The organism is Vibrio sp. D420a (assembly GCF_030248625.1).
In the GTDB taxonomy this organism is placed as follows: domain Bacteria; phylum Pseudomonadota; class Gammaproteobacteria; order Enterobacterales; family Vibrionaceae; genus Vibrio; species Vibrio fortis_A.
The window spans coordinates 114,151-171,821 of sequence record NZ_JAHGAN010000003.1 but is presented as its reverse complement, the minus strand read 5'-3'; the positions used below and the strand labels follow the sequence as shown (position 1 = coordinate 171,821).

The window sequence follows — 57,671 nt, the reverse complement described above, 5'->3', positions numbered from 1 at the left end:
TCAGCATCTTGGGCGAGTTTTCTAGAAGAGCAACCGAGTGCGAGTGCTCCCCAAGCTTTAGCAATGGCGATGTCTGGTCGCATCATGCTAGAGCCATCCTGACGTTGCAGGGAGATGAGCTTGCCGCCGCTGTCTAAAACCGCAACGGTTAGAGGCTCAGTATGGATCTTTCTGCCTGCTTTAAAGGTTCCATCTATGATGGTTAACGCTTGTTGTAGAGTCAAACTTCCCATGTTATCTCCTGTTTTTCAGGGGCTTAAACCAACTTGTTCCCGAGTCGATTAAGGATTAAAGCGACACAAGTTCAAGTTGCCCAAGCGTCAGGTCAAGACGCTTGCAGTAGCCCATAGCTGGGTAAAGTTAGGAAGGCGGCGAACGCTTCTGCTGTAGACAGTTGATAGAAGAGATCGGCTGTCTCTTCGAATCGACCTGCAGCATAGCGAGCTTCTCCGACTTCTTGTTTAATGGTGTCTAGCTCTTGGTATAGCCAAGAGTGGAAGAGTTCTTTAGTAAAGGTTTGGCCGTCGTCTAACGTGACGCCGTGGTGAATCCATTGCCAAATATTGGCTCTAGAGATCTCAGCCGTAGCAGCGTCTTCCATCAGTCCATAAATTGGCACGCAACCATGGCCTTGAATCCATGCTTCGATGTAGTAGAGAGCGATACGAATGTTCTTACGCACGCCTGCTTCGTCGCGGGTTCCCTCACAAGGCTTCAGCAGAAGCTCTGCACTGATCTCATGTTGTGGGCTTTGGAAGTCGATTTGGTTGACCTTACCATCTAGATGTTTGTTGAACTCAGACATTGCAAGGTCAACCAGTGCTGGGTGCGCGACCCAAGTGCCGTCATGACCGTTTTTAGATTCTCGTTGCTTGTCCTCAATAACCTTGGCGGTAACGCGCTCCATCTCAGCGGGATCTTTCGCAGGGATGAATGCCGACATGCCGCCCATCGCCAGCGCGCCACGAGCATGACAGGTTCTCACTAGTAGTTGGCTGTAGGCATTAAGAAACTCTTGATCCATACCGATACCGTGACGATCAGGCAAAATACGATCTTGGTGGTTCTTTAATGTTTTGATGTAGCTGAAAATGTAGTCCCAACGGCCACAGTTCATTGCAACAATATGGTCACGCATCGCATAAAGAATTTCATCCATCTGGAATACAGCTGGAAGTGTCTCTATCAATACCGTTGCTCGAATCGTGCCTTTTGGTACTTTGAAATATTGCTCGGTGAAGCTGAAGATATCGTCCCACCATTGCGCTTCTTCCATGCTTTCAAGCTTTGGAATGTAGTAATAAACACCTAAGCCTTGATCTGCACGTGATTGATAGTTATGGAAAAAGTAGAGAGCAAAGTCCATTAAGCAGCCAGCTATAGGTTGGTTGTTAAACTGGATAGACTGCTCTGGCAGGTGAATACCTCGTGGGCGCGCGATCAACAGCGCAGGGTTATTCACCAGTTGGTAGTTCTTCTGTTTCTTTTCATCGTAGTAACTGATGGTGCCAAGGTTGGCATCTCTAAGGTTGATTTGGCCGTCGACCATATTCTCCCAAGTTGGAGATGAGGCGTCTTCAAAACAACACATGAAAACTTTAGCGCCGGAGTTAAGCGCATTGATGACCATCTTACGTTCAATAGGACCGGTGATCTCAACGCGGCGGTCTAATAGTTCTGGTGGCGGTGTCGCGACCTTCCACGTTTTGTCGTCACGAATCGATGCCGTATCCTCTCTGAAGTCAGGCAATGCACCCGCATCGAATTGGGCTTGTTTAGTTTCGCGGTCAGTTAGCAGGTTTTGACGGCGCTCTCCAAACTTTTTCACCAGTGCTTCTAAGAAGATCAAAGCATCTTTAGACAGGATCTTTTTGTACTCAGCGTTGTCCATATTGCCAAGTACCTGCATACACAAAGCCTCTTCTCTCTCTTTTACGTCATTCATCATTGTCTGTCTCCTTTGAACAATACGATGTCATTTTGTATACAAAATTCTATTTTTAAGTTTATTTATATGGCAAAAACTGTAAACAATCAAAGCCTATTTAACATTTAATTATCATTCGAGATATTTGCAATTTATTTTTATGTAAAGATATTTTATGTGAAGCAATGAATTGTAAGCTTTTCGGGGTTAGTGCTTACTTAAAACGCGCGTTTGATGTAACAAAAATGTTTCAAATTGGACTTGATAAATGCTGAGAATGGCTCATAGTACACAAAAGTTAGTTTAATTGTATACAATCTGAACTGGAGGTTCGAATGGCAATTATGAAAGCGATTGAAGCAGCGGTTGAAGTGCTTAAACGTGAAGGAGTAGACATCGCATTTGGTGTTCCGGGCGCAGCGATTAACCCTATGTATGCGGCGATGAAAAAGCTTGGTGGTATTGATCACGTTCTAGCTCGTCATGTAGAAGGCGCTTCGCATATGGCAGAAGGATACACGCGCACTAATCAGGATAATATTGGTGTCTGTATCGGTACTTCTGGCCCTGCGGGAACGGACATGATTACCGGTCTATATTCAGCATCGGCTGACTCTATCCCTATCTTATGTATTACAGGTCAGGCTCCGCGAGCAAGGTTGCACAAAGAGGACTTTCAAGCGGTAGATATTGAATCGATCGCTCAGCCTGTCACTAAGTGGGCGACGACGGTACTCGAACCAGCACAAGTGCCTCGCGCGTTTCAAAAAGCCTTTCATTTGATGCGTTCCGGCCGACCGGGTCCAGTTCTTATTGATTTGCCGTTGGATGTGCAGTTGGCGGAAATTGAGTTCGATATTGATTCTTATGAACCGCTAGAGCCTTACAAGCCTACGGCAACCAGACAACAAGTCGAGAAAGCACTCGCCATGATGGCAGAAGCGGAGAAGCCATTGATTGTGTCTGGTGGCGGCGTGATCAACGCGGGGGCTTCTGAACTTCTTCAGCAGTTTGCAGAGATCACTGGTGTTCCTGTTATTCCAACGCTGATGGGTTGGGGCTCGATTCCAGACGACCATGAATTGATGGCCGGCATGGTAGGGCTACAAACTTCCCACCGTTACGGTAATGAAACCATGCTGAACTCGGATTTTGTATTCGGTGTTGGTAACCGCTGGGCAAACCGTCATACCGGCTCTGTGGATGTGTACACCGAAGGTCGAAAATTCGTGCATGTTGATATTGAACCAACTCAAATTGGTCGAGTGTTCTGCCCTGATTTAGGCATTGTTTCTGACGCTAAATCTGCACTAGAGCTGATGGTTGAAGTCGCTCGAGAGTGGCGCGACGCAGGCAAGCTGCCAAATCGAAGCGATTGGGCAGGGGAATGCCAACAGCGCAAGGCCACCATGCTACGCAAAACCAATTTCGAAGAAGCGCCGATGAAGCCAATGCGCGTTTATGAAGAGATGAACAAAGCCTTTGGCCGCGACACCTGTTACGTAAGCACGATAGGTCTTTCGCAGATTGCTGCGGCTCAGTTCCTTCATGTGTACAAGCCGCGCCACTGGATCAACTGTGGTCAAGCTGGCCCATTAGGTTGGACAACCCCTGCGGCCTTAGGTGTTCGAGCTGCCGATCCGAATCGTGACATCGTGGCTATCTCCGGTGACTACGATTTTCAATTCATGATTGAAGAGTTGGCGGTAGGTGCACAGTTTAATCTGCCTTATATCCATGTGTTGGTGAACAACTCTTATCTAGGTCTGATTCGTCAAGCTCAACGTCAGTTTGATATAGATTACTGTGTACAGTTGGCATTTGATAACCAGAATGCGCCAGAGCTTGAAGGCTACGGTGTAGACCATGTTGCCGTTGTAGAAGGCTTGGGCTGTAAGGCGATTCGAGTACGCGAGCCAGAGCAAATTGCGCCGGCGTTTGAACAAGCTAAAGCGCTTATGAACAAGCATAAAGTGCCAGTAGTTGTTGAATTGATTCTTGAGCGAGTGACCAACATTTCGATGGGGGTTGAGATCAATGCCATCAATGAGTTTGAGCCGCTGGCGGAGACTCGCGAAGACGCACCGACTGCGCTTGCGCACAAATAATGTGTTTCCGTTAAGCCGATAGCAGCTTAACAGAACGTCAATGGGCACAGACTTAGTGCCCAAAGAATACAGATAAGAAGGACAGAGTCATGGCGAAATTTGCGGCTAATTTGTCAATGTTATTCACTGAAGTGGATTTTATGGATCGTTTTGAAGCGGCTGCCGACGCAGGGTTTCAAGGCGTCGAATATCTATTCCCATATGCTTTTGACGCGCAAGCGATCAAACAGAAGTTGGTTGAGAACAACTTAGAACAGGTGCTGTTTAACTTGCCGGCTGGTGATTGGGAGGCGGGTGACCGAGGTATTGCGGTTGACCCCGCAAGAGTTGAAGAGTTCCAAGCGGGCGTGCCGAAAGCAATAGAGTACGCCAAAGCGCTAGGTTGCAAACAGGTGAACTGCTTAGCGGGAATTGTGCCGCAAGGGGTAACTCCGCAAGATGCGCACTCTGCGTTTGTGATTAACCTTCACTACGCGGCAAACGCACTGGCGGCTGAGGGAATCAGTTTAGTGATTGAAGCGATCAACACGCGTGACATTCCTGGCTTCTTCCTCAACACCACGGAACAGGCGAAAGCGATCATTAAAGAAGTCGGGAGCGACAACCTCTTGATTCAATACGACATCTACCACATGCAGATTATGGAAGGCGATCTAACGCCAACTATGCAGCAGAACATTGGTCAGATAGCTCACGTTCAATTAGCTGACAACCCGGGTCGTCATGAGCCGGGAACGGGGGAGATCAACTACCCATTTGTGCTCAACTACCTAGATGAACTGGGCTACCAAGGTTGGGTTGGCTGTGAGTACAAACCGAAAACGACCACTACAGAAGGCCTTGGTTGGCTGCACCAGTACCGTTAATTGTGTCTGGTTATCTTAAAACGTTAAGGAGAACAACATGTCTAAAATTGCATTTATTGGTACAGGTATCATGGGCAAACCAATGGCGAGCAACCTTCAAAAAGCTGGCCACGAAATCCTTCTTTCAGACCATTTCAACCCAGCACCTGCTGATCTTGTCGCTGCTGGTGCAACGGTTTATCGCTCACCTGCGGAAGTGGCAGAGCAGGCCGATGTGATCATTCTAATGGTGCCAAACACACCTCAAGTTGAAGATGTTCTGTTTGGTGATAACGGCGTAGAGCAAGGCCTTACTGCAGGTGGTGCGGCTGGAAAGCTGGTGATTGATATGAGTTCAATTTCTCCTATCGCCACCAAAGCGATCGCGGCTCGAATTAACGAGGGCGGTGCGTCCTATCTTGATGCTCCGGTATCAGGGGGCGAAGTGGGTGCTATCAATGCGACGCTGACTATCATGGTTGGTGGTGAGCAGTCTGCTTTTGATAAGGCGCGACCTCTATTTGAAGTGATGGGCAAGAACATTACCTTGGTTGGCGATAATGGCGCAGGCCAAACGTGTAAAGTCGCTAACCAAATTATCGTAGCGTTAAACATTGAAGCGGTCTCTGAGGCACTGGTATTTGCCTCTAAAGCGGGGGCCGATCCTGCTCGCGTGCGTCAGGCGCTGTTGGGTGGTTTTGCTAACTCTAAGATCTTGGAAGTGCATGGTGAGCGTATGGTGGAAGGAACCTTTGACCCAGGATTTAGAATCTCGCTGCATCAGAAAGACCTTAACCTTGCACTGACTGGTGCCGAAGAATTAGGTGTATCACTACCGAATACGGCGACGGCTCAACAACTGTTTGGTGAGTGTGCTGATATGGGCGGTGAAGGTTGGGATCACTCAGCACTAATTCAAGCCATTGAAAAACGCTCGGATCACTCAATCCGATAGTACCCGATTTAGGGTAAATCTATTCGTTACTCTGGTATTGAATGCATGGTTCATGAAACCAGAGTAACGAGCTTAGGCTGCCACTTCTCCAGGGTGGGTGGCCGACCCCACAGGCTCAAGCAGTTTGTTTATAAATCGCGTAGTTTCGTCTCCTTTTATGCGCGTTCCTAATATAAGGCAGAGGTTGAAGTTGTTCCTTTCCAACTTATTTCTTAGCAGGCACCTGTGTCCTTGTATTAGGGTTCTTTTTTTATTCCGTCGACTAAGGAGTGGCTGATGGACATCGATGCTAAACAGTTTTTACATACCCTTTTCTCTAGCGCTGTTAATGAAGCGCTACCGCGAAACCACATTGCCCCTTTTCTGTCTGAATCTATTTTTTATCGCTCCTCCAATCAGGCTGGACGTACGGTGGTGATCGGTGCGGGTAAAGCCGCTGCGTCGATGGCAACAGAGTTAGAAGCTGTATGGCGCGATAAGAAAAAGCACGACCTCGCACTTCGAGAACTCGAAGGTCTAGTGGTTACTCGTTACGAACATACCGCACCCTGCGAGCACATTGAAGTCATCGAAGCAGCACATCCAGTACCTGATGAAATGGGGCTAGAAGTGAGCCAGCGAATGCTGAAATTGGTGAAGAACTTAAGTGCAGATGACACAGTGATCTGCTTATTGTCAGGCGGAGGTTCGGCATTACTGAGTCTACCCGGTGGTGATATCACTCTTGCTGAGAAGCAACAGATCAACAAAGCTCTGCTTAAGTCTGGCGCAGCAATTGATGAGATGAACTGTGTGCGTAAACACCTATCGTTGATCAAAGGCGGGCGTCTTGCCAAAGCGGCCTATCCTGCAAGAGTAGTTTCATTGGCTATCTCAGATGTACCCGGTGATGACATCAGTGTGATTGCATCGGGTCCAACCGTTCCAGATACCACTACCCGTTTTGATGCACTCGCCATCTTAGAGCGTTATCGAATTGATATGCCAACGTCAGTATTTGAGTGGCTCAATAATCCAGAATCGGAGACCATCAAACCTGACGACTCATGTTGGAAGAGCGCTGAACACCATATTATCGCGACCCCGATGTCAGCGTTGGAGTCTGCCGCTGCGGAAGCTGAAGGGTTAGGAATTCCTGCGTATATTTTGAGTGATTGCATTGAGGGTGAAGCGAGGGAGGTCGCTAAGGTGCATGCTGCGCTGGCGAAACAAGTGGCTAGTCGACAGCACCCTTTCAACACGCCTTGCGTATTACTTTCAGGCGGAGAAACGACGGTAACCGTTAAGGGCAATGGTAGAGGTGGGCGTAACAGTGAGTTTTTGCTGAGTCTATTCAATGAGCTCAAAGGGCATGACAACATCTACGCACTGGCGGCGGACACCGACGGTATTGATGGGGTTGAAGATAACGCAGGGGCTTGGATAACGCCGAATACGTGGCAACAGAGTGAGGCACTGTCTTTGAAAGCGGAAACTTATTTAGATGCGAATAACAGTTATGACTTCTTTGACAAGGTTGATGTGTTACTAACAACGGGGCCGACACTGACCAATGTAAACGACTTTCGAGCGATTTTGATACTTTAAAGTTAACCTCCCTCTCATTTATTAAAATATGTGAACCAATCGATTGGCCGTCTCATGCACAATAAAGGGGCGGTCAAAGTTATTTGTATCGTAGGACACTAAAGCTAAATCAATCGGTTGTAGGGATATGATATGTCTAAGATCAGGCAGAAGAACCAAGACTTAATCATTCAAGTGGCGTGTGAGCAGTTCGCGATGCACGGTTATGCCGCGACCAAAATGGTTGATATTGCCAAAGCTGCTGATATTCCAAAGCCTAACGTATTCTATTACTTCAGTTCAAAAGACAAGCTCTACAACGCGGTATTGGAGTCGGTGACGCAACCCTTGTTGGAAGCCTCTCGCCCTATTGAAGAGCTCGATGATCCTGTCGAAGCACTGTCTCAATATATCCAAACCAAGTTAATCATCTCTCGTGATCACCCGCACGCCTCCAAGGTTTTTGCCAATGAAGTGATGTCGGGCGCCAAAGTATTACCAAAAGAGATTGGTGATGAGCTTTATAAACAGTCTCAGATGATCATCGACAAGTTCGCCACTTGGTCTGCACAAGGCCTGATGGACAACGTGCCTGCACATCACCTAATGTTCACTATCTGGGCCGCGACTCAAACCTATGCCGATTTCGGCTGGCAGATTTGCAGTGTGATGAAAAAAGACCAACTCGATGACCAAGATTATGAAGACGCAGCTAAATTCATAACACAGTTGGTGATAAAAGGGTGTGGCGTAAAAAGCTAAGCTGTTTCAGTTTCATACAAGGCCTGCAATTGCAGGTCTTTTTCATATCGGCTCCAATATATTCAATTGCAGTGATTGCGCCTCGTATTTCCATAATTGTGACTTTGTGTGCAATAACGGATTTCAGTATCGGCTCGACTCGATTTAGTATGTCGTTTTATTTAATGGCAAGGTTGTCTTTGCTATCAAAAGTGAAAGTAGCAAAATCTCACGGGCAAGCTACTTTGACTTTATCAAGGAAGCATCTGCTCCCGATAAATGAACGCACAACTCAAAGGTACACGCATGACTCTCAAAAGCTTGGCTTACACAATTAGCGCCGTTCTTTTAACTGGCTGTGGTTCGACTATAGCGACGAACGATTACAACGCAGACTTAATGATTACCAATGGCCAAGTCTTGACGATTAACGCGACTAAGGACGTGATTGACGATGGAGTTGTCGTGGTGAAAGACGACCAGATCATCGCGGTTGGTAGTGAGGAGCTATTGACCCAGTATCGTGCGGAGAAAGTAATCGATGCTCAAGATGGTATCGTCATGCCTGGTATGGTCAATGCTCACAACCACCTTCCTATGATTGCATTTCGCGGATTGGGAGAAGAGGGGATCTCGAATCGCTTATTTGCCTACTTCTTTCCTCTTGAAGCGGAAAAGCTAAGTCGTGAGCTCATTTACAACGCTACTAAACTTGGCAGCATCGAATTGGCGCAAAGTGGTGTCACAACCTATGCCGACATGTATTACCACATGGATGAAATGGCCAAGGCAACCAAAGAGGTAGGTCTACGAGCTGTTTTGGGTGAAACCGTGATTAAATTCCCAGTGGTCGATGCGAAAGAACCTTATGGAGGCATTGACTACGCAAAAGGATTTATCGAAGAGTACAAGAACGATGATTTGATCACACCTGCTTACGCGCCCCATGCCGTCTACACAGTGAGCAAAGATAAACTGCAAGAAATCAATAAACTATCGGCTCAATACGATGTGCCAGTGTTAATTCACGTTGCGGAATTTCCCAATGAAGAAAAGCGTATTAAAGATGAAACCACAGCCAATTCACCGGTGGAGTACATGGATGAAATCGGCGTACTCGATGAGCGTGTCGTGATTGCTCATGGTATTCATTTGTCTGAGAACGATCAGAGGCTTTTAAAACAGGCTGACGCTGGTATCTCTTACAATCCGATGGCAAATGCTAAAGGAGCGACGGGAATTGCGCCTGCATGGGATATGTACCGTGCTGACATGCGAATAGGCTTGGGTACCGACGGTCCAATGAGCTCTAACCAAGTGGATATCATGCGTACTCTGAGTTATGCAGCAAACATGCAGCGCTTGAAGCACTCAGACCGCACTATCATGATTCCTGAACAGGTGATTGAGATGGCAACTTTGGGCGGTGCAAAAGCTCTGCATATGGAAGACCAAATTGGTTCACTAGAGGTGGGGAAAAAAGCCGATATCGTGATTGTAGAGACACAATCGGCGAACATGATGCCGAGCTATGACCCATACGCGACCTTGGTTTACCAAGCGAACCCAAGCAACATCGACACCACGATCGTTAATGGTCAAATCGTGATGGAAAACCGCGTGATGCAGACAGTACAACTGAATGAAATCCGTCAAAGCGTTGATGAATTCGAAGCCGATATTGCTGAGTTTGCAAAGGAGCTAGTGAAGAAGGCAATCAAGTCAAAGAGTTTGATGGATTAGGGCATAACCCTGAACCTTACATTGAACAAAACAAGGCCGACATTATGTCGGCCTTTCTATTAGGTTGTCACACGAGAACCTAAGATTTTCTGGTTACAGATGCACTTTAGTTAGTGAGAACAACTGTTGCCATTGGGGATGCCACTACCTAGGAATTCGACGCGAATTTGTTCGACATCTTTTAGGTAGTGGTTATTGGTTTGATCCGTTTTATCAAAGTTGTTGAGCGTGATATTCCAAGACGAGAATGGCGTCGGTTGGAAATACGCATACTCGAACTTATTCGCCACAGAGCCATCGGTGATGATGCTCACGTCATTGGTCGTTGGATCATCAAGGCGATAGTAGAATGCGCGCGATACTGGGTTAGAGCTGAATTGATAGTCCTGATTTTCGTATCGGTCAGCATAGTTACCTGAGCTGGAGACACGCAAGTTGAGTTGTTTTCCGTAAGGTAAGTTTTCCCCCTCAAGGAATACACGCACCGTTGAAAGCCTAACGCGATCAAATGCGCAAAGCTGAACTTGCTCCAATGGAATCGTGAAGTTCAATTCACCGGTGTTAGCAAAGCTCTCCAGTTGCTCTGGACTGGAAATGGTGTAGTTATCGATGGTGAAGTCTTGTGGTGCTGGCTGGAATGAAGACAGGGCATTCACGTATTCACTTTCGATAGAGGCCAAGTCGAACTGGTAGTCTAGATAGCTCTTGTTGAGAGAAGGGGTGATCTCACTTGGCTTCAATGCCCAGTATTCGTATGCCTGAACATAGTTCGATAGCGCTACGTACATCGGACGTTTGAAGTGCATTAAGACTCGAGAAAGCTCACGCTCAACGGAATCAAAGCTATCACTGTCTAGTTGATAACCCTCAATGGCAGTATTCAGTCGTTGTTGCTGATTGGTAGTGACATTATTCGTTAAAATCAGGTCGACCAACTTAGCTTGCTCGTGAGCAAAATTGAGCTGTGTGATGTTAATGGCTTTGCCGAGTAGCACCTGTTTTTCAAGCTCCAACAGATATTGTCTTGCGCCTTTGATGCCCAAGCTGTCAGCGTATCTGAGATTGCTGCGAATCTCGGTGATCATCAAATCCCATGCAAGATTACTCTCGTTGAGTGTTGGGATATTAAAGTTAAACCCATCCATCGCTTCCGATACTTTTTGGAATTTGATGGCGGATTTAACGTCGTTGGTCAGCTGCGAAATACCAGAAATCGTTTTGGTCACGCTATCAATAATGCCAGTGACGGACTTAATGTTGGTAACGAGGTTTTTTGCTTTTTCGAGGGCTTCAGGTGTTTTTGCCAGCTGCTCGGTTAAGTCATTTACCCCTGAGAGGTTACCAGTGAACACGCCACTGACCGCACTTCCGATTTCCGCTATCGCCTTGAATATCGCTAAAGCGGCATTGAGTTGCTGCTGGGTTTTCCAGTTCTCTACACCAACCAAATAAGTGGTTCGGGCATCAAGAGTAACGAGTTCTTGAGCTTTGTACTGAGCATCAATTTCAGTCAGGCTATCGCCAATCTTATCAATGTTGGATTGAGTTTGAGTGATGATCGAACCTTGAGCTCTAAGAACATCTTCAATGTTAGCGAGTGCTAACTTAGAAGCTTCAATTTTGTCCTCAATAACAGTGTTTCTGTCTTGGATAATGTCCCATTGAGCTTGATAGGCGATCATGGCATTCAGATACGCTTCATACTTGTCTTGGTATAAGACTTTGTCGAGATACGGGACGTAGTTGCTCTCTTTGGTACTAAAGCTAATAAACTGTTTGAAAGCGACAGTTTGTAGGTAAAGGTCTGAAAGAATTGGGTCATCTTCAACCACTGAACCGGCGTGGCGCAAACTCTGTTCAATCCAGTTGATAAGGTCGAGGCTAAGCTCGGGATTAGTATCGAATAGTGTGGCAGCCATATCGAAAGAGCGGTTAACAATATCGGTGAAAGGGTCGGTTGCCAGTTTCATTTGTCCTGTGGTGTTGGAGTCGATGGTGGTTCTTCGATAGTGCGAACCGGCCAGTACCACAGACGTGCCATTGCCTTCTTCACCAGAAACCGCATCTCGAGTGATACTGCCATCACTTTGGAAAGCCAATACATTAATTGGCGTTTCGATCTCTCCTGCGATGACGGAAACGGATGCCGCAGACCCTTGTTGTCCAAGTACAAAGGTTGGGGTGCCTTGACCAACAATCTTACGAGCAAAAATAAGGATGTTTTGGTTGTTGACGACTAAGTTGAAGTTCTCTGGAACCTCAATAGTGTCTGCGAAGACGACGATTTTTGAAGGTTTGGTAACGTAAAGGTTCTGCTGTGCGATCCAATCACTAAGGTTAATATGTAAATCTGATGTAGAGCGAGATAATACGCCCACCTCGGAATAGGCTGATTGAACCCATGTTGGATATTCAGTGGAGTTTGGCAAGTTATTTAGCTCAAGCCAATCACTCGCAAAGGCTTGTTGAGAAAATGAAAGAGAAATAATAATAGGTAGAAGTCTCATAGAAAAATCCTGTCGAAAATGAGTATTACCAAATTTGGGGTGAAAGAAGCCGCACCTTATTGCTATAAGGCGTGGCTCTATTATTTGGTTTTATTTATTAGGTCTTTGTTTTATCGAACTGGAAGTAGACTATTCCATCTTCTGAATATAGGCGTTGTTTGCAAATGCTTTGGCTTTCTCACTGATATTATTCCAGTTCATTTCAGCAACCGATGTATTGGCTAGAGCCCCGATTGCACCAAGCATTGCATCATCTTTCATGATGTCGGCATTATTCTGAGCTTCATCTAACGCAGCAAGTAGCGATGTGAAATCTGAATTCATTTTCTGCCAGTTGAGTTTCAATTCGTTAATATGTGGAATGGCATTTTCAATCTGCTGAGAGATTATATCGATGCTTTCTGATGAACGGTGGTAAGAGTTATATATTTTCTGGGTATACGTTAGTTGATTTTGTAGATCGTCCACTTCTTTTTGTAGTTCATTACGAAGCTTACGTGCCTTCTCTGCTTTATCGCCATAGACACCCATGATAGGCACTGCCACCATAGGGAACCAGGCGTAAGTTACCGCAGTAGAGGCGACAGTAACGTAGTGAGTGTAGTCTTTATTGAGCTGGGCAATACGCGCATTTATATCATTGACTCGCTGTTGTAGCGCGCTGCCATCATCACTGAGATAACCATTGTGTGTGCCTTCCAATACATCCAATTGCAGCTTTTGAGTGTCTAGTGTGGCCGAGAACTCCAATAGGTTATCGCCAACATCAGACACTTCTTGTTGGTATCTCATAGAAAAGTTTTGCAGGCTCTTTAGGTAAGCTATCGCCATTTTTCTATTGCGCTCAACGGCTTCAATATCTTCCGGTAGCGGCGAGAAGGCTTTAGCTAACATCTCGTTGAGCGCGTTGCTCAATGGGTTAAGCATGTAGTCTTTGATTTGTGCGTAGTTAGACAAGCTCAATGAGAGGTTAACAATGCTTGGGTAGAGGTCTTTTTTCCAATAGAAAGCAGTGTCGTGAATATTAGAGTACTGCTCAACGAGTGCTTGGAAATTGGAGAAGGGAATATCATTGGGAATACCTAGCGTCGATTTCATGCTCGCTTCTGTTACGGGTAGCGCCAACGCGCCTTCGACATAAGCTTGGATCTGATACCACTCTTGCTGTTTTAAAATAAAGTTATCGGTATCCAGATCGATAAAGACGCCATTCTCGCCAATGATCGTATCGTAAGTCACCTGCGGTAGGTTTTGTTCTGCTGACGCTTGATTTGTTTGAATTGGAGCTGCGTGAGAAGTGAGAGCAAAAGAGGAAAGTAGCCCAATTGAGATCGAAGATAATACAAGTGTTTTAGTGATTTTTTTCATTTTTTAACCCTGCTTAATCTGTTATAAGATTTATTCAAAGACAATAATACCCCTACCATATCGATGGCATTTTTAAATACTTATAAGGTGTTATTGAATAATTTTTTTCTGTTATTACTTGTAGTAATTATGTGGTTTTTTAATCTCGCTCCTTTAATGTGAATATTGTTTTTATAAGAAGCGCTCAATCTATAGCAGATTTATAATGAAAAGTTCTATTTAGATCACATATTTGAATTCATATTGATTGTTTGTTGATCTATTGAATTAAATGATATTTAAGTCATTTGTTCTGCTGTTTCCTCTCAGGCTAGGTATATTAAGGATTTGAGAGAATTTTATTCTATGCATTTATGCTTTAAGTGATAAATCTATAATTATTTGTATTTTTATACTTATTACTAAATCTGTTGGTAAATTTTATAGATTTATAATTAGAACGATCGTTTTAAACTTGATCTGTGCCAAATAATGAGTGTGTTATATATTAACAAAACGTTGAATTAGCATCTGTTAAATTAGGTAGGATTTAATTAGATTATTATTTTATTTCCATTATTAAGACGATAACCATTCAAAAAGATATAAAAGGAGAACGACTGAACACGAGGATATAGCTAGAAAAGAAGGAGAAATTAAAGACAGCAGCAGATGATGTTGAAGTAAGGTGTATATGTCCACTGCCCATCACAGCCATGCATTTCGACTGTGATGGACGAAGAGTGATGTTAGTGGTTGTTCATCGCCAGCTTACCAAGCCTCATTGCGGCGGCGTGGTGGCGGTGCATGAGATGTTCCATATCGACACCTATCACTGCGCCATCGTTGACACACCATTGTCCGGCTATCATCACTTTGTCTGCTTGCTGGGCACCACAAAGCAGAAGTGCAGCGAGTGGATCGTGACTGCCAGAGAAACGAATATCATCAAGCTTGAACATAGCGATATCGGCTTGTTTGCCAACCTCAAGAGTACCGATATCGGTACGGCCCATTGCGCGTGCAGACCCCGATGTTGCCCAGCGAAGTGCATCAAAGTGCGAGACATTGGCGGAGCCGTACTGCAGCCTTTGCAGATACATCGCCATTCGCACTTCGGCAATCATATTCGAACCATCATTCGAGGCCGAACCATCAACACCGAGACCGACTTTCACCCCAGCGGCTTCAAGGTCGTTGTTCTTACATATGCCTGAAGCAAGCATCATGTTTGATGTTGGGCAATGGCTGATGCCAACGCCAGCCGCCCCTAAACGTTTTATCTCTTCTGGATTGAAGTGAATACCATGAGCTAACCAAGTTCGGTCATTGAGCCAACCCACATCTTCAAGATAATCGACCGGACGCAAACCAAACTTCTCAATACAGAAATCTTCTTCATCTAGGGTCTCGCATAGGTGAGTGTGCATCATCACGCCTTCACGTTCGCTGATTCGAGCGGTCTCTTTCATCAAATCTGTGGTGACCGAGAATGGTGAACATGGCGCAAGGGCAATTTGAACCATCGCGCCTTCATCTCGCTGGTGGTAGTCACGGATTAAGCGCTGGCTATCGTCGATGATGGTTTGCTCAGTCTGGATGGTGTGCCTTGGAGGTAGCCCTCCTTCATCTTCTCCTAAACTCATTGAACCGCGAGTAAATATCGCTCGAACACCCAGCTTCTCAGCGGCTTCGACTTGCAGATCAATCGCGTGTTCAAGCCCGTTAGGCAGCAGATAATGATGGTCGGATGCAGTGGTGCAACCTGACATCATCAGCTCGACCAAAGCCAGCTCAGTGGCAAGGCTCATCATTTCAGCATCAAGGTTTGCCCAAACTGGGTACAAACTTTTCAGCCAATGAAAAAGCTCTTTGTTGAGTGCGCCTGGGTAGGCACGAGTAAGGGTTTGATAGAAATGATGGTGGGCGTTAATCAGCCCTGGAGTGACAACATGACGCGAGGCATCAACACTATAGTCGACAGGGGTAGTTGGTTCTTGGTGCTTACCTACTAACTCGACAATGGTATTGCCTCTGACGACGAGTCCGCCTTGTGCGTCGGTATTTGAACCTGTGTAGATTGCGAGTGGATTCTTAATCCAGATGGTTTCCATTCATAATAGTCCTTAGCCATCTCAGCCTTTTCAGGGAAGAGGGTCTTTGGTTTTGTATTGTTTACGATAAGGGTTTATAAAGCAGCGCGTTTCTTCAACCCACTGCTGTATGCTTCTTTAACTGATGTAAGTGTTCGTACTTCTCATTAAGTCAGTTAAGCCTGAAATCACTAGCCAATCTAAGGCGTTTAGTTTGCCTTAACCTCTGTTGTTTCAGCTTGTTCTTTTTGCTGTAGATCCGCGTGTTCTTCTAGATCTGCCTGTTCCTGCATCTCTGCTTGCTCTTGCATCTCTAGCTCAACTTGAGCTTGGCTTTCGGCGAGTGCTTCTTGCTCTTCAGCTCGTGAAGATTTAGGAAGAATCAGGTTCAGTAAAACCGTCATGATTGTCCCAGTCGTAATGCCAGAGTGTAGGAAGTTCGCTAAATCATGAGGTAGGTGCTGTAGCAGTCGTGGTTCGAATGTAACCGCTAGGCCAGAAGCAAGACCAACACAGATCACTAACGCGTTTCGTTTGGTGTCCGCAGCTTTTATCAACATACGGATACCTGCGTAAGCAATCATGCCGAACATAACAAAACCCACGCCCCCTAATACTGGTTTAGGGATAGTGACGGCAATGGCAGCGAGTTTCGGAAACAGGCCTCCGAGGATCAGCAAACCACCCGTTGCCGCAACCACATAGCGACTGGCAACCCCAGTGATGCCGACGATGCCTACATTCTGGCTGAACGAAGCGAGCGGCATAGCGGTCAGAATCGATGAAAGCGTACTACCAAGTCCATCACCTAACAGACCGCGTTTAAGATCTTTACCGCTGACTTGGGTTTGGCAGTTATTGCCGAGCGCCATGAAGTCACCCGTTGCTTCAGCGATAACCACGATGTACACCAAGCTCATGCTAATGATGGCGCTCATTGAGAATGTGAAGCCGTATTTGAAAGGCTCAGGACCGCCAATCCAAGCAGCAGAGCTAATTTGATCTAGGTTTACCATGCCAAGTGATAGTGCCACGATGTAACCGCCCGCAAGGCCGATCACGATTGCTGAAGCAGCCACTGCGCCTTTACAATAAACAGAGACGCAAACCACAATACCTAACGAGACCAGCGCCAAAAAGAGCTTCGGTAGCGTGGCAAATTGTTCACTATTGGCAGGCGAGTCTCCGACCCAATTCATGGCAACCGGTAAAATGGTTAGTCCGATAAGAGTAACCACTACACCACTTACCACGGTAGGGAACAGTTTCCTCACCTTATCCATGTAAAAGCTGGCTGCAATCACCACGAAGGAGCCGATTAGGGCTGAGCCCATAATTGCACTTACGCCACCTTCATTACCTATAGAGATCGCGACACCAAGAAAGGCGAAGCTAGAGCCCATCACTACGGGTAAACGAATACCAATAGGGCCAAAGCCAAGACACTGGGCGACCGTGACGATCCCTGATGCCAGCAAGGCCGCGTTAATGAGCGAGACGATTTCAGTGTTGGGCAAACCAATGGATGCGCCAACAATCAGTGGTACTGCAACGATGCCGCCAATAGAGGCCAGCATATGTTGCAGAGCAAGTAGGAGGGTGAGCCCGTGAGGGGGTCTTTCATTTAGGGTATACAGAAGTTTCATTTGATATTCCTCTGCTTGTGTTTAGGTTCACAAGCGAATGACAGTCAAACAATGACTTCTACAAACTGCGTAGGGTCATAAAAAAGGTGCACGGAGGGAGCGCGTCTAAACACGCCGTGGATTCCGCACAGTTAGCTTTCTTAAAAATTGATAGAAACGCTTGGCTTGATTAATAAACCAAGCGTTCAAGGTGCGTGACTCAATAGCGGTTAACTAATGAACCGAAAATTAGCCAATGAACACCAATTTAGCGATGAAGATAGCCGCTAAGAAGTACATCGAGATAGAGACATCTTTGGTTTTGCCTGTTGCCAGCTTTAATACCGTGTAAGTAATAAAGCCAAGCGCAATACCATTCGCGATTGAGAATGTGAGTGGCATCATTAACGCCGTGATTGCAGCTGGTGCACCGTTGGTGAAATCTTTCCAATCAACGTGTTGCATGCTGCTCATCATCACAAACGCTACGTATATCAGTGCGCCTGACGTCGCGTAAGCCGGGATCATGCCAGCAAGTGGTGATAGGAAGATCGCTGCTAGGAACAGCGCACCAACCACAATAGCAGAAAGGCCAGTACGAGCACCTGCTGCAACACCAGCAGCACTCTCGACGTAACTGGTTACTGGTGGGCAACCCACACAAGCACCGGCAACACTCGAAATACTGTCGGCTTTTAGCGCTTTGCTCAAACCTTCAATCTTGCCTGTTTCTGGGTTAGTTAGATGTGCACGCTCGGCAACACCCATTAATGTACCCGCGGTGTCGAACATGTTTACAAAGAGGAAGGCTAAGATAACGCTGATCATAGAGACATTCAGTGCACCAGCGATGTCCATTGCCATAAAGGTTGGCGCTATGCTTGGCGGCGCAGCGAAGAAGCCGTTGTATTGCACTAGGCCTAGCATCATGCCGATAAGCGTTACGCTCAAAATACCAATCAGTACTGCACCAAAGACTTTACGCTCACTCAGTACCGCGATAATAAGGAATGCGATGGCAGCAAGCAGAGCTTCTGGTTTGGTGAAATCACCTAATGAAACCAAAGTTGCTGGGTTTTCGACGACAATGCCCGCGGTTTTAAGACCAATCAGACCCAAGAACAGACCAACACCAGCGGTCATGGAGTAGCGTAAACTCTCTGGAATGCTCTCTATGATCCATTGACGAACCTTGTAGAAGCTCATCCCGACAAATAGCACACCAGAGATAAATACCGCCCCAAGCGCTACCTCCCAGCTGTAACCCATTTCACTCACCACGGTGAACGAGAAGAAGGCGTTGAGGCCCATACCCGGTGCAAGGCCCACTGGCCAGTTCGCAAACAGTCCCATTAACAGACAGCCAATCGCTGCACCAATACAGGTTGCAACGAACACCGCGCCAGAATCCATGCCAGATGCCGCCATGATCTGTGGGTTAACGAAGATAATGTAAGCCATGGTTGCGAAAGTGGTCACGCCACCAACCAATTCATTTTTTACACTGCTTCCGTGGGCCTTAATTTTAAAAAACTTCTCTAAAATTCCGTTATTCGCATCTTGGTTGAGTATTTCAGTTTTACTCTCACTCATGTCAGCAAGTCCTTTTATGTTGTGATCCATGTATTGAATACAGCAAGATTTCAATATTAAGGTTTCATGTGTTTAAGGTGATTTCTCTTTTTTGGGCACGAACAAGCCTGACCAAGCTCGCTGACAGAAGTGGTCAGCGAAGGCCTAGCAAAAATTAAGTGCGGCTAAATTTCCTTTATTTGTTATTTCTTGAGGTTAACTTCCGCGATATGTCGAGAAGCTGTAAGGGGATACTAAAAGAGGGACGTGGTAATGCGCATCTGGATCATCGAGTCCGAAGCGAATCACGACATCGTCTAAGAAAGGCACGCCATCAAGTTCGACGCCTTTGCTTTTGTAGTAATCTGCTACATAGAACACCAACTGATACTTGCCTGGGAGGAAGTTGTTACCAGCAAGAATCGGTGCATCGGTTCTACCGTCGGAGTTGGTCACAACCGTTGCCAATTTTTCAGTTGAGTCTTCATTTACCTTGTAAAGCTCTACCTTGATCTCTGCTCCAGGTAGGCCGTGGGTGGTATCTAAAACGTGTGTTGTTAATCTTCCCATAATCCTTCACGGCGCGTTGACGCGTCCTGTCCTTATTCTGTTTTTCATCTGCGATGTTTATCTGACAAAACGTTTGCTTGCTCACTTTGTCAGCACTAACTATGAACGAACTGTATACAATTAGTAAAGCCAATTGTAGAAAAAATGTTAACTTTAAGTCGGTTTTTTGATGCGCCAAGTCTGTGCGTTATCAATAAAAACTTGCACCATGATTGTTTAACTTGTTGTTATTAAAGGATCTTGGTTGCTAAATTTAACTTTAATAACGAAATCTTTACATTAAGATAAATTATTGTATACAATGAATGTATGGGGTGAGGTTGCTCGTTGTTTCTAACTCATAGAGGAAAGCCGTGGGTGAGCGACTAAACCAAACACTAATGTTAGGAGTACTTGGATGAATAAGGATTATTCAAGAGATTTGATCGGGTATGGAGCTACCCCTCCAAATCCTCAATGGCCGGGTAATGCGCGTGTCGCGGTCTCCTTTGTATTGAACTACGAAGAAGGCGGTGAACGTTGTCTATTGCACGGTGATGATGAGTCAGAAGCATTTCTCTCAGAGATCCCATCAGCACAACCGATCAAGGGTGAACGTCACATCAGTATGGAATCGATCTACGAGTATGGTAGTCGAGCTGGGGTGTGGCGTGTACTTCGCCTATTTGATGAATATGAAATCCCATTAACTGTCTTTGCTGTCGCTATGGCGATCGAACGTCATCCAGATGTCGCCAAAGCGATGATGGAAGCGGGCCATGAGATTTGTAGCCACGGCTACCGCTGGATTGACTATCAATACATTGATGAGTCTGAAGAGCGCGACCATATGGTGAAAGCGATAGAGATCATCCAGCAAGTGACAGGCCAACGTCCACTCGGCTGGTACACAGGCCGAACGGGTCCAAATACGCGTCGACTTGTCGCAGAAGAGGGTGGTTTTTTGTATGACTCTGATGCCTACGATGACGATCTACCATACTGGCATACCGAGACTGGTAGCCCTCAACTGGTGATCCCTTACACCCTAGATGTGAACGATATGCGCTTTTCGACAGCGCAGGGCTTCAACTCTGGTGAACAGTTTTTCCAATACCTAAAAGACACCTTTGATGCTCTTTATATGGAAGGTGAAACCGCACCGAAAATGATGTCGGTTGGGCTTCACTGCCGATTGGTCGGGCGTCCGGGTCGAATCATGGCATTGAGACGTTTTCTAGATTACGTAAAACAACACGACAGCGTGTGGCTATGTCGTCGTATCGATATTGCCAATCACTGGCATGAACACCATCCGTATAAAGCGGGATAGTGGACTAGGAAAAGCAGTAACAACTCACAACGATAAAAACAACATAAGCAAAGAGAGCAATAGCAAGGAGGCTAACAGTGACAGTATTTCGATCATGCCAACCCACAAAAATGGCTCGCGATGAATTTGTCGCCCATTTTGCAGATGTGTACGAGCACAGCCCTTGGGTGGCCGAAGCAGTGTATGACCAAGGCTTAAATGCAGAGGATGATCATATCGAGAATCTTCATTTGAAAATGGCATCCATGCTTTTGCAAGCCGACCACGGCAAGCAGTTGGCTTTGATCAATGCTCACCCAGACTTAGCTGGTCGAGCAGCAGTAAATGGCGAACTCACAGAGTCGTCTACTAAGGAACAAGCGGGGGCGGGCATCGATAAATGCAGCGCCGAAGAATTTGAAAAATTCACTTCTTACAACAACAGCTACAAAAGTCGCTTCAACTTCCCTTTTATCATGGCGGTAAAGGGAGCCAATCGTTACCAAATTCTTGAGTCGTTCGAGATGCGATTAGGAAATGATAGTGAAACTGAGTTTGCTACGGCGATACAAGAGATCAACAAGATCGCAATGTTTCGTCTCTGGGATATGTAGGTTAACGGAGTTAGCAGCTATTTCAGAACTCGCTTAATGCGTCGGATGCTGAGTAGTCAGCCACTGAACCTTTAAGTTCTCATTTTATTATTACTTGATTAATTTCATAGGATTACACGGACATGACCCATAAATTTGAACAGTACATAAACCTAGCAGACGAAAAACTCGGTGCGGAAGCGATCTTCGCCACGGACGATTTCTTTGCCGACAAAAGCCGCCTACTCAGCCACGCAGCACCCGTGTGGAAAGATGACCTATACGATGACAACGGTAAATGGATGGACGGTTGGGAAAGCCGCCGTAAACGTGGCGAAGGTTATGACTACTGTGTGATTCGCCTTGGTTTGGCGGGCACGATTGCGGGTGTTGATATTGATACTTCATTCTTCACAGGTAACTTCCCGCCTTCTGCATCGATTGATGCATGCTATTCACCACAAGGCGAGCCAACAGACTCTACTGAGTGGCAAGAGATCCTTCCCTCTATTGGCCTGCAAGGCGATCACCATCACCTTGAAGAGATTGAAAGTGACCAAGTATTTACTCACCTGCGTCTAAACATTTATCCAGATGGCGGTGTTGCGCGCCTTCGTGTTTACGGTCGCCCGAGCGTTGATTGGGATGCGATTGATGCACAACAGCAAATTGACCTTGCAGCGGTTGAACATGGCGGACGCGCACTGGCATGTAGTGATGAGCACTACGGTAATAAAGCGAACATTCTTGGCCCTGGCCGCGGTGAAAACATGGGTGATGGTTGGGAAACAGCACGTCGTCGTACACCGGGTAACGATTGGGTGATTGTTGCGTTAGGCCACCCAGGCAACATTGAACGTATCGTTGTTGATACTGCGCACTTTAAAGGTAACTTCCCAGACAGTTGTTCAATTCAAGCAGCGTATGTGAAAGGTGGTACCGACGACCAAGTAGAGACGCAAAGTCTATTCTGGCGTGAGCTTCTACCGGCGCAAAAACTGTCTGCTCACAATATTCATGAATTCATTTCCGAGGTGAACGATCTTGGTGCGGTGACACACGTACGTGCCAACATCTTCCCAGATGGCGGTATCAGCCGTTTACGTCTATTTGGTACCAAAGCGAAATAGGTAAGGAAAAGAGTATGAGTAATGGAATACGTCGTTTAGTGATCGAACCGTTAACCAAACAAGCGTTTGCTGAGTTTGGTGATGTTATCGAGTCTGATAACAGTGATTTTTTCATGATCAACAATGGGTCAACTCGTCGCTACCACAAGCTTGCGGCAACGGATGTGCAAGATCAAGGTGGAGAAGCCATCATCAGCATCTTCCAGGCCACTCCGCTGAAGTACCCATTGACTATCGAGATGCTAGAGCGTCATCCACTTGGCTCTCAGGCATTCGTTCCATTACTTGGTCAACCCTATTTAATTGTTGTCGCGCCAAAGGGCGAAAATCCAACATTAGCCAGCTGCCGAGCGTTCCTCAGCAACGGTCGTCAAGGAGTGAACTATCACAAAGGTGTGTGGCACCATCCTGTTCTCGCGCTTACCGATCAAGACCAGTTCTTGATTGTGGATAGAGGCGGTGAAGGCCATAACTGTGATGAAGTTTATTTTGATAGCGACCTCGTGGCACTGCACTTGGAAGACCTGCCGACGGACAACAATAAGGAAGAGCAGCGCGTTGAAAATGCGCTGTGATACAGGAGTTTATTATGGATCCGCATATTACAGAATGGTTGAATTTGGCGATTCGCTGGATTCACATGATCGTTGGTGTCGCATGGATCGGCGCATCATTTTACTTTGTCTGGCTTGAAAACAACCTAAACAGAGTAAACCCCAAAACAGGCCTATCTGGTGATTTATGGGCGATTCACGGTGGTGGTATCTATCACCTTGAAAAGTACAAGCTGGCACCACCAGAGATGCCAGAACACCTTCACTGGTTTAAATGGGAAGCTTACTTCACTTGGATCACAGGTGTGTGTTTACTTGGAGTTGTCTACTACCTTAACGCCGAGATTTACCTGATCGCACCGGGCTCAGGCCTTGATTCGACTACCGCAATCGCGATTGGTATTGGTTCTTTTGTCGCTGGTTGGTTTATTTACGACCTGTTGTGTGACTCTCCATTAGGTAAGACGCCAGTACTGCTTGGTATTGTGTTGTTCGTGCTGCTGGTGGCCGCGACTTACGGCTTAACCCAAGTGTTCAGCGGCCGTGGTGCTTACATTCATGTGGGCGCGATCATCGGTACCATCATGGTGGGTAACGTATTCCGCGTTATCATGCCTGCACAGCGCAACCTAGTGAAAGCGATTGAAGAGAAGCGCGAACCTGATCCAGCACTTCCAGCGAAAGGCTTACTGCGTTCTCGTCATAACAACTACATGACGCTACCAGTATTGTTCATCATGATCAGTAACCACTTTCCGAGCACGTATGGTTCGGAGTACAACTGGTTGATTCTAGCTGGTTTGGCGGTATTCAGTATCTTGGTTCGCCACTACTTTAATACCCGACATGGCAGTCAGAAGTTTGCTTGGACAGTGCCAGTGGCCGCACTCGGTATGATTACTCTTGCGTTCGTGACCTCACCTTACGCGAAAAAGCAGATGACACCGACACCAGTCGCGAAAGCGCCCGTGGTTGAGCAGGTGCAAAACAGTGCAGAAGCTACACCAGTCGTGGAAGAAATTGCGGCAGGAGTTGTGGAATCTGACAATGGCGCTCATGTTCAGCAAACAGCAGCCACCAGTGCGCCAGCATCTTCGGACGCAGGCATTCGCTTTGAGACCATCAATCAAGTCATTCAAGAGCGCTGTTCGGTGTGTCACTCAGCTTCACCGACTCATGCTGCCTTTGCTGCTGCACCAGCTGGGGTCATCTTGGATACACCTGAAGAGATCAAAGCCAACGTACCGAGAATCATCGCTCAAACCGTAACAACGAAAGTCATGCCACTTGGAAACCTCACCCAAATGACAGATGACGAACGTACTCTTATCGGTGATTGGGCAGCACAAGGAGCCAAACTTCAATAGCAGCATCCTTTACCTAAGAGCGTGAGTCTTAGGTTAGGCTTGGGGAGAGTTTGGTTATACGGGCACGCGCCAAACTCGTCCCACCCTGTTTCCCCGGTTCCTATACCGGGGCTTTTTGTTTCTAGCCTATTTTTGACACTGTTTTTATTGTTAGTTTTAATATTAAGTTGGTGTCTTTCTGTGCTATCCGTCACCATTCTAAATAATTGTTTCATTCTTTTGATAACAACGTAGATTTATAAAATATAGTTGCTCTTCTAATTATTTATCATAGTGATATTTTGTTCTAAGGTAAGTCTTCGGTAACGCTTTTAACTTTCTGTTAAGAATTTTAATAGAGGCTGATTGATATCGTATTTTTATTTATTGAGTGAGATGAATATTACTAAATATGATAAGAACTTTAACTTTGTACACTCCTAAACCGAGCATGGTTTCATAAAATCTGACTCTGTATAGGGCTGCCAAAATTATAAATATCTTGCGTCAGGAGGTGATGTGGAAGATTCTACGTTAGAGATCGAAAAACATAATGTGGCTCCTTACTTATCTATTTTATTGGGTGCAAAATCCGTAAAAGAAGATGTATGTCTAGCTCATGAAACGATAGGAAAGCTATTAGTTGAGGATTCTAATGATGAATTGAAACTCGGCTCTACAATTGTTGATGAGGTAGGAGAGTTAGGAACGGTAAAAATTACGCCATATACTATAACAAAATCCCCAAGTTGGGCTAAAGACTTAGAATTAAAAGATCTAGAGCACCATGTTTTTGTCAGTTTTAATGTAAGAGACCATTTAGCTTTTTACTTTTCTGAAAAAGGGAAAAAGGACGCTATCCGGGAGTATTTTGGTAAGAAAAGATTACCCAATTTGCTTCCTATTCCAATCAATAAATTGAACGGAAATTTCATCAATGAGGATGAAATTAAAATGCTTTGGTTATCTGGGATACATGGTAGGGATAACTTTAAAGCAGACTCCAAAGTTTTAGGTGGCAAAAGTGTAGCGGACACTCTAGATCCTTTAGTGGATCAATCATATATGATGTCAGCTGTGCGTACTGATGTTTGGGATACACAAGCTAAGAGTTCTGTCGGGATAAACCCTTTTAAATCTTCAATCTGGCGCGGACCTTGTAAAGATTGGCAGACTTTCGAAAACCGAGTTTTAGATATTCTTGATCGTTTATCAATTAATAGCACTGAATCAGATAGTCCTATTGGTATCCTTTCTTATCCGATATCGAAGCCAGATGACTTAAAGACTCCTTTTGATTTTTCTCTTGTTGATTATGACTTTCTTCCTGAGGAAGATGGCCAGAATAGAAAAGAACTATTAAAAAAGCTTCAGTACAGTTATCACGCAGAGTTAGTTCCAAGCTTCATCGAAAGTGACATTTCTCTTGATATTTACTATTCAGGTAAAGTTGTCGGTAATATCAGTGTTGAAGTCATCGTTGATGATTACAAGGTTCACTTTAACATAAAGAGTGAGAGTCCAATCGTTAAAAAGTACTTTGACCAATATAAACGTGTGTTCACGTATCCAGAATTGATCAAGTGTTGGTTCGAATCAGGGCATGCAGTTGTTAACGGGATGGTATTTAGTACTGGGTATCAAGACGTTAACTATGAAAAGTTTATTTGGGCTGACTTTGAAAACTATGATATCTCTAAAGAGAAACCAGGGACTAACCCTCAGAAGCCAGCTTTGAAAGATATAGGTAAAGAGAAGTCACTATTTTGTTGGGTAAAAAAGTGCTGGAGCGGTAACTGGCTGAACCCTGATGACTTTAATACAACAGAGAAGCCTCAAGGTTGGCTTTATTGTGATGATGGTTCTGGAGAAAAGGCTGACTTTATTCATTATGTTAAACATGGCTCTTTACACCTTATATCGTTAATTCATGTAAAAGCTTCTAAATCCAGTGCACCAGCGCGCAGAATATCTGTTGGTGCGCATGATGTTGTGCTCAATCAAGCCGTTAAAAATCTGCGTTATACTTCCAGAAAAACTTTACTCGAAGACCTAAGAGCTCGCCATGATACAGCGGCGCATAAGAGTTGTTGGAAAAATGGCCAACCTGCTCAACCTGAAGATTTCTTCCATGATTTATTAGCATTAAAAGACAATAAGTATGTTAAAACTCGGGTAGTTGTGGTGCAACCTCATACTCAGAAAAGCGTTTATGAAGGAAACGTGGGGAACAAGATTAAAACCCAGCTTGATGTACTTTTAGTGAGTGCAGAAAACGCAATTCGCTCATCTGGGGCAGATTTTCATATTATTGGGTTTGATGACAATAAATAACCCTGCTAACTGCTTATATGTAAATTAATTGTCTCCGATGCCCTCTCGTTCATCTGTTAACGCAGTCACGAGAGGGGGGAAGTTGTCACAAAGGAATTGAATAATAATTTTGTGTTGCATTACTATTTTTACTTTTCTCTTACATTCCTCAAGCAATTGATATTTACTATCGAAACTCTCTTATTCATATAGGCAACTGTCTAATTATGAAGCATTTCTTTGAAAGTGAGTTGATGCTCTCTAGCTCGCTCAACTTTGTTCTATTGTCCGTTGGGCTGACTCTTCTGCTGCATATCCCAATTTGGTGTGGGTTTAATTTGAGCCGACGTAAGTGGAAACTGATGGACTATTTATGGCCGTTTCTGGCAGGGATAGGCATGCTTGGCGCTGTCTCAGAGATTCGGGCTAAGGTTGCCGGTGATTGGGTGGAAACCGAACAGATAAGAGCTGTGGTGATTCTGGAGTCTATTCAGCAGTTCTCTCTGGAACGATTGCGCGGTGATGTTTGTTCGGGTCAGCCGTCGGCCAATGATCAAGCCGAATACCATCAAGCCTGTATGTGGTACCTCACAACCGCGAAGACCTTTAAAGATGTTGATTTCTCTATGCTGCCGAGCGCTTCTACATTAATGGTTCCAGCACCTGATATTGCGTTACTAGAGAGCGATTCGGTATGGGTGAGTGGGATGCTGAATCAATACGAGAAGCAGAAAAATCAATACATCAAAACCAGGGAGGCACAGCTTAAACAGCCAATAGAAAGCCTTTTTTGGTATGTGAGTCCTTACCTAGTTTGTTTCGCGATTGCGTTACGCCTAACTAAGGTCACAGCTGAACTCAAACTGGACAAAGCATCGTAGTAGGTTGTGTTCGCTTTCTCGCTCTAGGTCAAAACAATACTGCGTGATATTACCTAGCTCATGTTACGACGTTACCCAAATGACAGTGCAAACGTGAGTAATATAGGCAGGGTCACTACGCTTAAGAAATTGCCAAACAGAACCATAGAGGCGACTTTAGGTGGCTCAACATTGAAGCGTTCAGCAAACAAGTAGTTCATTACCGCTGGCGGCAGCATGGTGAACAGAACCATCATTTGAAGCTGTAAGGTTGGCAGTGGAATAAAGAAGTAGATGATGCCAAAGGCGATGGCTCCGGTGAGCAGAGATTGTGCCGTACATAGCAAACCCACTTTGAGGCCGCTGAGCCTCAGATTAACCATTTGTGAGCCAAGGGATAACAGCATGATCGGCACGGCTGCTTGCCCCAGTAGCGATGTTGCTTCGTAAAGCGGATTCCAAACCGCGACACCAGATAAGTTGAGCGTCATTGCTACGGCTGCGGCAAGGAAAATCGGCATCTTGAAGATCTGTTTTAGCGGGTTCCCTTCACTTAACAGCGCCAAACCCAAACTGATATGGATGCAAGCTGAAACCACAAACAGCAGTACTGCCGGAGCCAGCGCTGTGTCACCAAAGGTATAGGTGAATAGTGGGATCGCAAGGTTACCGCTATTTCGAAACATGTGCGGAGGTGCCCAAGCTTTGAAGTTGAGCTTAAAGATCTTACAGATTGGAATCATTAACACTGCAGGTACTAATACAGCAACTAATGAGGCAGTAATCAGTGGTACTTGCTCAGTATCGAGCGGCATGGTTGCGAGGGATGCAAATACTAAAGCCGGGATACACACGTCCATATTGATGCGGTTAATAGGCTTAAAGTCCGGTTTTAGCCAACGGCCCACGGCAAAGCCAGCAGCCGCGAGCGCAAAAACGGGAAACAGAATGCCAACAACCTGCTCGAACATAGAATTCCTTTTCTGAGTGACGGGTTAATTTAAGGGTATGCTCAACTTAGATTAGAAAGGCTGAACGACTTGCATAACCATCTTAAGTTACCAACATAAATCGTTTACGTCGTGGTCATTTAGCACACACTAGAGATTTAATTATTGTTATTTGATAAGGATGCAAAAAAGACCAGAGGCTGGGGAGCGACTGGTCCTAGAGGTCGAGGTGAATAGAAGGCTAGGCGAATCTGGACGGATTATTAACAACGATTGTCGTTGTTGCCTAGCAGGTGTTACTCGCTTTTAAGCCTAACTGACGAGTTTTTTATATTCTTTGAAATTAGCGTCGTACGCCTTTTCACCGTAGATGTATGTCTCGCTGACGGTTCTGTCATCTCCAAGACTCATCAATACAAACAGCTTTTCTTCAAGCTTGGTTGCTTGCTCCATTCTAAAGCGCATTAGCTGAGTCGCGTGCATATCCAGAACCACGAAATCTGCCTCTTTGCCCACTTCTAAGTTACCGATTTTGTCTTCTAGATGAAGAGAGCGTGCACCACCTAATGTGGCTAAGAATAGTGATTTAGCTGGGTGCAATTTCTTATGTTGAAGCTGCATGATCTTGTACGCTTCACTCATGGTTTGCAGAATAGAGAAGCTAGTACCTGCGCCCACATCGGTACCCATACCAACACGGATTCCGTGCTCTTCCATTTCAGGCAGTCTGAACAGACCTGACCCCAAGAATAGGTTTGAGGTTGGGCAGAAAGCGATAGCAGATTCAGTATCGGCTAAACGCTTACACTCGCAATCAGACAAGTGAATGCCGTGTGCAAAAACCGAACGTTTGTGCAGCAAGCCATAGTGGTCGTATACATCAAGGTAGCTGTCACGTTCAGGGAATAGAGCCTTCACCCACTCAATCTCTTTCTCGTTCTCTGAAAGGTGGGTGTGCATGTACACATCTGGGTACTCTTCTAACAGCTTCCCTACGGTTGCCAGTTGCTCCGGGGTACTCGTTGGCGCAAAACGAGGCGTCACTGCATACAGCAAGCGACCACGATTGTGCCACTTGTCGATCAGCTCTTTTGAGTCGGCATAGCCTGATTCTGGTGTATCGGTTAGGTAATCTGGCGCGTTGCGATCCATCAGCACCTTACCCGCAATCATACGTAGGTTACGTCTCTCAGCTTCTTCAAAGAACACGTTGACCGACTCTTTATGAACGGTGCCGAATACCAACGCTGTTGTGGTACCGTTGCTCGCCAGCTCGTCTAGGAATAGCTTCGCTACTTTGTGCGCGTAAACTGGGTTTTTAAAGCGTTTCTCTTCTGGGAAGGTGTAGTTTTCAAGCCAGTCGAGCAGCTGCTCGCCATACGATGCAATCATACCGGTTTGCGGATAGTGGATATGAGTATCGATAAATCCTGAGGTGATCAGCTTATCTTTGTACTCTTTGACATCGAGGGTTTTGGGCTGACGAGCAAGCACATCATCGGCATTACCCAAATCAACCACATGGCCATTCTCAACCACTAAAATACCGTCTTCAAAATACTCATATGATTCTTCTAAACCGACATCCTTTGGGTCGGCCACGCTATGAAGAATACTGGCGCGATAAGCTTTGCGTTGCGTTGTCATGTTTACTTCCTTTTAATGCCCTACAGTCACGTTATGGCGACTGGAGTCTGCGATTTGTGTTAGGCGATTTTCTCTTCCAGAGGGTGTTCGTCTACATCGCTTGTTTGCTTGGGATCGTTACGATCCTCAGTTTGATAATGTTGGGTCGGGCGCTTCTGTTCAAGCGCTTGTCCCTGATAGTGTGCGATTAGTTCACCGGCAACCGATACCGCGATTTCTGCAGGATGTTTTCCATTCACGGAGCTAATACCAATCGGACAAATCATGGTGTTGATCTGCTCTAGGCTATAGCCGCGCTGTTCCAAGCGGAAATCGAACTTCTTGCGTTTTGTTAGTGAGCCAATCATGCCGAAGTAACGGCTGTCTTCGCGGTCAATGATGGCTTTAGCAAGGTCGAAATCGAGCTGGTGGTTGTGGGTCATCACTAGGTAATAACTGTTTGGTGGCATCTGTTTCACTTCACCAACTGGGTCGTCAGTAACAAGCTTTTTAACGCCTTGAGGTAAGGTTTCAGGGAACACTTCTTCGCGTTCATCAATCCACGTTACGCGGAAAGGCAGAGTGGCGACAATGTGCAATAGCGCCTTAGCCACATGGCCTGCACCAAATAGCACCAAGTGATTTTGTTGAGTACCAATCGGCTCGAAGCTCAGAGTAGCCATTCCGCCACAACATTGGCCAAGGCGAGCACCAAGGTTGAAGCGTTCGACTTTGAGGGACTTTTCGCTGGCGATCAGCATCTCGCGCGCCATCTTAGTCGCAACATGTTCAAGGTGGCCACCGCCAATGGTCGCAATGATGCGATCGCGAGTGACCAGCATTTTTGTTCCGGCATCACGAGGCACAGAACCTCGATCTTCAAGAACCGTCACCATGACACACGGCTCGTAGTTCTCTTCCAATTTTGCCAGTTCGTGAATCCAATTATCCTTAAACATACTTCCTCCAAAAGCTCCAGCTTGATGCTTCTTACGCCAGTCTAAAGAGCTCCCTGCTCAATACTGCGGACTGGCGAGTGTCCTTGTTACCTGTTTGTCACAGCTTGATGATGTTAATCACTACGCCGTCTCTTGCTCTGTGTCGACAGACGCCTTCGCGGGCTCTGAAACAGCTTGAACGGCCATCAGAATGCGCTCTGGTGTCGCGGGTGTATTCAGCTTCGGAATTGCCCCATCGACGGCGACTGAGTTAATGGCATCTTTGAGTGCGCTCCATACCGACATCCCTAGCATAAACGGTGGTTCACCAACCGCTTTCGAGTTGAAGACGGTGTCTTCTGGGTTACTGCGGTTCTCCAATAGATGCGTTCTAAAATCGATTGGCATATCGGCAATCGCTGGGATCTTGTAACTTGCAGGGCCATTGGTCATTAGGCGGCCTTGCTCATTCCATACCAACTCTTCCGTGGTGAGCCAGCCTGCGCCCTGAACGAAGCCCCCTTCTACTTGACCGATATCGATAGCAGGGTTCAATGAAGCCCCTACATCGTGCAGGATATCGACGCGCAGAATTTTGTTCTCACCTGTCAGCGTATCAATGATCACTTCAGAACATGATGCGCCGTAGGCGTAGTAGTAGAACGGACGGCCGCGCGCTTTCTCGTGATCGTAATAGATCTTCGGAGTGCGGTAGAAGCCAGTGCTGGAGAGCGAGATTTGGTTAAACCAAGCCAGTTCGACAAACGCGTTGAAGGTCATGATCTCGTCGCGGATCTGTACCATACCGTTCTTGAACACGACTTCTTCTTGCGAAACTTTGAAGTGCGAGGCTGCAAAGTCGATCAGTCGTTGCTTAATCGTTATTGCGGCGTTCTGCGCGGCCTTACCATTGAGGTCGGCGCCCGATGAGGCCGCGGTTGGTGATGTGTTCGGAACTTTGTCTGTGTTTGTAGCGGTGATCTGGATACGTTCGACATCGACTTGGAACTCCTCTGCAACGATTTGCGCCACTTTGATGTTCAAGCCTTGGCCCATTTCCGTACCGCCGTGATTCAAATGAATACTGCCATCGGTGTAGATATGGATAAGCGCACCAGCTTGGTTCAAGAAAGTTGCGGTAAATGAGATGCCGAATTTCACCGGAGTGATTGCCAAGCCTTTTTTCAAGATAGGGCTCTGCTTGTTGAACTCATCAATTTCTTTACGGCGAGCGTGGTAGTCACTGCTGCGTTCAAGCTGTTCGGTTATCTCAGGAAGAAAGTTGTCTTCAACGGTTTGGTAGTAATGGGTCACGTTACGGCCTTCTTTGCCGTAATAGTTCGCCTTACGTACCTCCAATGGATCTTTTTTCAGGTAACGAGCGATCTCATCCATGATGTGTTCAATTGTCATCATGCCTTGAGGGCCGCCGAAACCACGGTAAGCGGTGTTAGATGCTGTGTTGGTTTTGCAGCGGTGTCCTACCACAGTTGCATCGCCAAGGTAGTAGGCGTTGTCTGAGTGGAACATCGCGCGGTCAACAATCGAGCTTGAAAGGTCAGGTGAGTAGCCACAGTTACCTGCTACGGTAATATCGGCACCCTGAATCACGCCGTTGTCATCAAAACCGACTGTGTATTGGTTGTAGAATGGATGGCGTTTGCCCGTCTGCTGCATATCTTCGTTACGCAGTAGGCGCATTTTAGTTGGTCGACCTGTTAGGCTGGCGACGACTGCAGCGATACACGCAGGAGATGCCGCTTGAGTCTCTTTACCACCAAAGCCACCACCCATACGGCGCATATCAATCACTACTTTGTGCATTGGCACACCAAGCACTTCTGCAACCAATTTTTGTACTTCGGTTGGGTTTTGTGTCGAGGTGTACACAATCATCCCGCCGTCTTCGGTCGGCATCACGCTGCTGACTTGAGTCTCAAGATAGAAGTGCTCTTGACCGCCGATCTCGAGATCGCCTGATATCACATGTTTGGCTTTGGCAAGTGCCGCTTTTGAATCACCACGTTGCTGTGTGTGGCTCTCTGTGACGAAGTGCTCTTTAGCTAAGGCTTCTTTCACATCGAGAATCGCTGGCAGCTCTTCGTATTCAATGATGGCGGCGTGCGCTGCTTTGCGTGCCGTTTCAAGATCGTTGGCCGCCACAGCAATCACTGGCTGGCCGTAGAATTCGACTTTTCCATCGGCGAGTAGAGGATCGCCAGGAAGGATGGCACCGATATCCAGTTCACCCGGTACATCTTTAGCCTGAATCGCGATGGCGACGCCTTCAAATTCGTAACACGGCGAGACGTCGATCTTGGTGATTTTTGCATGCGCTTGAGTACTAAGGCGCGCGTAGACGTGCAGTTGGTTTGGGAACTCTAAACGGTCATCGATGTATACCGCTTCTCCCGTTACTTGTTTTGGTGCACTGTCGTGTTTAACGCTTTTACCCACGCCAGTTTTAAGATCTTGTTTTGCGATGGTCACCATCTCTTCGTGGGTCATCGCCTGTTTGTTTTTGTTAGACATAAGACGTTACCCTTGTTTCGATTTGATTGTGCTTGTTCTGCTGTTCAATGAAGTAACGGCGCAACATATTGGCTGCCGACAGTGAACGGTATTCTTGGCTCGCTCGAAAATCAGAGAGTGGCTCGAAGTCTTGATACAGTTCCTGCATCGCTTCTTTAATTGTAGCGTCTGTCCAAGGGCTGCCTAATAACGTATTTTCACAACGAGCGGCGCGCTTAGGCGTTGCAGCCATACCACCAAAGGCGATACGTGCGTGTGTTACCTTGCCTTCTTTCACCTGAATGTCGAAGGCGCCACACACGGCTGAGATGTCATCATCTAGACGTTTTGAGAGCTTGTAAGCACGGAAGTTATCGCTGCTTGGTTTAGGAATGATGATCTGCTCGATAAACTCACTCTCTTTCTGAGCGGTGACTTTATAGCTGATAAAGTAGTCCTCGATCGGCATGGTGCGCGACTCATCGCCACAACGCAGTTTGATCTTGGCATCTAACGCAATCAGTAGCGGAGGCGTATCACCGATAGGGGAAGCATTGGCGACGTTGCCGCCAATAGTGCCTTGGTTACGTACTTGCAGTGAAGCAAAGCGATGAAGCAGTTCGCCAAAGTCTGGGTAGTGCTTTTTCAATAGTGAATAAGCGTCGCTGATTGGAAGGTTGGCACCGATGATAAGGTCGGTGTCGGTCTCTTCACACAGCTTCATGTCTTCGACAAGATTGACGCTGATAAGGGTTTCAATCTCACGGTGAAACTGCGTAACTTCCAGTGCTAGGTCGGTGCCGCCTGCAACCAGCTTAGCTTTCGGATGAGCGATATACAGTTTTGCAAGCTCATCAATACTTTTTGGAGAGAATGCGGTGAGATGACCTAAACGAAGGTTTGCTTCAGTGCCTTGAATGCTCTCCAACTTTTCAATGGTTTTGCGTTCAAGTTCAGCGAATTGGTCGATAAGAGGTTGGTCTGTAGACAAAGACATCGCAGCATCAACAATCGGTCGGTAACCCGTACAGCGACATAAATTGCCTGCTAGAGACTCCATCACATCTTTTTTGCTAGCGTTAGGCTTGTTCTTGCCAAGCGCGAACATCGACATAATGAATCCCGGTGTACAGTAACCACACTGTGAGCCATGAAAATCCACAACCGCTTGTTGTACAGGGTGTAAAGAGCGATCTCGGTTCTGTAGATCTTCGACGGTAATCAGTTGCTTGCCGTGTAGAGCTGAAACGAACGTCAAGCATGAGTTTACCGAGCGATACTGTAATTGCCCGTCTACTACTTCACCTAACACCACAGTACACGCACCGCAATCGCCTGAACCGCACCCCTCTTTGGTACCTGTCTTCTTGACGTTAGTACGCAGGTAATTAAGTACGGTCATATTCGGCGACAGATTGTCTTCGTGTCTTATTTCCTGATTGAGCAAAAAAGTAATCAAGAGACCTCCTTGTATATCGACATATTCCATGTGTAATTTTTTTGACTTCTTGGTCAATAATTATCCATCCTGACCCTGTGGTCAACTATTTATTTACAAAAATGCAACAAAGAGGTTTTGAGTAAAATTGTATACAATAATTTTTTGATTTTAATTTGTTGTTTTTAATTGAGTAAATTTGGAAATTGAGGGTTTAATGGGGTGAATGGATTTTCTTTTATGTATACAAATAATCTTTGGATAATTGGAGGGTTTTGCTAAGTATTTGGTCGTGGCTGTGGTGCAAAATCCGATAGAAAAGAGAACAAAAAGTACAAGAAATGAGTTGTGAGAGAGTGTGGTTTCTGGTGCTAGGCATGAAAAAAGCGAGTATAGAACTCGCTTTTAGAGAGGATTTTAACTTGTTCAGCAAGCGTTCGAACTAGGACTTGCTCTTGAGAAGATCTGAGAAAACCACATGGAGGTCGCTAGAGGCGGTGCTGCTGTCTAGATTGAGCTTAGAACGAATATGGCTTAAGTGTTCGCGCATTAAATCAACCGCTTGCTCTTCATCGCCAGACTCGATGGCATCCAGTAACTGCTCGTGTTCGTCTTGAGAACAGTTTGAATGAGTACCTGTTTCGTACTGAGCGATCAGTAGGGAGGTTTGTGAAACTAAGCTACGTTGGAAAGCCAGTAGCGGCGCGTTTTCTGCCATTTCAGCAAGTTTAATATGGAACTCGCCAGACAGTCGCAGGCCAGAACCGTAGTCGCCCTGTTCAAAGGCGCAGTTCTCTTTCGCGACCAGTTTTCTGCATTCGTCGATCTGAGCTTTAGTGGCATTCTTAACCGCAAGTTCAGTGATGGCTAACTCCATTACTTCACGTGCTTTGAAAATCTGTTTTGCTTCATCAACCGTTGGTGCGGCAATCACGGCGCCTCGGTTTGGACGAATAACCACAACTTGTTCTAACGATAGACGCAGTAAGGCACGGCGGATGATGGTGCGGCTTACACCGAAGATTTCTGCTAATGCTTCTTCGCTCAGTTTGGTGGCTGGTGGCAGTCTTTGTTCTAATATCGCGTCGAAGATATGGCAGTAAACAACGTCATCTTGGGTTTGACCCGTTACTTTCGTTTTTACACCTTTTGAGACAGAATTTTTGAGAGCTGTCATAGAGATAAAGGCCCTTGTTTAGTCGAGTAGGGATTGTTGAGCATATTGCACTGGTATTAATCTATATTGTATACACTTATCCATACAATGCTACCGCCAGAGGTCAATAGGTTAGAGAGTTTGCGCATATCTGATAACAATTGAGACACAGTTTTCATCTTGCTTGAAAAACTGTGCCATCGAGTATGAAATCTTATCAATATGATTTGCGAAGTAGAGGTTAGCCGTGCTGTTAAACGCGGTTATCTCCGCCACTGTAGGCAACAATTTGGCTTATCTCACTCAAGCTTCTTCCTGATTGTTGCTGCCATTCGTTGAACGCGTTACTTGCGGCTTGTTGAGCGCGTTTGGTGTTGCGTCCGCTGTCGATAACACCGGTTGTGCGCAGGTGTGCTTCGACGTCTGTCGACAAGATAAACGTATCTTTACCCATTTGACGTAGGGTGTAGGCACCAGTGTTACCACCGAGTCGTTTACCGTGCTTTTTGAGGTGATCCCAAAGTTCGGTAATGCGTTCTGATGGCCACTCTGCAACCATTTGAGCGAAGCTGCCGTATTCACGCTGAGCGTTGCGGATCATCATCGCATTCGCAGGGATCGTCATGACTTTGGTCAGGTGGCGAATAATGCGTGGGTCTTGTGCTTTTTGCTCCCACATTTCATTAGGTAGCATCAGCATCTTCTCAACATCGAACTCAAAGAATACCTCTTCGAATTGAGGCCATTTCTTCCTTACAACACTCCAAGAAATACCACACTGAAATACTTTTTCGGTAAAGGCTGCGAGCCAGCGATCATCACCAATCTGCATCAGTTCATCGTGGGTCAGTGGCTTGCGAACGATCTTCTCAAGTTCAGCTTCGCCACCCTTACGGTGAGCTGCTCTTTGATAAATGGTTTCAAACTTTTCTTGGGTCATGACGGATTCCAAATTACTTCGATTTTTTAATGATATGGGGACGAATCGACAGATGAAAAGGGGTGCTACACCTCACTCGCCAATTGATCGAGGAATCCTCGCATATAGTTGGTGCGACGTTCAGCTTCTTGTTTGGCCGATTCGGTATTCATGGTCTGTGCGAGCTTGAACAGCTTCACGTAGAAGTGGTCAACGCTGAAGTGTCTATCATTTAAATCACGCTCTTCAGCGAACGGGTCTTCATGATTATAGAGTTCAGCATCAAAGCTTTGACCAACAAACAAGCAGCGAGCAATGCCAATCGCGCCGAGGGAATCTAGACGGTCGGCATCTTGAACGATCTGCGCTTCAACGGTTTCTGGCGTGATATTCGCGCTATAACTATGGGTAACAATTGCATGGTGAATCGCATCTAAATGATGAGCGGGGTAGTCAATTGACTTGAGAAATGCGATTGCTTTGTCGGCGGCGACTTTTGAACTTGTCGCTCGCTCGGGGTGATTCTTCGGGAAGGTAAAACAGTCATGCAGATAGGCTGCAGGTAACACAACTTCAAGCTCTGCTTGTTCTTGGGCACACAAGGATTTTGCTGTTTTGACGACACGCTTGATGTGGCTGATGTCATGAGCCGCATCTTGGGTCATCTCTTGCTTTGCAAAGTTAAGCATCTGATCTTCAAACTGTTCGAGCACGTTCGGTTCTTTTTCTGATTGGTATTGAGTTGTCATGCTAATCATTTCTGACTCTGTTTTACAGGCAATCTTATGGGCTTTGTACTGAAGCTCTAGTTTCTGAGGTTTGAGCTTATCGAGTTCGTTTTCTGAAACACCAAATACAACAAAGCCGACTCAAAGGTCGGCTTCAAATTATGTTTAGCTTAAGGCTTCTAGGCTGCATCTTTTTGCAGTTGAGTCAGCACATCGTGTAGTGATGGGCTAATGGTGTGGCCGAGTGCTTTTACTTCTTCACACGGTTCGACCAAATCCGGGATCTGGAAGCTGATCATATTCGCTGCCATAGAAGCGCGGATGCCGTTGTTGGAATCTTCAAATGCCAGACATGATTCCGGAGCAACGCCAAGACGTTCTGCCGCTAATAGGTAGATCTCTGGGTGTGGCTTGCCATTCGTTACCTCACAGCCAGTGCTTAGAGAAGTGAAGTAAGAATCTAACCCTGCTAACTCAAGTTTCTTCTTGGCGATATCCAGTTGTGTTGAAGTCGCAACTGCAGCTGGAATGTTGTTTGACTTCAACCACTCTAGCAGTTCAATCACGCCCTCTTTTACTGGAATCGCTTGGTTTTTCACGATTGCACTGTAGCGAGTGCGCCACTCATTGTTGAGGGCTGGGTAGTCGAGGTCTTCGCCGTAACCGTTACGAAATATTTGCTCGATGGTTTTAGCATTGCAGCCGATAATGCCGAGGTAAACATCTTTCAGGAAAGGGACCCCTTGTGCTTGGCAGGCTTCTTCGAATATCTGCATACACAGGCGCTCGGTATCGAGAAGTAGGCCATCCATATCAAAAATTGCTGCTTGGAATTTCATAGTTGCGGTTCTTGTACCATCGTCTTTGCTGAGGGCGGCTATTTTGACATACCCCAATAACTTAGGCGAGTTAAAGCTCTGTGAATAAACGTTCCAAACTATGACAACTCGGCTTAAGTTTTCCTTTAATTACCCAGAAAATTCATATGCATATCATTGCGTTAATAACGATTGGATCTGATGGGTTAATTTTATAGATTTCCGCGTTCTAAAAGAAACAATCAACATCAGCGTGCATAACAAATCGACGTCGTGATGAAGAGAAATGATCACAATCTAGATACTTATTGCCCTGTTATCGTGACCATAATCTGATAAAAAACAATCCGTTAGAATGGTCAATCAGAGTGTGACCTAGTAATAAGTAAATCATTGAACATACAGAGAAAATATCCCTATTCCATGTTTTAGGTAGGGTAGCTTATGTTGTATTTTGAGTTTCTATTTTTGCTAGTCGTCCTCTATATCGGTTCTCGATATGGCGGTATTGGTTTAGGTGTTGTTTCTGGTATTGGCTTGGTGATTGAAGTCTTCATTTTTAAGATGCCACCAACCTCTCCACCAGTCACTGTAATGCTGATTATTCTTGCGGTTGTGACCTGTGCTTCCATCTTAGAAGCCGCTGGTGGTTTGAAATACATGCTGCAAGTGGCGGAGAGGGTACTAAGAAAGAACCCGAAACGCGTGACTTTGATAGCGCCGTTTGTGACTTACTCGATGACATTTCTATTGGGTACTGGCCATGCGGTTTACTCAATTATGCCGATCATCGGTGATGTGGCGCTTAAAAATGGCATCCGTCCAGAGCGTCCAATGGCATCTGCTTCTGTAGCTTCACAATTGGCGATTACTGCGTCTCCAATCTCAGCGGCCGTGGTTTACTACTTAGCGCAGCTGTCTGATATTCAGCACTCCATTACCTTATTGTCTATCCTGCTTGTGACAGTGCCTGCAACGCTGTTTGGTACGCTGTTGTTGTCCCTGTATAGCTTGAAGCGCGGTAAAGAGCTAAATGACGATCCTGATTACCAAGCGCGATTAAAAGATCCTGAGTGGAAAAAGCGCATTGAAAGCACCACTGCGACTTCTTTAGATGAAGTGCTACCAACGTCGGCTCGCAACGCAGTATTGATCTTCCTACTTTCAATTGTGGTGATCGTAATTGTGGCGATGGTACCTGAGATCAGAACCATTGTAGACGGTGAAAAGCCAATCAAGATGTCGGTGATCATCCAAATGATGATGCTTTGCTTCGGCGGTATCATCTTGCTGGCGACCAAAACTGACCCACGTGACGTACCAAACGGTGTGGTATTCAAATCAGGCATGGTGGCAGCAATCGCAATCTTCGGTATCGCGTGGATGTCGGATACCTACTTCCAGTACGCCATGCCTCAGTTCAAGTCGGGCATCGTTGAGATGGTAACTAACTACCCATGGACGTTCGCACTGGCGCTATTCATTGTATCGGTTGTGGTGAATTCACAAGCTGCCACCGCGCGTATGATGCTCCCTGTTGGCCTTGGTCTAGGGTTAGACCCAGCTTTACTTATCGGCTTGATGCCAGCGGTATATGGTTACTTCTTTATTCCTAACTACCCATCAGACATTGCAACAGTGAACTTCGATGTTTCTGGCACTACCAAAATTGGTAAGTGGTACTTCAATCACTCATTCATGTCTGTTGGTTTGATTGGCGTAGTCGGTGCTTGTTGCCTAGGCTACGTGTTAGCTAAGGTATTCATCGGCTGATATAAATATCAATGAGTTAACAAGAAAAACAGCGCTGATTAAGGCGCTGTTTTTGTATCTGTTTGATGGTTGAATTTATAAGATGTTGTTGTTAGATTGGATGAATGCAAACGAATCCTACACCTTCATCATTCATTATCTGGTGGCGCTCTAAGTAGAGCGGCGCAGGATTCTTACATTCTTAAGCTGCTGGTAGGTAGCTAAGAATGTCATCTCTTTTGTATCTCCAGTAGCGGTTTATTTTTACTAGGAGATACCATTATGAAAACCAATCAACACACTGATACAAAAGAAATTATCCTTACTGGTGACAGAGCTACAGGCCCGCTGCACTTGGGTCACTATGTGGGTTCACTCAAGCAGCGTGTGGCTTTGCAGTCACAGCATGAGCAGACGATTCTGGTCGCGGACATGCAAGGCTTAACGGATAACGCGCATAACCCAAGTAAAGTCTCTTCCAACATTCTAAACGTGGTGGCTGATTATCTAGCTGTTGGCATTGACCCTTCGCAAACCACCATCTGTCTTCAATCACAAGTTCCTGCGCTTGCAGAGCTGACCATGTACTACAGCAATCTTGTCTCTATCAGTCGATTAGAACGCAATCCTACAGTGAAAAGTGAGATTCAAAACAAGGGCTTTGAGCGATCTATTCCGGCAGGTTTCTTAACTTACCCTATCTCTCAAGCGGCGGACATTACAGGTTTCAACGCCACATTAGTCCCTGTAGGAGACGACCAACTGCCGATGTTAGAGCAAACCAATGAGATCGTGAGAAAGGTAAACGGTTTAGCAGGACGTACCGTTTTGAATGAGTGCAGACCATTGCTCAGTAATGCTCCGCGCTTACCTAGTACTGATGGCAAAAACAAGATGTCGAAGTCGATGGGTAATGCCATCAACTTAGGCGCGAGTGAGAAAGAGATCTCTACAGCCGTCAAATCTATGTATACCGATCCTAATCATCTAAGAGTGGAGGACCCGGGTACCGTCGAAGGAAATGTGGTGTTCACGTATCTTGATGCGTTCCACCCAGATAAGAATGATGTAGAGCAGCTTAAAGAGCACTATCGACGTGGCGGGCTAGGTGATGGCACGACCAAGAAAGTCTTGGAAGAGTGTCTACAAGAGATGCTTCGTCCAATCAGAGCACGTAGGGCCGAGTATCTTAATGACAAGGCTCAGCTATTGGAAATCTTATCTATCGGCAGTCAGCGTTCGAGAGAGAAAACAGCCAAAGTTCTGTTCGATGTGAAGGATGTTTTTGGGCTCAATATCTTCTGAAAGTCTCAAAGGTATCTTGATGCAATATTAAAAACTTGCTGCGTCGGCGGGTTGCGACCAAAACCAATGAGGCTCACACCGAGCCTCATTAAATTCCACTCTCTCAAGCCTTAAATCGGCTCACCTGCTTCATCTTCTTCGACAATGTCTGTCTCTAAGCTTGCTTCTTCTAACCATCTGACAATGGCAGGGCTATTGAGTACACGCTCTTGGTAGCGAGTCGCAGCTTCTGAAAGTTCAATACCATAGGTTCTGAACCTTAGAGCAAGAGGCGCATACATGGCATCAGCGATGGACCACTCACCGAACAGCCAACCATCAGGGTATTTTTCGCCTTGTTCAGACCATAGGGTATCCACTCTCTCAATATCTTTCTTTGCTGCATCGCTTAATTCCACTTTTCTACGCGCTCGGCAGTTCATCGGTAGCTCTTCTCTTAGAGCAAAAAAGCCAGAGTGCATCTCAGCGGATATCGCTCGGGCATGGGCACGTTCTGATGCAGACTCCGGCCATGCTGCACCATCGAGATGCGCTTCGTTGATGTATTCTAAGATGGCAAACGAATCCCACACTGTAATGTTGTCATCGACCAGTGTTGGTACTTTTGCAGTTGGAGTGACCTCTGATAGTGTCTCGTAGAATTCTGGCGTGAATAGTGTCAGTTTGGTGATCTCGGCGTCGAGGTTGTGCTGAGCTAAAATCAACCAAGCACGAAGTGACCAGCTAGAGTAGTTTTGATTAGCGATGAAGAGTTTCATAAAAGCTTCCTTGCGTTAAGTTTGTCTGACTATTAGCTTAAGAGATTGTATTGCGCGCCACTAACGGATAATTTTGATGTAATACATTAATAAAAACGATGGGTACCAAATCGATATGGATATTGATGCGCTAAGGGGCTTTCTCGCCTTTGTCGAAACCAGCAGTTTCACCCGAGCTGCCAAACAGATAAACCGCACCCAGTCTGCATTTAGCGCTCAGATGCGCAAGTTAGAAGAAGAGCTTAACGTCACCTTGTTCCAAAAAGAGGGGCGCAACCTTGTGCTAACCGAAGCTGGTTTAGCACTGCGTTCTCATGCTGAACAACTCGTGGCGTTACATAATACGGCGCTGAAACAGGTGAAATGTTACGAGAACAAGCAGCCGCTGCGATTGGGTTGCCCTGAAGATTACAACGACACCTTGCTGCCTAAGTTTATTGAGGTGTTGATGGAAGCTGAACCCACCTGTTCGATTCAGGTATTCAGCCAACCAAGCATCACGCTACGTGAGTGGCTCGATGATGGACGACTTGACGCGGCGATTGTTACGCGCGCACCTGATAGCGAAGAGGGCTATTGGCTAGCTAATGATGTTGGGGTGTGGATCGCGAGCCAAGACTTTGAGTTAGATGCTCATGAATCGCTGCCGTTGGCGCTGTTTCAAACCGATTGTAAGTACCACGCAGCCGCAGTTAATGGATTGACAAAACAAGGCACCGCCTATCGATTACTCGCTTGCAGCAATACAGCATCGGCTCAGAGCGCCATCGTGAGAGCTGGCTTAGCTGTTGGGGCGATGGGTAAATTGAGCGTGCCACCGGAGCTTAAGATCCTTGAAAATATGCCCTCACTGCCTGCTGTAGAGATAGCTCTGATATTGGGTACTCAACATCACCCGCTGTTAGACAAAGATCTTTTAAATCGACTGGGCGATCTCAATCTCTCTCATTAAGGCTATCAGAGCTCTCAATTCTACATAAGCGACTACTGCAAAATGCCCAGTCGCTTAAGTTTGCGATAAATGGTGTTACGACTAATACCAAGCACCCTCGACGTTTTACTGATGTTGCCTTGGTTGGCCTGGTAGGTTTGAACTAAGGTCTCTTCCACTGTGCTTTGCAGATCGTTATTAGATGGCGCTTGAGTGCAAGTGATAGGGCTTTGATTCGCCAGTTGTTCGGCGAGCTGTAATGGTACGTGCTCGAGTTTTAGTTGCGGTTCACCGCTCGACATTAAAGCGGATACCTTGAGTAGATTATCCAGTTCACGAATGTTGCCTGGCCACGGATAGGAGCAAAACAGAGACATCAGGTGCGAACAGATAGTTTGCTCTGACTCTGCGTATTTGCGATGGATGGCTTCAATCAATTCCTGTTTATCTTGTCTTTGACTGAGGCTTGGCAGGGTGAATATCAAACCATTGAGACGGTAGTAAAGATCTTGTCTGAATTGACCTGTTTCGACGAGCTGGGTCAAGTCTTTGTGGGTCGCTGCTATGATCTGGCAATCGACTTGATAGCTTTGGTTAGAACCGACAGGCACTACCGATTTATCTTGCAAGACATGAAGTAAACGACACTGAGCCTCTAAAGGCATATCAGCTATCTCATCCAAAAATAAGATCCCCTTGTCAGCTTGACGGATCTTACCTTGGAAACCTTGTTTGTTCGCGCCAGTAAAAGCCCCCGGCGCGTAACCAAACAGCTCAGACTCAATCAAATCTTTCGGTAGCGCGCCGCAATTTACTGCCACCAAAGGGCTGTTGCTGCGTTGACTCTGCTTATGAAGTGCTTTGACAAACTCGCCTTTACCAACACCTGTTTCCCCGAGTATCAGAAGGCTGATGCCTTTATCTATGACTTTGCTGGCTTGTTGCCACGCTTGTTCTATCTGTTGATCGCCATGGTGTAACTCGCACGAGGCAGTGATTGCGCGGCTGCGTTTTGGTGAGGGAGTATTGAGGCTCTTTTTCTCAAATACAAAAGACGATTCAGAGCGACTGAAGAGCTGATCAATGCTTTCACCAAGTATCGAGCCTTGCTCCAATAGTTGTGAAGCGACTTGGTTGTGGGCCAATACTTCTCCCGCCTCATTGGCGATAACAATACCTTGCCAGCCGCTGTGCAACAGTGACTTTTCACATGCGAGGTCGATGCGAGTAGAGCCTTGGGGAATGTGATTAAGCAGTTGGTTCTCTATTAACTGCACCATATTCTGCACTAAGAACTGCACTGAACTGTCGTGTTGCTGCTGCTCACTGGTGATATCTAATATGCCAACCATCTGCCCTTGATGATCAAAAATAGGGTTCGCTGAACAGCTGATAAAGCGGTGCTGATGAATGAAGTGTTGTTCGCCAATAATTGTCACGGGCTTAGCTTCAATCAATGCAGTGCCAATGGCATTAGTGCCCTTGAGTTGCTCCTTCCAGCAAGCGCCAGAGCTCAATGCAATACTGGTGAGCTTTTCTTCAAAGCGCTTCTGGCCCCAACTTGCCAGAATCACTCCATCGGTATCGGTCAATATGAGTCGACTGTCACTACGGGCAAAAGTCTGGTTAAACAGCGGTAGGGCCATGCGCTGTACGGTTTCGATGAGCTGCGACGAGTGAAAACGACGCTCTTTGAGCATCGCATTTGGCAGACGAATGTCGTCGGGCAGTTTTCTGGGTTTTAACCCCGCCTCGCTGCTGCGATGCCAAGATGAAGTAAGCCACTCTGAAGGATTTGTGTGTTGAATCTGCATAACTGTTCCATGTTGTCACAGTAAAGGTGTACCAATTTGGAACAGTTGAACACTGGAGCAATCTCCGTACGACGATTCAATTCCAACTCACCACTGGTTGTAAACGTTTGGTAATCATAGTTTTACAAATTATTAACAACAAGATTTTCGATGTTGGCGTGTGACTTGCGTTGTTAGGTATGTGAACAAAACACGAAATGACAGTGTTTTAAACAGAAACCATGAACATGACATGGCGAATATTCAAATACTTAGACAATCACAGAAGGATCTCACTATGATTTACGCACAGCCTGGCAGTGACAATGCAGTCGTCAATTTTAAGGCTCAGTACGACAACTTTATTGGAGGGGAGTGGGTAAAGCCTACGTCTGGCGAATACTTTGACAATAGCTCTCCGGTCAATGGACAAGTTTACTGTCAAGTAGCGCGCTCGTCAGAAGCGGACATCTCGTTAGCACTAGACGCAGCACATGCAGCGCGTGCAAGTTGGGCGGCGACCAGTGTTGCTGAACGCTCGAACATCCTACTTAAAATTGCCGACCGAATTGAAGCGAACCTAGAAGAGTTGGCCGTTGCAGAGACTTGGGAAAACGGCAAACCAGTCCGAGAAACCTTAGCAGCAGATCTCCCATTGGTTGTTGACCATTTCCGTTACTTCGCTGGCTGTATTCGCGCGCAAGAAGGCAGTGCAGCCGAGCTTGATTCAAACACCGCTAGCTACCATTTCCCAGAGCCAATTGGTGTAGTTGGTCAGATCATCCCTTGGAACTTCCCGATTCTAATGGCAGCTTGGAAACTAGCACCAGCACTGGCGGCAGGTTGTTGTGTGGTGATGAAACCTGCAGAGCAAACGCCGACTTCAATCTTAGTATTGATGGAAAAGATTGCAGATCTTCTACCTGCGGGCGTGGTTAACATTGTTAATGGTTTCGGTAGTGAAGCGGGGCAAGCCCTAGCGACGAGCGATCGCATTGCTAAGTTAGCATTTACAGGCTCAACTGAGGTTGGTCATCATATTCTAAAATGTGCGGCTGAAAGTTTGATCCCATCAACCGTAGAACTGGGTGGTAAGTCTCCAAACATCTACTTCCCAGACATCTTTGATCATGAAGATGAATACCTAGATAAGTGTGTTGAAGGTATGCTTTTGGCGTTCTTTAACCAAGGTGAGGTATGTACCTGTCCTTCGCGTGTGCTGATTCATGAATCGGTATACGACAAGTTTATCGCTAAAGTGGTCGAGCGTGCTCAAACCATCAAGCAAGGCAACCCACTAGATACTGACACTCAGGTTGGCGCACAAGCCTCTCAAGAGCAGTTCGATAAGATTCTTAGCTATCTAGAGATTGGTCGCCAAGAGGGTGCGAAAGTCCTGACTGGTGGTGAGATTGCGCAGCAGCCAGACGACCTGGGTAATGGTTACTACATTCAACCAACCATGCTCGCAGGCAACAACAAGATGCGTGTCTTCCAAGAAGAGATCTTTGGCCCAGTTATCGCGGTGACTACCTTTAAAGATGAGGCTGAAGCGCTAGAGATTGCCAACGATACCGAATATGGTTTGGGTGCAGGTGTATGGACGCGTGATGCCAATCTTGCTTACCGCATGGGTCGTAATATCGAAGCTGGCCGTATTTGGGTGAACTGCTACCACGCTTATCCAGCGCATGCAGCGTTTGGTGGATATAAGAAATCAGGCATCGGCCGTGAGACACATAAGATGATGCTCGATCATTACCAAAACACCAAGAACCTGCTGATTAGCTACGATACCAATCCGCTAGGCTTCTTCTAAAATAGATGTTCTTTAGAACTCTCAATCAAGTATTCACTAGCAACGAGTTGGCTAAAACAATCTAAGTAAAGTGAAAAGCAAAACGCCAAGTTCTTATGAGCTTGGCGTTTTTTAGTGTGTGCGAGATGTGCTAGGTAGGTTGAACGCGCTTGGACTTACTCTTCGGCGATAAAGCTGTTAGCTATTTGCGCTTCTTGCTTAATCATAAGCTGGTGCGCTGTCAGCATATGTTGCTGCATGATTTGTTTTGCTTTTACTGCGTCACTTTTGCTCAGCGCTTGCACAAGGTCGCGTTGGCTTTGCACACCGGTACGCCACAGTTTGTGGTTCCCTGGTTCGTAAAGCTTGTGATAAATCGTCAGTTCAGTAAGCATTTGCGCGGTAAAACGTACCACAAACTTTAATAGTTCATTATCTGAATAGCTCGCCAGTAAGCTGTGGAACTCTAGCGATGCGATGTGGTGTTCGCGCTCTTGATAGATATCTTCTGGTGGCGTTTGATACTTGTCGATTTGGTCGCTTAGTGCCTGCAGTTGTGATGTGCTTAGTCTTCCCGCGAGAGAAGCCGCAATCTCCGGCTCAAGCGACAAGCGCATTTGGTATAAATCTGATATCGAAGTATTCTTAAAAAACAGGTAGTTACTTAAGAGCGATTGCGCCTTGTTTTCGCTCATCTCACTCACGAACACACCGCCATTCGGGCCGGTTTTGGTCGACAAAATGCCTTGCGCTTCCAAGATTCGCATACTTTCACGAACCGTTCCTTTTGAAGCGTCAAACTTCTCCATAACCTCAAGCTCGTTAGGTAAACGATCCCCAGGCTGAAGTGCTTGTTCGACGATCCAGTTCTTGATCGATTCTGCTAATTCTTGTGTTCTACGTCTCTTCGCGCTTTTTGCCACATTATCCTCGCTAGGGTGTTATCCGTACCTATTGAATTCTGACGGAATTCCTCTGAATGTCACCTGTTTTCTTACCCTAAAAACCCCGGAAAAATCGGAGTGTTGAGTTATGAAACACTCCGATTATTGATCGAATCTTAGTCACAAAATATTTATTTATCATGATAAATAGCTTTTATTTGATATTTATCATGATAAATTGCCTGTGTGTACATGATCAGAATGGAATGATTTTAGATGGGTAAATTCGAAGAAACCGCCAGCTTAACGTGGGAATGGCTAGAGTCTATTGCTCAATGCAGCCAAACATCCGCTCCCGATAAAGAAGGGGTTACGCGTTTATGTGCGTCTAAAGAGCATGAAGAGGCAAACCGAAAGCTGCATGACTGGATGACAATGTCTGGTATGGAAGTTCGAATGGACAACGCGGCGAACTTAATTGGTCGTTACCCAAGTACTAACCCAGACGCTAAGACACTGATCTTTGGCTCACACCAAGATACGGTGCCTAATGGGGGTAAATATGATGGGATCCTTGGCGTAATACTGCCAATCGCACTGGTTAATTACTTTCATAACAACCAGTTAGAGTTCCCGTTTCATATTGATGTGATTGCTTTTAGTGACGAAGAGGGCACGCGCTTTCAATCGACACTTTTAGGCTCAAAAGCGATTTCAGGCATCTTCGATCCTGCGATGTTGACAGCAGAAGATGCAAACGGCGTAAGCATGCGAGATGCTTTGGTGTCTTTTGGATGTAACCCAGACCTCATTAGTGAAGACGCATATGAGAAAGACAATGTGCTTGGTTTTGTTGAACTGCACATTGAGCAAGGTCCGCAGTTAGAGCAAGCCAACTTACCTGTAGGGGTAGTGACGGCAATGACTGGGATTGAGCGCCATGCCTTGTCGATCATTGGCAAAGCGAGCCATGCAGGCACAGTACCAATGAACCTACGCCAAGATGCGTTGGTAGGTGCTGCTCAAGTGATCCACATGTTTGATCAGCTTTGTAAGCGAGAAGAAGACCTAGTCGGTGTTGTAGGCAAAATTGCTAACTATCCGAATGGCGTCAACGTTATCCCTCAACAAACAGACATTACCATTGAGCTTCGTTCACCAAATGACGCTTCTCGTGTTAAAGCGCGAGAAGAGATGTTGGCAGATATCGATAGCCTGATGAATCAATACAACTTGGCTTACCGTCATGAACAGACTTATGAGCAATCAGCTGTGACTTGTGCTGATTCCTTATCGTCAGTTTTAAGCAACGCGGTAAGTTTGTCGGGTATCACACCGAAACACCTATACAGCGGTGCAGGCCATGACGGCTTGGCGGTGAGTAAGCTCACCGATATCGCAATGCTGTTTATGCGTTGTACTGATGGCATTAGCCACCACCCAGACGAAGCCATTCTTCAACAAGATTTGGTTGCTGCAGTCGAAGTGTTAAACCACTTCTGTCTATTGATGAAAGCAGAACAAAAATAAACGATTCGAGATTTTGGTAGCAGTCTTTAACGGTATCTGAACAAAGTTCTGGTTATCGCCTGCTACAAATACCACAGAGCGCAGCTCTCAGGCGCTCCCTATACTAAGGAGAGATTTGGTTATGGATATGACAGAGAAAATGGAAACAGCAGAGAAGAGGGCGTGGTATAAAAACGTACCAGACCCGATGGTTCTTATCTTTTTTATACTGGTAGCCACTTACCTTCTTACTTTTATCGTGCCAGCTGGTGAGTTTGAGCGCGTTGTCGTTGATGGTAGAACAACGGTTGTTGCTGATTCATTCACTTATATTGAAGGTGTTCCATCGGTACATTTCTTCGATATCTTCGTCTCTATTCCTAAAGGATTGATTAGCGCAGCACCTTACTTGTTTATTGTGTTTATCGCGGGCGGTCTATTCCATATTTTGCAACGCACTGGCGCATTAGAAAATGCCATCGGTGTTGCCGTAAACAAAGCTGGAATTAAAAACCGTAACCTAATTATTACGATAGGCACCTTCATCTATGGTTTCTTTGGTGTAGCGGTTGGCTTTGAAAACAACATCGCCTTAGTGCCAGTTGCGGTCCTGATCTCTGCGGCAGTTGGATACTCGAGTTTAGTTGGCACAGTGATGGCAGTAGGTGGCATCGGCGTGGGTTTTGCTCTGTCACCGATTAACCCGTACACGGTTGGTGTTGCACAAGGTATCGCGGAGCTTCCAATCTTCTCTGGTGCTTGGTTACGTACTGTTATGGTGCTTTCTTCTTTGGCACTACTGTCTTACTACATTTGTACTCGTGTTACTAAAATGGAGTTCAAAGAGCCTGAAACAGCTGGTGGCCTGAGCAAAGACATCTCTGAATACCAACTCAATAAGAAAGACAAAATGACCTTGGGCGTTTTTCTTATTGGCTTAGGTATCATGCTTTACGGTGTGTTCGCTAATGGTTGGTACATCAACGAGATCGCGGGTCTTTTCTTATTGATGGCGATTGCGATTGGTATCGTAAACGGCTTGGGTGCAAACGCCATTGTGAAACAGATGATGGAAGGTGCGTCGGGTGTTACCTCTGGTGCCTTGGTGATCGGTGTTGCTGCCTCTATTCAAGTGATCCTTAACCAAGCGTCAATTATCGATACCATCGTTAATGCACTGAGTTCACTGATTCAAGATATGCCAATCGCGTTAGCTGCTATTGTGGCGAGTGTGGTTCAAGGCATCATCAACTTATTCATTCCTGGTGGTTCTGGTCAGGCGATGGTGACCATGCCGATCATGATCCCGGTTGCTGACTTAGCAGGTATGAGTCGCCAGCTGATGGTTACTGCATTCCAAGTAGGTGATGGTCTAACAAACCTTATTGTACCAACCTCTGGCGGCACGTTAGCGATGCTTGCGCTAGGTCGAGTCTCTTACGAGCAGTGGTTGAAAGCGATTGTGCCATTTATGTTGGTGGTTTATGCCCTATGTTGGGTGGCACTGTTCATTGGACAAATGATTGGTTACTAGTTTTTTGGGTGTTGGACATCTATGACAATTTCACTTATTCACGTTAATCCCAATACTGGTTTATCGGCTTCTATCTCTGCGACAGGAGGTGTGTCAGTCGGAGGCTATGTGAACCATAGCTGGCGAGGTGTCGGGGCGTGTGCAACTCAAGGGTTATTTACTAACCCTTGGTATGCAGACAAAGCGCGTGAGTTATTTATTCTCGGTAAGACGGCTGCTCAGGTGGTCGAATCTTTAAAAGCGGGCGATGCCGAATATTCAAAACGCCAATGCATGGTGATGGATAAAAATGGCGACAGCGCCTTTATTCATGGTGATGACAACATCCCTTATGTCGGCTCGATTGCTTACCCTACGATTGCCGTTGCTGGAAACATGCTAGAAAGTGACAAGGTTTTACAGGCCTTTTCAGACAGCTTTATCGCTCAAACGACGCAGAATCCAAGCTCAATCTTAGAAGATGGAGCGCCTGTATATATAGATGACTATGAAGCAGAGCTACCAGAAATATTGATCACAGCATTGGAAGCCGCGTTGCAAGCGGGAGGAGATAAGCGAGGAACCTTTTCCGCATCACTTCGAGTAGAAAGCCTGACTAAAGCGCCGATTGATATTCGTATTGATTGGGCTGATGGGTGCTTAATTAGTGAATTGCGAAAAGTACTGGGGCGTGTCCGCGAGGTGGGTTTTCAAGATTTTCTAAACAATCTACCAAACCAGTAAGGATGAAGGTTTAATCGAAATAAAAGCCAAGTGAGTTTCAAATCACTTGGCTTTTTTGTTTTCAATCATTGGGCGACTAAGCGTTAATGCTTCGAAAAGAAGATTTCTGGCTTGTACGTAGGCCCTTGGTTGCCTTCGAGCTCAGTCAGCTCCAAACCTCGCTTGCCCACCAAAGATTCAACCATATGGCGGTTGAATGGGAAGTTGCTCATATCGTGGATAAACTCTTGGATATCGACCCATTTTGCTTCTGCGATTTCGTCGGTGTCTTGAATCTCAATCTCTTGAGTCTGAGCAACGAGGTGGCAAACAAAGTAGAGGTTCGATTTGCCAAACTGATATGGATGGCGCGTTGCCATACCCACAACTGAAACGAACTTGGCTTCGATGCCCGTCTCTTCAAATGTTTCTCGAACCACAGACTCTTCAATACCCTCGCCAAGCTCAATGTGGCCACCTGGTAGTTTGTAGCCCTTCATACCGTGCTCTTTGATCATCAGCACTTGGTTATGCTCATTGGTGATTAACGCACCAGCACCCAAAGTATGGGTTGGGATGAAAGGTACAAACTCAACGATTTCGGATTTGTGGATCAGCGTAATCTCATCTTCTAGACAGTTATGGAACACAAAGCCTAATTCAGTTGCGACTGGGATAAGATGCGACAGGGAAATAGGCAGACTAATCCAAATAATGCCTTTGTTATTTTGCTTTGAAAATTCAGTGATCTGATTCAGTTCGGCATTGAATGTGTTCGCATCATGAGGGACGCTTGCTGGGTCGATGATGATGCCGTTAAATTTGTCGAGCGTAAATTCCACGGGTGATCCTCTATTGTTTTGATTTATTGAGAGTCTTTATAGAGGGAGCTTATAACAGATGTAGAGCTTATGACACCCGAAAAGCTGGTGACATGGAGATTGCTTTGGAAAGCGGTAGGTAATAAACAAAAACTGCGCTTGGAAACCAGAGCGCAGTCTTAAAGTCGCAGTTATTTGAGTTCGTATCTAACGAACGTAGTTCGCATCAACGCTGACATACCAGTGTTGAAACTTACCGTCAGATTTTTCAATCCACAAATCGTTGGTGTAGCTCTCTATTTTGCCGTTTACCGTTAACTTGAATGTGTTTTCGTCGAAGTCACCAAGCTTAACAAATTGATCGGTTGTAATTAGGAACGGGTCCATGTCGTCGATGTTGCTGATGTCTGAAACCACATAGTAATGATAGGTAAATGGCTTGGTCGCGTCATTTGGGTTACTGCGATAGGCGACCAACTTAAACGGCTCGGTCAGTGGAAGGTCGAGCGTTTGCTTATCAATGGTGGCTGGAATTGGAATAAATAGCCAAGCGGTAAACAGGCCACTGAGCAGCACCATCAAAAAGAAAAGGGTTTTAATTGCTTTCATAGCAACCTTCAAAAATAGGGTGGATATAATTGAGCTATGGTAGCCCGCAGCGCTTAAGATGCAAGTCCTCAAGCAGTGTATCGACCCGTTGCTTAACCTAGCTCAAACGCGAGCGACTCAATTGCCTCTTCGATGGTAACAAAATGTATTTTTGTCAAGCACACTTGAACTTTGTGAAACTCATGAGCACGAATCAGCTGGGTAACATCTTCTAAAGAGTATACACCTTGTTGGCGTTCCAGAAGTTCAGTCGTGGTGTAGGTGAGGAGGGAATAAGCATGCCCTTTGGCATCGATAATACAATCTTGTTCACCGACGATGAGATCATGACTTTCTGATTGCAGTTGTTCGAGCGACGCGATGTAAAACAGTTCGTGATCGCCTTCTAATTTGATAAACGCAGGCCAAGTTATCATAAGTCACTCTTGTATAGTCACGGGATATTTGCATCGTAAGCCAAGTAGCTGGATTCAGCAATCCATTCTAATGTAATGTTATTTTTACTGCTGTGGACTTAGTTGTTGCAACACTGGTTGAGAGTAAAAAGGAGTCGAAGCATGAATGCTAAAGAGGTGGTGGTTTCATTCTGGGAAGCAATGAAATCGAATGATTTTGCTAAAGCCAGTGAGTTTCTGAGTGAAGATTTTGAGGGCTACTGGCCGCAGTCTGGCGAGCTAACCTTAGGTCGAGATAACTTTGTTGCCATCAACAGCTACTATCCCGCTCATGGAGAGTGGCAGTTTGAGATTCATTCGATTGTTGCAGAGCAAAATACTGTGGTTACAGATGTTTCAATTACGGACGGAGTACAAAAGGCGCGCGCTGTTACTTTCCATACGGTAGAGAGCGGGCTTATTACTCATCAGAAAGAGTTCTGGCCAGATCCGATGGAAGCTCAAGCTTGGCGAACGCAGTGGGTTAAGATAGTCAGTGACGAAAAATAGAAGCTATCAATTATCTCGTGGGTGTTCCCTCGCTTAGACGGAATATCAAAGCGAGGGACAAACACTATATAGCTAAAGACTAATGACTAGGTTTGGCAAAACACAGTGCATACATGGCAGGAATCACCAGAAGGACCACTGGCAGTGAAAACAACAAGCCGTAGCCTAACGTGAGTGACATTGGCCCCATAAACACATCAGTGCCGCCTAGACCATATGCTAGAGGTAATAACCCTGCGACTGTCGTCAATGATGTCATCACAATTGGGCGCAGACGGCTGGTGGCAGCTTGTACTACAGCATCGATAGCCGCTAGGCCTTGGTCTCTTAACTCGTTGATGCGATTAATTAAAACCAGTGAGTTGTTGACCACAACCCCAGTCATTCCCAATACCCCAATCAATCCAAACAGCGACATTGGCTGCATGTGCACCACCAGTGCCATCAGTGAAGCCATGATTGCAAATGGAATCACTACCATGATCAATAATGGTTGCAACAGCGAGTTGAACATCACCGCAAGCACACAATAGATTGCCAGCATAGCGGCGGGGAACACCACCATAAATCCACTCATGGTTTCGTTGGTGCTTTCAGCCTCACCACCTACATCGATGGTGACGCTCGCTGGGTACTGCCCTGCCAATTCAGTGAGTAGCTCTGAAGAGAGAGCGACTGGGCTGATATTCTCATCTGATAGCGCCGCCGATACCGTCACTTCACGCTCACCGTTATAGTGCTTAATTAAACGTGGAATCTGAATCTGCTCGACCTTGGCTAAGCGGCTTAGTGGGACTTGGTCACCGTCCGATATGTAGATTTTGGTTGTCTTGAGCTTTTCGATATCTCGGAACTTTTCGTCAAGTACCACGCGGATATCCACCTCTTGGTCGCCAAGCCACGTCGATGTTACTCGGTTGCCATCAAAGCCAACGCGTAGGGTATTAGACAGGTCCGTCACAGTTAGATTGTATTTCGCCAACCAGTGGTATTGCGGCACGATGTTCAGCTGCGGATCTTTCAGTGATTCACTGTGATTAATGCTGGTGACGCCTTGATAGTTATTAAGCCAATTCATCACTAATTCAACGGTTTGATTTCGCTCATCCTCTGTCCCGCCTAATACTCGCACTTCGACAGGCTCACCCGGAGGTGGACCACCGGCATCGATTGAGAATTTAATGAACATCTCATCAGATAGGGCGCTGAGTTGTTCAGTCAGTGACGCAATGATCTGTTCGGCAGAGCGATCGCGTTGGTCAAAATTGGTTAGGTTAATGACACCTTGAGACACTGGCGACGAATAGGTCATCTCGTAACTGACCAGTTCACTCTCTGGTAAAGCCTCAATGGCCTGTTCGATTTGCTGATGTGCACTTCGAACTTGATCCAGCGGTGTGCCTGCTTGAATTTCGGTGTACACATCAATGTATTTACCCGCCTCAGTAGGGAAGATGTCTACCTTCAATGTCGAAACCAAAACAGCAGAGCCCGCGCAGGTCGCAAACGCCGCGACAATCACCGTCTTTTTGTATTTGAGTACGATGTTGAGCAAAGCTTGATATTGATTGGTCACCCACCCCAAGCAGTCTTTCTGTTCGGGTTCTTTTTTGTCAGCTTGCGCGGTTGAAAGGTGAGCTGGCAAAGTTAGGGTACATTCAATGAATGAAAACAGCAGAGCCGCAATTACCGTCATTGGAATCACAGCAACTGCCTTGCCCATGGTGCCGGGAATAAACATCATTGGGATGAACACCAGCGCGGTAGTGATCAAACTCGCCATTAAAGGTTTGATGACTTTGATGGTGCCTGATACGGCAGCATCGACACCTTGCTTACCTGCTTCTTTTTCTTGGAAGATGCTTTCAGCAATGATCACCGAGTCATCAACGATGATACCGATAACCAGTAAAAGGGCCGCTAAGGTAATGCTGTCTAGGTTAAGCCCCAGAATCGGCAGTACGATCATCACACCGAGTACGCAGAAGGGAATCGAAACCGATACCCAGAACGCCACGCGACGTTGCAGGATCAGGCTCAATATCAATAGTACAAGCACTAACCCGATCGCGCCGTTGGTTGCAACGATGGAGAACTTCTCATTCATATCCTTGCCAAGGTCGAGCCCGGTTTGGAAAATGAATTGCTCACCAATGCGCTCGCGCTCTTTTTCTAAAACCGCTTCAATGTTCGCGATGGTTGAGATGACGTCGGCGCTGCCGCTGTTGGTGATTGAGAAAATCACCGCTGCTTTACCGTTCATTACCGGGTCTTCAGTCGCACGTGCAAAGGTATCAAACACGGTCGCGACATCGGATACTCGGATCACTTGTCCTGAATCGAGCGCTTTGATGACGATGTTTTCCACGTCGCTTGTTGACTCAACCTTAGTCATGGTGACGATCTTCTGCTCTTGGCTCCAAGACTCAACAAAGCCGCCTGATTGCGACAGGTTGTGTTGCTCAATTGCGTTGCTGACTTGGTCAAAACTCAGTTGGTAGCGACGCGCTTTCTCTGGATCAACCTCGACCCAAAACTCGCGGTCATTGAAGCCTGACATCGTAATCGAGCCGACACCACTTAGGTTGTTGATCTTCTTTTCCAGTTGATACGCGTAGTGCTGGAGTGAAGCCTCATCAAGATTGCTCTCTGATAGGCTAACACCAAAATGATACACATCGAGCGAAGAGGTTTTTTGCTGAGTCACAACAGGTGGCGCATCGATGTCTTTTGGCAGATTTCCTACGCGGTCAACGGCTTGTTGGATATCACGCAAAATGACAGTCGCGTCTTCACCGGGTTGGTACTCGACCTCGATGTAAGAGCGCCCTTCAGACGATTCCGATATGAAATAGGCGATACCATCAACAGAGCGTAGCTCTTTCTCTATTGGATTGGTGATGTTGAGCTCGACATCTTGCGCGGTCGCACCAGGATAGAAGGTCTCTATCTCGGCGGTATCCATAGCGACATCAGGATACTCTTGCAGGTTAAGCTGAGTGAGCGATACCGCCCCCGTAAATAGCACCATCACGGTGATGATGCGCGCTAAGAACTGGCGATTAGCAAAATATGCTAAGAAGTTCATGGTTACATGCCTTTGCTTAAACTAGGGTTAATGAAAGCGGTGTTCTGTTCGCTCAAAGAGAGGTCGGTCGATGCATACACAGACATGCCTGGCTTGAAGCTGTGAGCTTGGTTATCCACTTCAACAAACACTGGGTAGGTGAGATTGTTCATCTCGACACCGATACGCTTCACTTGGGCTTCAGTCTTTTGCTGTGGGTTGGTTTCTGACCATACGAGAATGGTTTGGCCTACTGAAAAGTCTTTTAGGTCGTATTCGCTGGCCATGAAAGATAGGGTAACCGTGTCGATATTGACCACTTCATACAATAACTCACCTTCATTGACCCAAGCGCCTGACTGTGTCGCTTTGTTGGAGATATAGCCTGACAGCTGGGCGTTTATTTGGGTGCTTTCGAGATCGATTTTTGACTGTTGGTAATCTATTTCAGCAACAGAAACCGAAGCACTGGCACTGAGGAACTCGGCGCGTGC

The 57,671-nt window shown here is 46.1% G+C and carries 45 protein-coding genes and 2 pseudogenes (2 of these 47 only partly in view); 22 read left to right on the top strand and 25 right to left on the bottom strand.

The annotated features are described in order from the left end of the window. Together KI743_RS04530 and aceB are read right to left on the bottom strand one after the other, a co-directional pair. Positions 1-233, bottom strand: the 5' portion of a protein-coding gene (locus tag KI743_RS04530; RefSeq protein WP_032553543.1) for a heme-binding protein. It extends 208 nt beyond the left edge of the window; the window shows 233 of its 441 coding nt (coding positions 1-233); it begins with the start codon at positions 231-233; its stop codon lies beyond the left edge, outside the window. 92 nt (positions 234-325) lie between these two features. Then, entirely contained in the window at positions 326-1,948 is a 1,623-nt protein-coding gene (aceB, locus tag KI743_RS04525; RefSeq protein ID WP_285465319.1) for a malate synthase A, read from the bottom strand. Between the two features lie 314 nt (positions 1,949-2,262). On the opposite strand from aceB, the gene gcl reads away from it, so the two are divergent. The 6 genes from gcl to KI743_RS04495 all read left to right on the top strand — a co-directional run bounded on the left by gcl (position 2,263) and on the right by KI743_RS04495 (position 9,885). Next, complete coding sequence (gene gcl / locus KI743_RS04520) at positions 2,263-4,035, top strand: glyoxylate carboligase (RefSeq protein ID WP_032553539.1); 1,773 nt, start codon at positions 2,263-2,265, stop codon at positions 4,033-4,035. 89 nt (positions 4,036-4,124) lie between these two features. Further along, a complete protein-coding gene (hyi, locus tag KI743_RS04515) occupies positions 4,125-4,901 on the top strand; it encodes a hydroxypyruvate isomerase (protein ID WP_285465318.1) in 777 nt (258 codons plus the stop codon). A 37-nt stretch (positions 4,902-4,938) separates the two neighbouring features. Then, positions 4,939-5,835, top strand: coding sequence for a 2-hydroxy-3-oxopropionate reductase (locus KI743_RS04510; protein ID WP_285465317.1), 897 nt, complete (start codon positions 4,939-4,941; stop codon positions 5,833-5,835). A gap of 276 nt (positions 5,836-6,111) precedes the next feature. Next, the gene (locus KI743_RS04505) at positions 6,112-7,422 is read left to right on the top strand and encodes a glycerate kinase (protein WP_285465315.1); all 1,311 of its coding nucleotides are present in this window, start codon (positions 6,112-6,114) and stop codon (positions 7,420-7,422) included. Positions 7,423-7,554: 132 nt separating this feature from the next. Continuing rightward, positions 7,555-8,163 carry a TetR/AcrR family transcriptional regulator gene (locus tag KI743_RS04500; RefSeq protein ID WP_150868421.1) on the top strand — a complete coding sequence of 203 codons (609 nt, stop codon included), beginning with the start codon at positions 7,555-7,557 and terminating at the stop codon, positions 8,161-8,163. Positions 8,164-8,448: 285 nt separating this feature from the next. Then, positions 8,449-9,885: an amidohydrolase gene (locus KI743_RS04495; RefSeq protein WP_285465313.1), complete on the top strand. Its 1,437-nt coding sequence runs from the start codon at positions 8,449-8,451 to the stop codon at positions 9,883-9,885. Between the two features lie 110 nt (positions 9,886-9,995). On the opposite strand, the gene KI743_RS04490 is transcribed toward KI743_RS04495, so the two are convergent. The 6 genes from KI743_RS04490 to uraH all read right to left on the bottom strand — a co-directional run bounded on the left by KI743_RS04490 (position 9,996) and on the right by uraH (position 19,599). Further along, positions 9,996-12,392, bottom strand: a complete 2,397-nt coding sequence (locus KI743_RS04490) for a hypothetical protein (protein WP_285465312.1) — start codon at positions 12,390-12,392, stop codon at positions 9,996-9,998. A 129-nt stretch (positions 12,393-12,521) separates the two neighbouring features. Next, entirely contained in the window at positions 12,522-13,760 is a 1,239-nt protein-coding gene (locus KI743_RS04485; RefSeq protein WP_285465310.1) for an alpha-xenorhabdolysin family binary toxin subunit A, read from the bottom strand. Between the two features lie 728 nt (positions 13,761-14,488). Then, positions 14,489-15,853, bottom strand: a complete 1,365-nt coding sequence (locus KI743_RS04480; protein WP_285465308.1) for an 8-oxoguanine deaminase — start codon at positions 15,851-15,853, stop codon at positions 14,489-14,491. Between the two features lie 188 nt (positions 15,854-16,041). Next, on the bottom strand, positions 16,042-17,478 hold the full coding sequence (locus tag KI743_RS04475; protein ID WP_285465307.1) for a solute carrier family 23 protein: 1,437 nt from the start codon (positions 17,476-17,478) through the stop codon (positions 16,042-16,044). Between the two features lie 228 nt (positions 17,479-17,706). Continuing rightward, a complete protein-coding gene (locus tag KI743_RS04470; RefSeq protein WP_150868433.1) occupies positions 17,707-19,050 on the bottom strand; it encodes an NCS2 family permease in 1,344 nt (447 codons plus the stop codon). Positions 19,051-19,245: 195 nt separating this feature from the next. Next, positions 19,246-19,599, bottom strand: coding sequence for a hydroxyisourate hydrolase (gene uraH / locus KI743_RS04465; RefSeq protein WP_150868435.1), 354 nt, complete (start codon positions 19,597-19,599; stop codon positions 19,246-19,248). 397 nt (positions 19,600-19,996) lie between these two features. On the opposite strand from uraH, the gene puuE reads away from it, so the two are divergent. The 8 genes and pseudogenes from puuE (at position 19,997) to KI743_RS04430 (ending at position 27,707) form a co-directional block, all read left to right on the top strand. Beyond that, on the top strand, positions 19,997-20,911 hold the full coding sequence (puuE, locus tag KI743_RS04460; protein WP_285465304.1) for an allantoinase PuuE: 915 nt from the start codon (positions 19,997-19,999) through the stop codon (positions 20,909-20,911). 77 nt (positions 20,912-20,988) lie between these two features. After that, on the top strand, positions 20,989-21,504 hold the full coding sequence (gene uraD, locus KI743_RS04455) for a 2-oxo-4-hydroxy-4-carboxy-5-ureidoimidazoline decarboxylase (protein WP_285465302.1): 516 nt from the start codon (positions 20,989-20,991) through the stop codon (positions 21,502-21,504). A gap of 122 nt (positions 21,505-21,626) precedes the next feature. Then, positions 21,627-22,613: an allantoicase gene (gene alc, locus KI743_RS04450; RefSeq protein WP_032553522.1), complete on the top strand. Its 987-nt coding sequence runs from the start codon at positions 21,627-21,629 to the stop codon at positions 22,611-22,613. Positions 22,614-22,627: 14 nt separating this feature from the next. Then, positions 22,628-23,188 (top strand): ureidoglycolate lyase, encoded by a 561-nt coding sequence (locus KI743_RS04445; protein WP_032553521.1) that lies wholly within the window; start codon positions 22,628-22,630, stop codon positions 23,186-23,188. 14 nt (positions 23,189-23,202) lie between these two features. Further along, positions 23,203-24,145: pseudogene (locus tag KI743_RS04440) on the top strand (urate hydroxylase PuuD); the annotation flags it as partial. A 122-nt stretch (positions 24,146-24,267) separates the two neighbouring features. Further along, a pseudogene (locus tag KI743_RS24625) lies at positions 24,268-24,534 on the top strand (hypothetical protein); the annotation flags it as partial. Positions 24,535-25,032: 498 nt separating this feature from the next. Next, the gene (locus KI743_RS04435; protein WP_285465299.1) at positions 25,033-26,847 is read left to right on the top strand and encodes a hypothetical protein; all 1,815 of its coding nucleotides are present in this window, start codon (positions 25,033-25,035) and stop codon (positions 26,845-26,847) included. Between the two features lie 206 nt (positions 26,848-27,053). Next, positions 27,054-27,707: a hypothetical protein gene (locus KI743_RS04430; protein ID WP_285465298.1), complete on the top strand. Its 654-nt coding sequence runs from the start codon at positions 27,054-27,056 to the stop codon at positions 27,705-27,707. A 71-nt stretch (positions 27,708-27,778) separates the two neighbouring features. Here the strand turns inward: KI743_RS04430 and KI743_RS04425 are convergent, their stop codons facing one another. From KI743_RS04425 to KI743_RS04385, 9 genes are all read right to left on the bottom strand, one after another. After that, entirely contained in the window at positions 27,779-28,657 is an 879-nt protein-coding gene (locus tag KI743_RS04425) for an AEC family transporter (RefSeq protein ID WP_285465296.1), read from the bottom strand. A gap of 291 nt (positions 28,658-28,948) precedes the next feature. Further along, positions 28,949-30,283 (bottom strand): guanine deaminase, encoded by a 1,335-nt coding sequence (gene guaD / locus KI743_RS04420; protein ID WP_285465293.1) that lies wholly within the window; start codon positions 30,281-30,283, stop codon positions 28,949-28,951. Between the two features lie 59 nt (positions 30,284-30,342). Next, positions 30,343-31,221, bottom strand: coding sequence for a xanthine dehydrogenase accessory protein XdhC (gene xdhC, locus KI743_RS04415; RefSeq protein WP_285465291.1), 879 nt, complete (start codon positions 31,219-31,221; stop codon positions 30,343-30,345). Positions 31,222-31,341: 120 nt separating this feature from the next. Beyond that, positions 31,342-33,732 carry a xanthine dehydrogenase molybdopterin binding subunit gene (gene xdhB, locus KI743_RS04410; RefSeq protein WP_285465290.1) on the bottom strand — a complete coding sequence of 797 codons (2,391 nt, stop codon included), beginning with the start codon at positions 33,730-33,732 and terminating at the stop codon, positions 31,342-31,344. Continuing rightward, a complete protein-coding gene (xdhA, locus tag KI743_RS04405) occupies positions 33,725-35,170 on the bottom strand; it encodes a xanthine dehydrogenase small subunit (RefSeq protein WP_285465289.1) in 1,446 nt (481 codons plus the stop codon). Before xdhA ends, xdhB begins: the two co-directional genes overlap by 8 nt. 421 nt (positions 35,171-35,591) lie before the next feature. Next, entirely contained in the window at positions 35,592-36,326 is a 735-nt protein-coding gene (locus tag KI743_RS04400; protein ID WP_032553512.1) for a GntR family transcriptional regulator, read from the bottom strand. A 232-nt stretch (positions 36,327-36,558) separates the two neighbouring features. Then, positions 36,559-37,245 (bottom strand): DNA-3-methyladenine glycosylase I, encoded by a 687-nt coding sequence (locus KI743_RS04395; RefSeq protein ID WP_150868454.1) that lies wholly within the window; start codon positions 37,243-37,245, stop codon positions 36,559-36,561. Between the two features lie 65 nt (positions 37,246-37,310). Continuing rightward, positions 37,311-37,937 carry an HD domain-containing protein gene (locus KI743_RS04390; protein ID WP_285465415.1) on the bottom strand — a complete coding sequence of 209 codons (627 nt, stop codon included), beginning with the start codon at positions 37,935-37,937 and terminating at the stop codon, positions 37,311-37,313. A 194-nt stretch (positions 37,938-38,131) separates the two neighbouring features. After that, entirely contained in the window at positions 38,132-38,791 is a 660-nt protein-coding gene (locus tag KI743_RS04385) for an HAD family phosphatase (protein WP_285407086.1), read from the bottom strand. Positions 38,792-39,214: 423 nt separating this feature from the next. Here KI743_RS04385 and KI743_RS04380 point away from each other — a divergent pair, with 423 nt between their 5' ends. Then, on the top strand, positions 39,215-40,543 hold the full coding sequence (locus KI743_RS04380; protein WP_150897051.1) for an anaerobic C4-dicarboxylate transporter: 1,329 nt from the start codon (positions 39,215-39,217) through the stop codon (positions 40,541-40,543). Between the two features lie 261 nt (positions 40,544-40,804). Continuing rightward, entirely contained in the window at positions 40,805-41,827 is a 1,023-nt protein-coding gene (trpS, locus tag KI743_RS04375; RefSeq protein WP_285465286.1) for a tryptophan--tRNA ligase, read from the top strand. A 110-nt stretch (positions 41,828-41,937) separates the two neighbouring features. Here trpS and KI743_RS04370 read toward each other — a convergent pair whose 3' ends face one another. Beyond that, positions 41,938-42,585 (bottom strand): glutathione S-transferase family protein, encoded by a 648-nt coding sequence (locus tag KI743_RS04370; RefSeq protein WP_285465284.1) that lies wholly within the window; start codon positions 42,583-42,585, stop codon positions 41,938-41,940. Positions 42,586-42,700: 115 nt separating this feature from the next. On the opposite strand from KI743_RS04370, the gene KI743_RS04365 reads away from it, so the two are divergent. Continuing rightward, positions 42,701-43,537 (top strand): LysR family transcriptional regulator, encoded by an 837-nt coding sequence (locus KI743_RS04365; RefSeq protein WP_285465282.1) that lies wholly within the window; start codon positions 42,701-42,703, stop codon positions 43,535-43,537. Between the two features lie 32 nt (positions 43,538-43,569). Here the strand turns inward: KI743_RS04365 and KI743_RS04360 are convergent, their stop codons facing one another. Next, the gene (locus tag KI743_RS04360; RefSeq protein ID WP_285465281.1) at positions 43,570-45,330 is read right to left on the bottom strand and encodes a sigma-54-dependent Fis family transcriptional regulator; all 1,761 of its coding nucleotides are present in this window, start codon (positions 45,328-45,330) and stop codon (positions 43,570-43,572) included. Positions 45,331-45,607: 277 nt separating this feature from the next. On the opposite strand from KI743_RS04360, the gene KI743_RS04355 reads away from it, so the two are divergent. Beyond that, positions 45,608-47,128, top strand: coding sequence for an aldehyde dehydrogenase family protein (locus KI743_RS04355; protein ID WP_285465279.1), 1,521 nt, complete (start codon positions 45,608-45,610; stop codon positions 47,126-47,128). A 155-nt stretch (positions 47,129-47,283) separates the two neighbouring features. Here KI743_RS04355 and KI743_RS04350 read toward each other — a convergent pair whose 3' ends face one another. Further along, positions 47,284-48,030, bottom strand: coding sequence for a FadR/GntR family transcriptional regulator (locus KI743_RS04350; protein ID WP_150868469.1), 747 nt, complete (start codon positions 48,028-48,030; stop codon positions 47,284-47,286). Positions 48,031-48,267: 237 nt separating this feature from the next. On the opposite strand from KI743_RS04350, the gene KI743_RS04345 reads away from it, so the two are divergent. The 3 genes from KI743_RS04345 (at position 48,268) to KI743_RS04335 (ending at position 51,757) form a co-directional block, all read left to right on the top strand. Further along, on the top strand, positions 48,268-49,521 hold the full coding sequence (locus tag KI743_RS04345; RefSeq protein ID WP_285465277.1) for an allantoate amidohydrolase: 1,254 nt from the start codon (positions 48,268-48,270) through the stop codon (positions 49,519-49,521). A 121-nt stretch (positions 49,522-49,642) separates the two neighbouring features. Continuing rightward, positions 49,643-51,034, top strand: a complete 1,392-nt coding sequence (locus KI743_RS04340; protein ID WP_239919167.1) for a YfcC family protein — start codon at positions 49,643-49,645, stop codon at positions 51,032-51,034. Between the two features lie 21 nt (positions 51,035-51,055). Then, the gene (locus KI743_RS04335) at positions 51,056-51,757 is read left to right on the top strand and encodes a DUF1028 domain-containing protein (protein ID WP_285465274.1); all 702 of its coding nucleotides are present in this window, start codon (positions 51,056-51,058) and stop codon (positions 51,755-51,757) included. A gap of 83 nt (positions 51,758-51,840) precedes the next feature. Here the strand turns inward: KI743_RS04335 and KI743_RS04330 are convergent, their stop codons facing one another. The 3 genes from KI743_RS04330 to KI743_RS04320 all read right to left on the bottom strand — a co-directional run bounded on the left by KI743_RS04330 (position 51,841) and on the right by KI743_RS04320 (position 53,582). Next, positions 51,841-52,578 carry an NUDIX domain-containing protein gene (locus KI743_RS04330; protein ID WP_285465273.1) on the bottom strand — a complete coding sequence of 246 codons (738 nt, stop codon included), beginning with the start codon at positions 52,576-52,578 and terminating at the stop codon, positions 51,841-51,843. Positions 52,579-52,764: 186 nt separating this feature from the next. Then, positions 52,765-53,166 carry a hypothetical protein gene (locus KI743_RS04325; RefSeq protein WP_285465271.1) on the bottom strand — a complete coding sequence of 134 codons (402 nt, stop codon included), beginning with the start codon at positions 53,164-53,166 and terminating at the stop codon, positions 52,765-52,767. A 92-nt stretch (positions 53,167-53,258) separates the two neighbouring features. Further along, positions 53,259-53,582: a DUF4144 family protein gene (locus KI743_RS04320; RefSeq protein ID WP_285465270.1), complete on the bottom strand. Its 324-nt coding sequence runs from the start codon at positions 53,580-53,582 to the stop codon at positions 53,259-53,261. 141 nt (positions 53,583-53,723) lie between these two features. Between KI743_RS04320 and KI743_RS04315 the strand changes: the two genes are divergently transcribed. Beyond that, positions 53,724-54,110: a nuclear transport factor 2 family protein gene (locus KI743_RS04315; RefSeq protein WP_285465268.1), complete on the top strand. Its 387-nt coding sequence runs from the start codon at positions 53,724-53,726 to the stop codon at positions 54,108-54,110. A gap of 79 nt (positions 54,111-54,189) precedes the next feature. On the opposite strand, the gene KI743_RS04310 is transcribed toward KI743_RS04315, so the two are convergent. Beyond that, the gene (locus tag KI743_RS04310) at positions 54,190-57,198 is read right to left on the bottom strand and encodes an efflux RND transporter permease subunit (RefSeq protein ID WP_285465266.1); all 3,009 of its coding nucleotides are present in this window, start codon (positions 57,196-57,198) and stop codon (positions 54,190-54,192) included. 2 nt (positions 57,199-57,200) lie between these two features. Next, positions 57,201-57,671, bottom strand: partial view of an efflux RND transporter periplasmic adaptor subunit gene (locus tag KI743_RS04305; protein ID WP_285465264.1) — the 3' portion only. The gene runs 333 nt beyond the window's last position; the window shows 471 of its 804 coding nt (coding positions 334-804); the start codon falls outside the window, past its right edge; it ends in the stop codon at positions 57,201-57,203.

Coding starts and splice junctions, on each gene's coding strand:
- aceB (WP_285465319.1), bottom strand. CDS start 1,948: ATGATGAATGACGTAAAAGAGAGAGAAGAGGCTTTGTGTATGCAGGTA.
- gcl (WP_032553539.1), top strand. CDS start 2,263: ATGGCAATTATGAAAGCGATTGAAGCAGCGGTTGAAGTGCTTAAACGT.
- hyi (WP_285465318.1), top strand. CDS start 4,125: ATGGCGAAATTTGCGGCTAATTTGTCAATGTTATTCACTGAAGTGGAT.
- KI743_RS04510 (WP_285465317.1), top strand. CDS start 4,939: ATGTCTAAAATTGCATTTATTGGTACAGGTATCATGGGCAAACCAATG.
- KI743_RS04505 (WP_285465315.1), top strand. CDS start 6,112: ATGGACATCGATGCTAAACAGTTTTTACATACCCTTTTCTCTAGCGCT.
- KI743_RS04500 (WP_150868421.1), top strand. CDS start 7,555: ATGTCTAAGATCAGGCAGAAGAACCAAGACTTAATCATTCAAGTGGCG.
- KI743_RS04495 (WP_285465313.1), top strand. CDS start 8,449: ATGACTCTCAAAAGCTTGGCTTACACAATTAGCGCCGTTCTTTTAACT.
- KI743_RS04490 (WP_285465312.1), bottom strand. CDS start 12,392: ATGAGACTTCTACCTATTATTATTTCTCTTTCATTTTCTCAACAAGCC.
- KI743_RS04485 (WP_285465310.1), bottom strand. CDS start 13,760: ATGAAAAAAATCACTAAAACACTTGTATTATCTTCGATCTCAATTGGG.
- KI743_RS04480 (WP_285465308.1), bottom strand. CDS start 15,853: ATGGAAACCATCTGGATTAAGAATCCACTCGCAATCTACACAGGTTCA.
- KI743_RS04475 (WP_285465307.1), bottom strand. CDS start 17,478: ATGAAACTTCTGTATACCCTAAATGAAAGACCCCCTCACGGGCTCACC.
- KI743_RS04470 (WP_150868433.1), bottom strand. CDS start 19,050: ATGAGTGAGAGTAAAACTGAAATACTCAACCAAGATGCGAATAACGGA.
- uraH (WP_150868435.1), bottom strand. CDS start 19,599: ATGGGAAGATTAACAACACACGTTTTAGATACCACCCACGGCCTACCT.
- puuE (WP_285465304.1), top strand. CDS start 19,997: ATGAATAAGGATTATTCAAGAGATTTGATCGGGTATGGAGCTACCCCT.
- alc (WP_032553522.1), top strand. CDS start 21,627: ATGACCCATAAATTTGAACAGTACATAAACCTAGCAGACGAAAAACTC.
- KI743_RS04445 (WP_032553521.1), top strand. CDS start 22,628: ATGAGTAATGGAATACGTCGTTTAGTGATCGAACCGTTAACCAAACAA.
- KI743_RS04430 (WP_285465298.1), top strand. CDS start 27,054: ATGAAGCATTTCTTTGAAAGTGAGTTGATGCTCTCTAGCTCGCTCAAC.
- KI743_RS04425 (WP_285465296.1), bottom strand. CDS start 28,657: ATGTTCGAGCAGGTTGTTGGCATTCTGTTTCCCGTTTTTGCGCTCGCG.
- guaD (WP_285465293.1), bottom strand. CDS start 30,283: ATGACAACGCAACGCAAAGCTTATCGCGCCAGTATTCTTCATAGCGTG.
- xdhC (WP_285465291.1), bottom strand. CDS start 31,221: ATGTTTAAGGATAATTGGATTCACGAACTGGCAAAATTGGAAGAGAAC.
- xdhB (WP_285465290.1), bottom strand. CDS start 33,732: ATGTCTAACAAAAACAAACAGGCGATGACCCACGAAGAGATGGTGACC.
- KI743_RS04400 (WP_032553512.1), bottom strand. CDS start 36,326: ATGACAGCTCTCAAAAATTCTGTCTCAAAAGGTGTAAAAACGAAAGTA.
- KI743_RS04395 (WP_150868454.1), bottom strand. CDS start 37,245: ATGACCCAAGAAAAGTTTGAAACCATTTATCAAAGAGCAGCTCACCGT.
- KI743_RS04385 (WP_285407086.1), bottom strand. CDS start 38,791: ATGAAATTCCAAGCAGCAATTTTTGATATGGATGGCCTACTTCTCGAT.
- KI743_RS04380 (WP_150897051.1), top strand. CDS start 39,215: ATGTTGTATTTTGAGTTTCTATTTTTGCTAGTCGTCCTCTATATCGGT.
- trpS (WP_285465286.1), top strand. CDS start 40,805: ATGAAAACCAATCAACACACTGATACAAAAGAAATTATCCTTACTGGT.
- KI743_RS04370 (WP_285465284.1), bottom strand. CDS start 42,585: ATGAAACTCTTCATCGCTAATCAAAACTACTCTAGCTGGTCACTTCGT.
- KI743_RS04365 (WP_285465282.1), top strand. CDS start 42,701: ATGGATATTGATGCGCTAAGGGGCTTTCTCGCCTTTGTCGAAACCAGC.
- KI743_RS04360 (WP_285465281.1), bottom strand. CDS start 45,330: ATGCAGATTCAACACACAAATCCTTCAGAGTGGCTTACTTCATCTTGG.
- KI743_RS04355 (WP_285465279.1), top strand. CDS start 45,608: ATGATTTACGCACAGCCTGGCAGTGACAATGCAGTCGTCAATTTTAAG.
- KI743_RS04345 (WP_285465277.1), top strand. CDS start 48,268: ATGGGTAAATTCGAAGAAACCGCCAGCTTAACGTGGGAATGGCTAGAG.
- KI743_RS04340 (WP_239919167.1), top strand. CDS start 49,643: ATGGATATGACAGAGAAAATGGAAACAGCAGAGAAGAGGGCGTGGTAT.
- KI743_RS04335 (WP_285465274.1), top strand. CDS start 51,056: ATGACAATTTCACTTATTCACGTTAATCCCAATACTGGTTTATCGGCT.
- KI743_RS04325 (WP_285465271.1), bottom strand. CDS start 53,166: ATGAAAGCAATTAAAACCCTTTTCTTTTTGATGGTGCTGCTCAGTGGC.
- KI743_RS04320 (WP_285465270.1), bottom strand. CDS start 53,582: ATGATAACTTGGCCTGCGTTTATCAAATTAGAAGGCGATCACGAACTG.
- KI743_RS04315 (WP_285465268.1), top strand. CDS start 53,724: ATGAATGCTAAAGAGGTGGTGGTTTCATTCTGGGAAGCAATGAAATCG.
- KI743_RS04310 (WP_285465266.1), bottom strand. CDS start 57,198: ATGAACTTCTTAGCATATTTTGCTAATCGCCAGTTCTTAGCGCGCATC.